The sequence below is a fragment of the Saccharopolyspora cebuensis genome, assembly GCF_039542665.1.
GTDB classification, from domain to species: domain Bacteria; phylum Actinomycetota; class Actinomycetes; order Mycobacteriales; family Pseudonocardiaceae; genus Saccharopolyspora; species Saccharopolyspora cebuensis.
On the sequence record NZ_BAABII010000010.1, the window covers coordinates 57672 to 115342 of the forward strand.

At 69.9% G+C, this 57671-nt stretch carries 53 protein-coding genes (1 of these 53 only partly in view); 38 read left to right on the forward strand and 15 right to left on the reverse strand.

Annotated features, from left to right (window positions below; all coding sequences use genetic code 11):
- The first annotated feature begins 96 nt into the window (after window positions 1-96).
- From ABD976_RS14800 to ABD976_RS14815, 4 genes are all read left to right on the forward strand, one after another.
- Window positions 97-1284, forward strand: coding sequence for a four-carbon acid sugar kinase family protein (locus ABD976_RS14800; RefSeq protein WP_345363355.1), 1188 nt, complete (start codon window positions 97-99; stop codon window positions 1282-1284).
- Window positions 1285-1288: 4 nt separating this feature from the next.
- Window positions 1289-2287, forward strand: a complete 999-nt coding sequence (gene pdxA, locus ABD976_RS14805; protein ID WP_345363357.1) for a 4-hydroxythreonine-4-phosphate dehydrogenase PdxA — start codon at window positions 1289-1291, stop codon at window positions 2285-2287.
- The gene (locus tag ABD976_RS14810; protein WP_345363359.1) at window positions 2284-3096 is read left to right on the forward strand and encodes a DeoR/GlpR family DNA-binding transcription regulator; all 813 of its coding nucleotides are present in this window, start codon (window positions 2284-2286) and stop codon (window positions 3094-3096) included. Before pdxA ends, ABD976_RS14810 begins: the two co-directional genes overlap by 4 nt.
- 980 nt (window positions 3097-4076) lie before the next feature.
- A complete protein-coding gene (locus ABD976_RS14815) occupies window positions 4077-6140 on the forward strand; it encodes a PIG-L family deacetylase (protein ID WP_345363361.1) in 2064 nt (687 codons plus the stop codon).
- A gap of 146 nt (window positions 6141-6286) precedes the next feature.
- Here the strand turns inward: ABD976_RS14815 and ABD976_RS14820 are convergent, their stop codons facing one another.
- Together ABD976_RS14820 and ABD976_RS14825 are read right to left on the reverse strand one after the other, a co-directional pair.
- A complete protein-coding gene (locus ABD976_RS14820; RefSeq protein ID WP_345363363.1) occupies window positions 6287-7690 on the reverse strand; it encodes an MFS transporter in 1404 nt (467 codons plus the stop codon).
- Window positions 7691-8237: 547 nt separating this feature from the next.
- Window positions 8238-9035: an NAD(P)H-dependent oxidoreductase gene (locus tag ABD976_RS14825; RefSeq protein ID WP_345363365.1), complete on the reverse strand. Its 798-nt coding sequence runs from the start codon at window positions 9033-9035 to the stop codon at window positions 8238-8240.
- Window positions 9036-9116: 81 nt separating this feature from the next.
- On the opposite strand from ABD976_RS14825, the gene ABD976_RS14830 reads away from it, so the two are divergent.
- A complete protein-coding gene (locus tag ABD976_RS14830; protein ID WP_345363367.1) occupies window positions 9117-10064 on the forward strand; it encodes an AraC family transcriptional regulator in 948 nt (315 codons plus the stop codon).
- 54 nt (window positions 10065-10118) lie between these two features.
- A complete protein-coding gene (locus ABD976_RS14835) occupies window positions 10119-10907 on the forward strand; it encodes an SAM-dependent methyltransferase (protein ID WP_369774893.1) in 789 nt (262 codons plus the stop codon).
- Window positions 10908-10937: 30 nt separating this feature from the next.
- Here ABD976_RS14835 and ABD976_RS14840 read toward each other — a convergent pair whose 3' ends face one another.
- Window positions 10938-11879 (reverse strand): AraC family transcriptional regulator, encoded by a 942-nt coding sequence (locus ABD976_RS14840; RefSeq protein ID WP_345363371.1) that lies wholly within the window; start codon window positions 11877-11879, stop codon window positions 10938-10940.
- A gap of 83 nt (window positions 11880-11962) precedes the next feature.
- Between ABD976_RS14840 and ABD976_RS14845 the strand changes: the two genes are divergently transcribed.
- The 6 genes from ABD976_RS14845 (at window position 11963) to ABD976_RS14870 (ending at window position 18592) form a co-directional block, all read left to right on the forward strand.
- Window positions 11963-12862, forward strand: a complete 900-nt coding sequence (locus tag ABD976_RS14845; RefSeq protein WP_345363373.1) for an NmrA family NAD(P)-binding protein — start codon at window positions 11963-11965, stop codon at window positions 12860-12862.
- Between the two features lie 579 nt (window positions 12863-13441).
- The gene (hisD, locus tag ABD976_RS14850) at window positions 13442-14761 is read left to right on the forward strand and encodes a histidinol dehydrogenase (protein ID WP_345363375.1); all 1320 of its coding nucleotides are present in this window, start codon (window positions 13442-13444) and stop codon (window positions 14759-14761) included.
- Between the two features lie 43 nt (window positions 14762-14804).
- On the forward strand, window positions 14805-16115 hold the full coding sequence (locus ABD976_RS14855) for an ABC transporter substrate-binding protein (protein WP_345363377.1): 1311 nt from the start codon (window positions 14805-14807) through the stop codon (window positions 16113-16115).
- Window positions 16116-16161: 46 nt separating this feature from the next.
- Window positions 16162-17028, forward strand: a complete 867-nt coding sequence (locus ABD976_RS14860) for a carbohydrate ABC transporter permease (RefSeq protein ID WP_345363379.1) — start codon at window positions 16162-16164, stop codon at window positions 17026-17028.
- Window positions 17025-17888, forward strand: coding sequence for a carbohydrate ABC transporter permease (locus ABD976_RS14865; RefSeq protein ID WP_345363381.1), 864 nt, complete (start codon window positions 17025-17027; stop codon window positions 17886-17888). Before ABD976_RS14860 ends, ABD976_RS14865 begins: the two co-directional genes overlap by 4 nt.
- A gap of 2 nt (window positions 17889-17890) precedes the next feature.
- Complete coding sequence (locus ABD976_RS14870) at window positions 17891-18592, forward strand: alpha/beta fold hydrolase (RefSeq protein ID WP_345363383.1); 702 nt, start codon at window positions 17891-17893, stop codon at window positions 18590-18592.
- A gap of 229 nt (window positions 18593-18821) precedes the next feature.
- On the opposite strand, the gene ABD976_RS14875 is transcribed toward ABD976_RS14870, so the two are convergent.
- The 3 genes from ABD976_RS14875 to ABD976_RS14885 are packed head-to-tail and all read right to left on the reverse strand — an operon-like array spanning window position 18822 to window position 20496.
- Window positions 18822-19550, reverse strand: a complete 729-nt coding sequence (locus tag ABD976_RS14875) for an HpcH/HpaI aldolase family protein (RefSeq protein WP_345363385.1) — start codon at window positions 19548-19550, stop codon at window positions 18822-18824.
- Window positions 19547-20308: an SDR family NAD(P)-dependent oxidoreductase gene (locus ABD976_RS14880; RefSeq protein ID WP_345363387.1), complete on the reverse strand. Its 762-nt coding sequence runs from the start codon at window positions 20306-20308 to the stop codon at window positions 19547-19549. The genes ABD976_RS14875 and ABD976_RS14880 overlap by 4 nt, the downstream gene beginning before the upstream one ends.
- Window positions 20305-20496 (reverse strand): hypothetical protein, encoded by a 192-nt coding sequence (locus ABD976_RS14885; protein WP_345363389.1) that lies wholly within the window; start codon window positions 20494-20496, stop codon window positions 20305-20307. The genes ABD976_RS14880 and ABD976_RS14885 overlap by 4 nt, the downstream gene beginning before the upstream one ends.
- 129 nt (window positions 20497-20625) lie before the next feature.
- Here ABD976_RS14885 and ABD976_RS14890 point away from each other — a divergent pair, with 129 nt between their 5' ends.
- The 5 genes from ABD976_RS14890 to ABD976_RS14910 all read left to right on the forward strand — a co-directional run bounded on the left by ABD976_RS14890 (window position 20626) and on the right by ABD976_RS14910 (window position 25831).
- Window positions 20626-21621, forward strand: coding sequence for a LacI family DNA-binding transcriptional regulator (locus tag ABD976_RS14890; protein WP_345363391.1), 996 nt, complete (start codon window positions 20626-20628; stop codon window positions 21619-21621).
- A gap of 89 nt (window positions 21622-21710) precedes the next feature.
- Window positions 21711-22706, forward strand: a complete 996-nt coding sequence (locus ABD976_RS14895) for a nuclear transport factor 2 family protein (protein WP_345363393.1) — start codon at window positions 21711-21713, stop codon at window positions 22704-22706.
- 26 nt (window positions 22707-22732) lie between these two features.
- Window positions 22733-23899, forward strand: coding sequence for a cupin domain-containing protein (locus ABD976_RS14900; protein WP_345363395.1), 1167 nt, complete (start codon window positions 22733-22735; stop codon window positions 23897-23899).
- A 4-nt stretch (window positions 23900-23903) separates the two neighbouring features.
- Entirely contained in the window at window positions 23904-24776 is an 873-nt protein-coding gene (locus ABD976_RS14905; RefSeq protein WP_345363398.1) for a nitrilase-related carbon-nitrogen hydrolase, read from the forward strand.
- Entirely contained in the window at window positions 24764-25831 is a 1068-nt protein-coding gene (locus tag ABD976_RS14910) for an ABC transporter ATP-binding protein (RefSeq protein WP_345363400.1), read from the forward strand. The genes ABD976_RS14905 and ABD976_RS14910 overlap by 13 nt, the downstream gene beginning before the upstream one ends.
- A gap of 58 nt (window positions 25832-25889) precedes the next feature.
- Here the strand turns inward: ABD976_RS14910 and ABD976_RS14915 are convergent, their stop codons facing one another.
- The 4 genes from ABD976_RS14915 to ABD976_RS14930 all read right to left on the reverse strand — a co-directional run bounded on the left by ABD976_RS14915 (window position 25890) and on the right by ABD976_RS14930 (window position 29265).
- Window positions 25890-27029, reverse strand: a complete 1140-nt coding sequence (locus tag ABD976_RS14915) for an acyltransferase family protein (RefSeq protein WP_345363402.1) — start codon at window positions 27027-27029, stop codon at window positions 25890-25892.
- Window positions 27026-27685, reverse strand: coding sequence for a TetR/AcrR family transcriptional regulator (locus ABD976_RS14920; protein ID WP_345363404.1), 660 nt, complete (start codon window positions 27683-27685; stop codon window positions 27026-27028). Before ABD976_RS14920 ends, ABD976_RS14915 begins: the two co-directional genes overlap by 4 nt.
- 420 nt (window positions 27686-28105) lie before the next feature.
- Window positions 28106-28495, reverse strand: a complete 390-nt coding sequence (locus tag ABD976_RS14925; protein WP_345363406.1) for a RidA family protein — start codon at window positions 28493-28495, stop codon at window positions 28106-28108.
- Window positions 28495-29265, reverse strand: coding sequence for an IclR family transcriptional regulator (locus ABD976_RS14930; RefSeq protein ID WP_345363408.1), 771 nt, complete (start codon window positions 29263-29265; stop codon window positions 28495-28497). Before ABD976_RS14930 ends, ABD976_RS14925 begins: the two co-directional genes overlap by 1 nt.
- Window positions 29266-29344: 79 nt before the next feature.
- Between ABD976_RS14930 and ABD976_RS14935 the strand changes: the two genes are divergently transcribed.
- The 3 genes from ABD976_RS14935 to ABD976_RS14945 all read left to right on the forward strand — a co-directional run bounded on the left by ABD976_RS14935 (window position 29345) and on the right by ABD976_RS14945 (window position 33843).
- On the forward strand, window positions 29345-30664 hold the full coding sequence (locus ABD976_RS14935) for an amino acid deaminase (protein ID WP_345363410.1): 1320 nt from the start codon (window positions 29345-29347) through the stop codon (window positions 30662-30664).
- A gap of 157 nt (window positions 30665-30821) precedes the next feature.
- Window positions 30822-32411 (forward strand): N-acyl-D-amino-acid deacylase family protein, encoded by a 1590-nt coding sequence (locus ABD976_RS14940; protein WP_345363412.1) that lies wholly within the window; start codon window positions 30822-30824, stop codon window positions 32409-32411.
- Between the two features lie 28 nt (window positions 32412-32439).
- Window positions 32440-33843: a GntP family permease gene (locus tag ABD976_RS14945; RefSeq protein ID WP_345363414.1), complete on the forward strand. Its 1404-nt coding sequence runs from the start codon at window positions 32440-32442 to the stop codon at window positions 33841-33843.
- A gap of 687 nt (window positions 33844-34530) precedes the next feature.
- Here ABD976_RS14945 and ABD976_RS14950 read toward each other — a convergent pair.
- Window positions 34531-35343 carry a helix-turn-helix transcriptional regulator gene (locus ABD976_RS14950; RefSeq protein WP_345363416.1) on the reverse strand — a complete coding sequence of 271 codons (813 nt, stop codon included), beginning with the start codon at window positions 35341-35343 and terminating at the stop codon, window positions 34531-34533.
- A 273-nt stretch (window positions 35344-35616) separates the two neighbouring features.
- Here ABD976_RS14950 and ABD976_RS14955 point away from each other — a divergent pair, with 273 nt between their 5' ends.
- The 3 genes from ABD976_RS14955 to ABD976_RS14965 all read left to right on the forward strand — a co-directional run bounded on the left by ABD976_RS14955 (window position 35617) and on the right by ABD976_RS14965 (window position 39075).
- A complete protein-coding gene (locus ABD976_RS14955) occupies window positions 35617-36447 on the forward strand; it encodes a helix-turn-helix domain-containing protein (protein ID WP_345363418.1) in 831 nt (276 codons plus the stop codon).
- Between the two features lie 124 nt (window positions 36448-36571).
- A complete protein-coding gene (locus ABD976_RS14960; protein WP_345363420.1) occupies window positions 36572-37867 on the forward strand; it encodes an ABC1 kinase family protein in 1296 nt (431 codons plus the stop codon).
- Window positions 37868-38157: 290 nt separating this feature from the next.
- Window positions 38158-39075 carry a KR domain-containing protein gene (locus ABD976_RS14965; protein ID WP_345363422.1) on the forward strand — a complete coding sequence of 306 codons (918 nt, stop codon included), beginning with the start codon at window positions 38158-38160 and terminating at the stop codon, window positions 39073-39075.
- A gap of 135 nt (window positions 39076-39210) precedes the next feature.
- Here ABD976_RS14965 and ABD976_RS14970 read toward each other — a convergent pair whose 3' ends face one another.
- From ABD976_RS14970 to ABD976_RS14985, 4 genes are all read right to left on the reverse strand, one after another.
- Window positions 39211-40257 (reverse strand): SRPBCC family protein, encoded by a 1047-nt coding sequence (locus tag ABD976_RS14970; protein ID WP_345363424.1) that lies wholly within the window; start codon window positions 40255-40257, stop codon window positions 39211-39213.
- Between the two features lie 88 nt (window positions 40258-40345).
- Window positions 40346-40993, reverse strand: a complete 648-nt coding sequence (locus ABD976_RS14975; protein WP_345363426.1) for a DUF6073 family protein — start codon at window positions 40991-40993, stop codon at window positions 40346-40348.
- Between the two features lie 20 nt (window positions 40994-41013).
- Complete coding sequence (locus ABD976_RS14980) at window positions 41014-42330, reverse strand: HEAT repeat domain-containing protein (RefSeq protein ID WP_345363429.1); 1317 nt, start codon at window positions 42328-42330, stop codon at window positions 41014-41016.
- Window positions 42331-42430: 100 nt separating this feature from the next.
- On the reverse strand, window positions 42431-43294 hold the full coding sequence (locus tag ABD976_RS14985; protein ID WP_345363431.1) for an SRPBCC family protein: 864 nt from the start codon (window positions 43292-43294) through the stop codon (window positions 42431-42433).
- 172 nt (window positions 43295-43466) lie between these two features.
- On the opposite strand from ABD976_RS14985, the gene ABD976_RS14990 reads away from it, so the two are divergent.
- The 15 genes from ABD976_RS14990 to ABD976_RS15060 form a co-directional block, all read left to right on the forward strand.
- Window positions 43467-44285 carry an ester cyclase gene (locus ABD976_RS14990; protein WP_345363433.1) on the forward strand — a complete coding sequence of 273 codons (819 nt, stop codon included), beginning with the start codon at window positions 43467-43469 and terminating at the stop codon, window positions 44283-44285.
- A 51-nt stretch (window positions 44286-44336) separates the two neighbouring features.
- Complete coding sequence (locus ABD976_RS14995; RefSeq protein ID WP_345363435.1) at window positions 44337-45086, forward strand: SDR family NAD(P)-dependent oxidoreductase; 750 nt, start codon at window positions 44337-44339, stop codon at window positions 45084-45086.
- 75 nt (window positions 45087-45161) lie between these two features.
- Window positions 45162-46508 (forward strand): ester cyclase, encoded by a 1347-nt coding sequence (locus tag ABD976_RS15000; protein ID WP_345363437.1) that lies wholly within the window; start codon window positions 45162-45164, stop codon window positions 46506-46508.
- Window positions 46509-46542: 34 nt separating this feature from the next.
- A complete protein-coding gene (locus tag ABD976_RS15005) occupies window positions 46543-47454 on the forward strand; it encodes an SAM-dependent methyltransferase (protein ID WP_345363439.1) in 912 nt (303 codons plus the stop codon).
- A gap of 10 nt (window positions 47455-47464) precedes the next feature.
- A complete protein-coding gene (locus ABD976_RS15010) occupies window positions 47465-48937 on the forward strand; it encodes a Dyp-type peroxidase (protein WP_345363441.1) in 1473 nt (490 codons plus the stop codon).
- A gap of 90 nt (window positions 48938-49027) precedes the next feature.
- Window positions 49028-49483 carry an ester cyclase gene (locus ABD976_RS15015; protein WP_345363443.1) on the forward strand — a complete coding sequence of 152 codons (456 nt, stop codon included), beginning with the start codon at window positions 49028-49030 and terminating at the stop codon, window positions 49481-49483.
- Between the two features lie 30 nt (window positions 49484-49513).
- Window positions 49514-49969, forward strand: coding sequence for an ester cyclase (locus tag ABD976_RS15020; protein WP_345363445.1), 456 nt, complete (start codon window positions 49514-49516; stop codon window positions 49967-49969).
- Between the two features lie 21 nt (window positions 49970-49990).
- A complete protein-coding gene (locus ABD976_RS15025; RefSeq protein ID WP_345364261.1) occupies window positions 49991-50587 on the forward strand; it encodes a flavoprotein in 597 nt (198 codons plus the stop codon).
- Window positions 50588-50607: 20 nt separating this feature from the next.
- Entirely contained in the window at window positions 50608-53103 is a 2496-nt protein-coding gene (gene uvrA / locus ABD976_RS15030; protein WP_345363448.1) for an excinuclease ABC subunit UvrA, read from the forward strand.
- Between the two features lie 12 nt (window positions 53104-53115).
- A complete protein-coding gene (locus tag ABD976_RS15035; RefSeq protein WP_345363450.1) occupies window positions 53116-53511 on the forward strand; it encodes a hypothetical protein in 396 nt (131 codons plus the stop codon).
- Window positions 53512-53619: 108 nt separating this feature from the next.
- Window positions 53620-54615 (forward strand): ATP-binding cassette domain-containing protein, encoded by a 996-nt coding sequence (locus ABD976_RS15040; RefSeq protein ID WP_345363452.1) that lies wholly within the window; start codon window positions 53620-53622, stop codon window positions 54613-54615.
- 2 nt (window positions 54616-54617) lie between these two features.
- Window positions 54618-55436, forward strand: a complete 819-nt coding sequence (locus tag ABD976_RS15045; protein ID WP_345363454.1) for an ABC transporter permease — start codon at window positions 54618-54620, stop codon at window positions 55434-55436.
- A gap of 165 nt (window positions 55437-55601) precedes the next feature.
- A complete protein-coding gene (locus ABD976_RS15050) occupies window positions 55602-55949 on the forward strand; it encodes a VOC family protein (RefSeq protein ID WP_345363456.1) in 348 nt (115 codons plus the stop codon).
- A gap of 57 nt (window positions 55950-56006) precedes the next feature.
- A complete protein-coding gene (locus tag ABD976_RS15055) occupies window positions 56007-57278 on the forward strand; it encodes a cytochrome P450 (protein WP_345364263.1) in 1272 nt (423 codons plus the stop codon).
- A gap of 76 nt (window positions 57279-57354) precedes the next feature.
- On the forward strand, window positions 57355-57671 hold the 5' portion of the coding sequence (locus ABD976_RS15060; RefSeq protein ID WP_345363458.1) for an enediyne antibiotic chromoprotein. Its footprint extends 139 nt past the window's final position; 317 of the gene's 456 nt are visible here — the first part of the coding sequence; the start codon lies at window positions 57355-57357; the stop codon falls past the right edge of the window.

The following is a 57671-nucleotide window of genomic DNA, read 5'->3' on the forward strand; positions in this document are numbered from 1 at the left end:
AAACGCGCATCGGCGCTACCGTGGTCACCACGCCACGGGACCGACCGCGCCCCCGTCCGACGAGCCGGGAAGAGCTACGACGAGGAGCTGAACACGGTGGAAGCAGGGCTTCTCGCGCTGGCCGACGATTTGTCCGGAGCAGTGGAGACTGCTGCGTGCCTGCGCCCGCTGGGGCGCGCCACGACGGTCGAACTCGCGCGGGCCGAGGCGCCACATGCGCACAACGCGCAATCCGTGGTCGTGGTGGACCTCGACGTCCGCGCGCTCCCGGCCGCCGAGGCCGCCCGCGTCGCCGGTGCCGCCCTGCGCGACGCGCACGAGCGCCCGGTCTTCCTCAAGATCGATTCCCAGCTGCGCGGCAACGTGGCGGCCGTGCTGGGCGCCGCCGCGGACCGACCGCTGGTCGTCGCCCCGGCCCTGCCCGCGCTCGACCGGACCGCGGTGGGCGGGGTCGCCCACCTGCGCGGCGTCCCGCTGCACCGCTCGGGGGCGTGGCAGGTCGAGGGCACCTCCCCGCCGCGCAGCATCGCCGAAGCCCTCGCGCCGCTCCCGTGCCGCAGCATCCCGCTGCCGACGGTGCGCTCGGCGGCGCTGCGCGCCGCGCTGGTCGAATGCGCCGCCGCCGGTGAGGTCGCGGTCTGCGACGGGGAAACCGACGCCGACCTCGACGCCGTGGTCACCGCCGCCCCCGACCGGGCCCGGCTCGCCGGTTCCGGCGGTCTGGCCGCCGCCCTCGGACGCGCCGCCCGCCGCTGCGCGGTCGAGGCACCGCCCCCGCCGACCGGGAACCCGGTGCTGATCGTCGTCGGCACGGCCGCTCCCGAGGCCGCCGAGCAGCTGGGCGTCGCCGAGCTGCGCGGAACGCACGTGGTGACGTGCCGCCCCGCCGACCTCCTCGGCCGGGGGACCAGCGAGTCCGCCCTCGCCCGCGCACTCGGCGCGCTGGAGCGCGGACCGACCGCGCTGAGCATCGACGCCGCCGAACCGGTCCCGCCCGAGCGCTCCCGGGACCTGGTACGAGGACTGGCCGCCACCGCGGCAGGCGTCGTCGAGCGCCACCCCGGGCCCGTCGACCTGGTGCTCACCGGTGGTGAGACGGCGCGGCTGGTGCTCGATGCGCTCGGCGTCCGCGCCCTGGTGCCGGTCGGCGAGATCCACCACGGTGCCGTGCGCAGCCGCACACCCGCCGGTACCTCGGTGGTGACCCGGCCCGGCAGCTTCGGCGGGCGCGACAGCCTCGTCCGGATCGTCGAACACCTCCGTCCGCAGCAATCGAAAGGTTGACGAAGTGAACAACGCCTCCACCACCCCCGTGATCGCCGTGACGATGGGGGACGGCGCCGGTGTCGGCCCCGAGGTCACCGTCGGGGCCCTCCTCGACGAGGCCACCGCCGCCCGGTGCCGCCCCGTCGTCATCGGCGACGCCGCCCGGCTGCGGCGAGCGGCCGGCATCCTCGGCGTCGAGGCCGAGGTGGTCGCCGTCGAGTCGGTCGAGGACGCGGTCTTCACGCCGGGCCGGATCAACGTCATCGATCTGGGCCTGCTGCCCGCCGACCTGCCGTGGGGCGCGGTGTCCCCGGTCGCCGGCGACGCCGCCTACCACTACGTCCGGGTGGCCAGCGAGCTGGCGACGAGCGGGGCCGCGCAGGGCATCTGCACCGCGCCGCTGAACAAGGAGGCGCTGCACGCGGCCGGGCACGTCTTCCCCGGGCACACCGAGCTGCTCGCGCACCTGACCGGCACCGACGAGGTGTCGATGATGCTGGCCACCCCGGCGATGAAGGTCATCCACGTGACCACCCACATCGGACTGATCGACGCCGTCGCCGCGATCGAGCCCGGTCTCGTCGAGCGCACCGTGCGCCGCGGCGACCGGACGCTGCGCGACTCGGGCGTCGGGTCCCCGCGCATCGGCGTCTGCGGGATCAACCCGCACGCCGGGGAGAACGGCCTGTTCGGCCACGGCGAGGAGGACGAGAAGATCGTCCCGGCGCTGGAGCGGCTCCGCGCCGACGGCATCGACGCCCAGGGCCCGCTGCCCGCCGACACCGCGTTCTTCCTGGCCACGCGCGGGGAGTACGACCTCATCGTCGCGATGTACCACGATCAGGGCCACGGCCCGGTCAAGGTCCTCGGCATCGAAACGGGCGTGAACATCACCGTCGGCCTGCCCGTGATCCGCACCTCGGTCGACCACGGCACGGCCTTCGACATCGCCGGAACGGGCGAGGCCAGCGCCGACAGCATGGTCGAAGCCCTCCGCCAAGCCGCTAACCTGTGCGCGTGAACCGACCAGAGGGTGGTGCGATGCCCCGCGGAGCGCGGGAGCGCCGGACGGCGATCCTGCAGTTGGCCGATAGTTCCGGGTTGACCAGCGTCGACGAGCTGTCGACGGCGTTCGGGGTGACGGCGTCGACGATCCGGCGCGACTTGGCGCAGCTCGAGGCCGCGGGCCAGCTCGCCCGGACCTACGGCGGCGCCATGCCGCTGCGGCACGAGGCCTCGGTGCGCCAGCGCAACGGTGAAGCCGCCGAGGCCAAGCAGGCCATCGCCCGCTGGGCCGCCGAGCAGGTGCGGCCCGACGAGACGATCCTGCTCGACTCCGGCAGCACCACCACCGCCCTCGCCCGCGAGCTGGCGCACCGCAGCGACCTGACGATCGTCACCACGGCGATCACCGTGCTCCACGAGCTCGCCGGCGCCGACCTCCGCGTCGAATGCCTGGGAGGTGCGCTGCGCCAGCTCAGCCAGGGCTTCGTCGGCCCGCTGACCGAAGCCGCCCTGGAGCGCCGGACGTTCGACCGCGCGTTCCTCGGCGCCGACGGCGTCACCGCCGAGCACGGCATCTGCGAGGCCGAACTGGAGCAGACCCGCCTCAAAGAGCTCATGGCCCGGCGAGCCGACCACGTCTACGTCCTGGTCCACGCCGAGAAGCTCGGCCATCGCCCCTTCCGGGCGCACACCCCGCTGAGCCCGGGCTGGACCCTCGTCACCGACGACTCGGCCACCCGGTCGAGCACCGCCCCCTTCCACGCCCGGGGCCTCAACTTCGTGGTGGCCCCGACCACGAGCACGACCACCGACCAGGCCGGTTGACCAGGACCGGCACGACCCCGCCGGGCTCGTCGCGTTCGGCGGGCTCGTCGCGGCCACGCCCGGCCGCGGGTGCTTCCGCCGGAACTCCTCCCGTGCGCGGGAGGCCGTCGGCGCACCGCTGAACGCGTCAGGCTCCATCGGGTGTGTGCGGGATCACGCTATGGAGTGGTCGGGAATGATGTCGGTGTGCGGTCGAAATTCGTCTCAATTATCGTCGATCGGGACCTGATCGATCGGCGAAGGGCATTCGGCGAAGCCGGGAGCTGCGAACTTTTCGGACCGTGCTCGGCCTTGCCGTCGCCCGGCTCGGCCGCGACGATCTCGGAGGTGGCGAGTGCTACGCGTCGGAACGTGGAAAACCTTGCCGCAGCGGCGGTTCCGCGGACAACGGGTGCGGACCGAACGCGGAGATCGATTGTCGGGAAAACGGGTGCGCGCACCGGTGGAGAAAAGGGAGATCGTTTCTCCGCCCGGCCTGATCCTTTTCATCGAGTCTTCGCGGTCCGGCTTAGCGGCACCTGGCGGTTGATCGATTTCCGCGAATTCGTCCCCGGATGTTCGATCTCGTGCGGGAGCGATGGCTGATCTTTCCCGCCGTGATTCCGTGCTTCGTCCAGGAGCGCGGCTCGAAGGAGCTCTCCGCACCGCGACAGCGCGGTCATGACGCTGACCTTCCTCCGCGCCGTTCACCCGATCACCTCCGAGCCGATCGGCACCCCGGGATGTGCCACCCCGCGGTGAGCCGACTGGTCCTGAGCAACCCGAACCGCGCGCTCGGCATACCCCCGAAGATCCGCTGACGATTGGGCAAGCATGGTGAGGCGCAGCGTCCCCGCGAAGAAGACCATCGTCCAGCTGACCACCGCCGGTCGCGACCGCGCTCGCCTGGCGGCGTCGGTCAGCCCCGAGGGCCCGTCGTGCCCGGGAGCTTCCGACGCGTCGCGGCACCGGGACGGTGCTGCGGCTGCCGGGGCGGCGCGATGAGCAGGGCCGCCGGACTCGCCATCGGCGCGGTGCTCGCGCTCGCGGCCGCGTGCCAAGCGCCTCCGCAACCCGACACCGCCTCGTCCCTGCCCGCACCCCCGCAGGCCCGCTACGTGCAGGTGGTGTCCCACCCGGACGACGACATCCTGTTCATGAACCCGGATCTGGCCGCGGGGTTGCGCGCCGGACGGCCCACCATCGGGATCTACCTCACCGCCGGTGAGAACAACGTGGCCGAACCGGCGCGGTACAGCGCCGAGCGCCAAGAGGGATCGCGGGCGAGCTACGCGCAGATGGCCGGGAAGCCGAACGACTGGAAGCGCAGCACGATCCCGGTGGGGCAGGGGCGGGTCGCCGAGCTCAACACGCTGCGCGCGGCGCCCGACGTCAAGCTGGTGTTCCTGAACCTGCCCGAGAACGCGAACGCGCGGGGCGGTGAGCACGGGCTGACGCGGCTGGTGCAGGACCGGGACGGTTCGGTCATCGTCAACACGACGGTCCCGGTCGGTGCCGCGGTGCAGCACTCCCAGCCGTACGACCGGCAGGCCGTGGTCGACGCGCTCACCACCCTGCTCGACAGGTTCCAGCCCACCGTGGTGCGCCTGCAGGACGACCAGCCGGACGTGCGCTACCAGGCCCACTGGGGCGAGTCCCACAACCACCCGGACCACGTCGCGGGAGCGGTGCTGGCCGAGGAAGCCCTCGCCGCGCACCGGCCCGACGCCTCCCCGCCGACGGTGCTGACCTACCGCGACTACAACGTGGCCGACGCACCGAGCGGTCTGTCCGAACAGGACAAGCGCACGACGCGGGAGGCGTTCGCCGCGTACTCCGCGCACGACGTGCTCGCCCACGGAGGGATCTACCAGAAGTGGAGCGACCGCAGCGCCTACCGGTGGCCGCGCCGCGGCAGGTGGGCGGCGCAGGACCCGAGCGGCGGGGTGCAGGCGTTCTCGGTGCGGGCGGGCGGCCTCGTGCACTGGACGCGCACCGCGGAGGGCACCTGGGGAGGTCCGCAGCAGCACCCGGTGCCCGGACCGGTCCGCCCGCAGGTCTCACTGCTGGGCGACGGGCGCGAACGGCTGACGCTGGTGGTGCAGAGCGAGGACGGGGCGCACCTGTTCGTCAAGCGCCAGGACGGGCGGGGGACCTGGCCCCGGCGGTGGCAGCTCCTGGACACCCCCGGTGGGGCCGATCCGTCCCAGACCGGACCGCCCGCCGGCACCGTGGACTCCGACGGACGGGTCGTGCTGGCGCTGAAGAACGCCGCGGGCGGGGTCAGCATCCGCCGAGAAGCCGCCCCCGGGAGCCTGCGGTGGCTGCCGTGGACCGATCTCGGCGGAGCCGACGTCCAGGACGGCCTCTCGGTGGTCCCAGGCCGGGGAGGTGCGGTGCACGCGTTCGCGGTCACCCGGGAACAGGTGCTGCACTGGGAGGTTCCCCGGGACGGGGCCGCGCGCGGCGAGGTGGTGCCGATCGGCGCTGCCAGCCCGGCGGGGGCGCCCGTGGCCGGGCGTGGCCGCGACGGTCTCCTCCGGCTGCTGGTGCGCACGGACCGCGGTGGTGAGCTGGTCGAGTGCGCGCTCACCCCGCGGGGCCGGTGGATCGGGCGCGGTGCGCTGCCCGGTCCCGGCGGGATCGGCGCACCGGTGCTGGCCGATCCGGGACCGCACGGGGGCGCAGGCCTGGTCCGGATCGCCCGGGACGCCGCGGGCACCGTGCACGTGGCCGAGCGGGCCGGAGCGGGGGGAAGCTGGACCGACCTGGGCGGCGCGGTCACCGATCACCCCGCGGCGGTCACCGAGCCCGACGGCGGCATCACGCTCGTCGGGCTCGGCGCCCACGGCGAGCTCGTGACCAACACCGGCGCGCAGGGCCCCGCCGGGCTCACCTTCGGGGGATGGCACCCCGCGGTCACCGCCTCCCCGGATTCCGCGGAGCAGGCCGGCTGGCCGCACGGGGGTGTGGATGTCCGCCGGATCCGACCGGCGCCCGGCGAGAGCCACGGCACCGACGCGATCACTCCCGCTGATCCCGCCACTCCTGAAGCTCTTCCCTAGTCGTACGAGGCCATGCGGTGCCGTCGAGAAGCCGGTTCCCGGCGGCGGAGTGCGGCGTACCTCGGTCAGGATGCGCTGGTAGCGCTCACCCTTGGCGCAGCGCCCCCGGAGGTGGTGCGGCACGCGGGCGCGCCGCACCACCCGCCCTACCGCTCCGGCCGCCGGGAGGCGAACGCGATGACGGCCGCGGTGGCGAGGCCGAGGCCCACGAGCGCGGCCGTGAACGCCCACCGGTAGCCCTCGGCGCCGAAGGTCGCCCCCGCCGAGCTGGACGCGGCCACGCCCACGAGGACGGACAGCCCGAGCGCGCCGCCGAGCTGGTCGACGCTGCGCTGCATGCCGGAGGCGACGCCGGCGTCGTCCTCCGTGACATCGGTGAGGGCCGCGTTCTGCAAGGCGATGAGACCGATGCCCATGCCGACGGCGACGGCGAGCAACCCGGGCAGCAGGTCCACCGCGTAGTCGCCCCGCTCCGGCAGCCGGGAGAGCCAGGCCGTGCCGAGGGCGGTGGCCAGCAGACCGGCGACGGCGGTCCAGCGGCTCCCGAGGGCGTTCACCACGCGGCCCACGACGGAGACCGCGAGCAGCAGCGCCGCGCAGAACGGCAGGAACGCCACGCCCGCCGCGAGCGGGCCGAAGTCCAGCACTTCCTGGAGGTAGAACGTGGTGAGGAAGAACGTGGTGGACAGCGCGGCGCTGAGCAGCACGGTGGCACCGTTGGCGGTCAGGCGCGTGCGGTGGGCGAGGATCCGCAGCCGCACCAGGGGGTTCTCGGCGCGGCGTTCGTGCCGGACGAACGCGATCCCGCAGGCCGTTCCCGCGGCCAGCGGGGCCAGCACCGGCCACGAGGTCCAGCCGTGCCCCTCGGCCTGGACGATGCCCAGCACGAGCAGCAGCGGTGCCGCGGTCAGCAGGGCCGCCCCGGGCAGGTCGAGCCGCTCCGGGCGCCGCGCGGGATCTCGCGCCACCAGCGCCGGGACCACGGCCAGCACCGCGACGACCAGCGGCGGGTTGACCAGGAACACCCACCGCCAGCTCGCCAGATCGGTGATGACCCCGGAGAGCAGCACGCCGAACACCAGGCCGCTGGAGGACACGGCCCCCCACACCCCGAGCGCCTTCGCCCGCTCGGTGGGATCGGTGAACATGAGCGCGATCAGCGACATCGCGGCCGGGGACGCGAGCGCCTCGCCGATTCCCTGGGCGAACCGCGCGAGGACCAGCACCGGCAGGCCCGGCGCCAGCCCGGCGACGAGCGAGGCGACGCCGAACACGGCGGCACCGGCGACGAACATCCGGCGGCGGCCGAGCAGATCGCTGATCCGCCCGCCGAGCAGCAGGAGCCCGCCACCGACCACGGTGTAGCCGGTGACGACCCAGGTGAGGGCGTGCGGTGACGCCTGGAAGTCCTGCCCGATCGAGGGAAGCGCGATGTTCACGACCGTGACGTCGATCGCGATGAGGAATTGCAGGAGGGAGAGGAAGACGAGCGCGGTCCACCGCCGCTTGGCAGGCGTGGGACCGACGCGCTCAGCAGCGCGAGAAGTCATGGGGATCAAGAGCTTTCACCGGAGGTCGCGGAGAACGCGACGACGTGCGAGGGACCCGGGAGGCCACGGGTGGGGTCGTCGTGCGGAGCACGGACGCCACGCGGGCGGGGTCACTTGGTGAAAGCTGCCATGCGAGCACCGTACCACCCCGGTGCCGAGCCATTCCCGCGAATGGTTCGGTCCGCACGGCGGATTAGGGCGGTGAGCGGGCCTCGGAGCCGAGCCGGGCCACGTGCCGGCTGAAGCGGCCCGGCGACGTGCTCGGCCGGGCACCCGCGCCGGCGGCTGCCCGGCCGAGCTGGAGCAGGAGCAGGATGCGGGGCCCGCCGCCGCTGCGCCGGGCGACGAGGCGGAGATGGCGGTGCGGGGCCTGAGCACCATCGCCGACACCGCGGTCGGAGGCATCGCCGACGCGCCCCGGTGCGGTCGGCCCGGGCGGGGGACCGGGCACGAGCGCCCCCGCACGCGGGTGGTGCGCGCCTCCCGCGTGCTGCGGTGGTGGAACCGCTCGATCGCACGGTCCCGCCCGGACCTCGTCCTCACCCGGTCAGTCCCGGTAGTGGATGGCCAGGTCCGTGCGTCCGGGGTGGACGTCCGCGTGCAGGGCTCGGGTGTCCCGGCCGTAGTCGCCGTCCAGCAGTCGGCGGTAGGGGCGGTTGCGCTCGTCGGGCAGGCCGGTGATCCGTTCGGTGAGGCGCTCGGCCTGCTGCCGGCGTCCCTCGTCGTCGAGGCCGTCCGCGTCGTAGACCACGTGCAGGTCCAGCGCTTCGATCCCGACGTACCAGAGCGCCCCGTGGGTCAACGGGAACAGCAGCGATTCCAGGTCACCGCTGACCCCGCGCGGCCCCAGGGTGCGCTGATCATCGCCGGCGGTGACGATGATGAGCGCCTTCCGGCCCATCAGGCGTCCGTCCCCGTACCGGCGCGGCAGGCCCGTGGTCTCGTCGAAATCGCCTTGGGCGAACCCGGTCTGCAGCACGCGGTCGAGCCACCCCTTGACCATCGCGGGCGGGCCGTACCACCAGAGCGGGAACTGGAGCACCAGCAGCTCGGCGGCGGCCAGCCTCTCCTGCTCCCGCCGCACGTCGGACTCCACCTCGCCCCGCGCGTAGGCCTCGCCCGTCAGCTCGGCGAGGTTCCCCGGCGAGCCGGACAGGCTGCCCAGATCGCGTTCGCCGAGCGCCGGGGCGAACCCCTCGGCGTAGAGGTCGGAGACCGTCACCTCGTACCGCTCCGACAGCGCGGCGGTCCCGGCGCGGAGCAGGTGCCGGTTCAGCGAATCGCGCTGCGGGTGGGTGTAGACCCAGTGGGCACGGCCTGGCGTCGGTTCGTGGAATGCGTTCATGCCCCCATCACACCTCGCTTCCGTGAGACGGAGAATCGCCAGCGGTCTCATGGAGATGCTCCATCGTCTAGGCTGGCGGCGGTGGACACCTTGACCGATGTGCTCAACCACATCCGATCGTCCGGAGCGCTGCTGGGCCGGACGCTGGCCAACCCGCCTTGGTCGGTCACCCTCGCGGAACGGGCCTCCCTCTCCCTGGTCACGATGCTGCGCGGGCAGGCGTGGATCGTGGACGGCGGCGAATCGCACCGCCTGGAGCCCCAGGACATCGCCGTCGTCGTGGGGCCGGGCCACTTCGACGTGACCAGCGATCCCGAAGCGAGCCCCGCGCCCCTGTACGTCCAGACCGAGGCCGGGGTGTGCCTCGACGAGGCGGGCAACGCCGCTGAGGGCATCGCACTGGGCACCCGCACCTGCGGGATGCAGCTCGACGCCGATGACGCCATGCTGACCGGGTCCTTCGCCGTCACGGGACGCGTAGCCGACCGGCTGCTGAGCGCCCTGCCGCGCGTGCTCGTGGTACCCCGAGCCGACCAGCGCACCGCGGCGCTGCAACTGCTGGAGGCCGAGATCCTCCGCGAGGAGCCCGGCCAGCAGGCCATCCTGGACCGGCTGCTGGACCTGGTGCTGGCCGGCGCGCTGCGGGACTGGTTCGCACTCCCCGAGGCGAAGGCCCCCGGCTGGTACCGGGCGAGCTCGGACCCGGTGGTGGGGACCGCGCTCGCAGCCATCCACGGCGAGCCGCACCGGCCGTGGACCATCGAGTTGCTGGCCCGTCAGGCCCACGTCTCGCGCGCCACGCTGGCTCGGCGGTTCACCGACCTGCTGGGGGAGCCCCCGATGTCCTACCTGACGAGCTGGCGGCTGTGCGTGGCCGCCGATCTCCTGGAGCGCGGCGACGACACGGTCGAGTCCGTCGCACGCGAGGTCGGCTATTCCAGCGCCTACGCCCTGAGCACGGCGTTCCACCGCGAATACGGCATCCGCCCCGGCCACTACCGCCGCAGGTCGGTAGGCGTGGCGGGATAGGTGTTCCTGGGACCGCGACCGATCCGTTCCCAGCGCGCCCGGCGGCGTGCGAGGATGCCGCGGGTGGAGATCGACACCCGCACCCCGCAGTCGGCCAGGATCTGGAACTACTGGCTCGGCGGCAAGGACAACTACGAGGCCGACCGCGCTGCGGGCGACGACGTGCTGGCGCAGATCCCCGACATCGCCGTCGGTGCCAGGGCCGAACGGGCGTTCCTGGTCCGCGTCGTGCGCCACCTCGTCCGGGAGGCGGGGATCCGGCAGTTCCTGGACATCGGCACCGGCCTGCCCACGATGAACAACACGCACCAGATCGCCCAGGACATCGCCCCCGAATCCCGCGTCGTCTACGTCGACAACGACCCGATCGTGATGGCGCACGCCCGCGCCCTGCTCACCGGCTCTCCCGAGGGCGCCACCGCCTACCTCGAAGCGGACCTGCGCGAGCCCGATGCGATCTTCGAGGAGGCGGCGCGGACGCTGGACTTCGGCCAGCCGGTCGCGCTGATGCTCCTCGGGGTCATCAACCACATCGTGGACTCCGCGGAGGCCCGCCGGTCCGTCGCGCGCCTGGTGGCGGGCCTCCCGCCCGGCAGCCACCTGGCGTTGAGCCACTCCACCGCGGAGCTGCACGGCGAACCGATGGTGCGGGTCATGCGGGAGATCACCGCGCGCGGCGGCACCCCCATCAGAGCTCGGGACCGCGGCGAGGTCACCCGGTTCTTCGACGGCTTGGAGCTGCTGGAGCCCGGCGTGGTGTCCTGCTCCCGCTGGCGCCCCGAACCGGGCGAGGAGGACGCGCCCGAGGTCTACATCTTCGGCGGTCTCGGCCGGATCGGCTGACGGCCACCGTCCTGGTCCTCGGTCCGGCGGTCAGGCCCGGTTCCGGTGGCGTTGCGGGCTGATGCCGCGGACCCGTTTGAACGCGGCGCTGAGCGCGAACGCGCTGCCATAACCCACCTGGCGGGCCACGGCGTCGACGGTGGCGTCCGACTCGACGAGCAGATCGGCGGCCAGGTCGATCCGCCGCTGGGTGAGGTAGGCGATGGGTGGCATGCCGACGAGGTCGGTGAAGCGGCGGGCCACCGTCGCCCGGGACACCCCGGTCCGCCGGGCGAGCGCGGTCACCGTCCAGGGGTGGGCCGGGTCGCCGTGGACGAGTCGCAGGACGGGCCCGACGACGGGGTCCCCGTCGGCTCGGCACGCGGCCGGTGCCTCCGCACCGGGCCTGGTGAACCATTCGCGGAGGACGGCGACCAGCATGAGGTCCAGGAGTCGTTCGAGCACGAGGTCCTGGCCCGGTCCGTCGCGCGCGGCCTCCTCGGACAGCAGCGACACCAGCGCGGACTCGACGTGGGCGGCGCTGGGGACGACCAGGAGCGGGGGCAACGCGCTGAGCAGGCGCGTGGCGATCCCACCCGGTCCCCGGCACTTGCCGATCAGCAGCACCGACGAGTCGTCGCCGCAACCGCCGTTGACCCAGGTGCGCGCACCCGGGTCCGCGTCCCCGGGCAGCTCCGCGCCCGCCGCGGTCGTCCGCCGGGGGCCGGGCTGGACGACCACTTGCGTGGGGGTGCGGGGATCGTCGGCGAAGGTGAACGGGTCCGGGCCGCGCAGCACCGCGATGTCGCCTGCCGCGAGCGGCACCGCCTCGCCGGTGCCGGGTACGACCCAGGGCGTCCCCCGCAGGACGGCCACCACGTTGAGCGGCGCCCCGTCGCGCACGTGCACCGCCCAAGGCGGGCTCTGGATGGTCCGCAGCACGAACGCGTCCCTGGCCCTGGCTCCGTCGAGCAGGTGCGACAAGGGATCCACGTGCGCAGTGTAAGAGGCACCATCATGGGCCTGCGAGCCTCGACCATGGGCCCGCGGCCCGGCATCGCAGTAGCTTGTGGAGCATGACGGCGATTGGATCGACGACGTTGGTCCTCGCGGGGACGGGCAAGACCGGACGCCGCGTGGTGGCCGGGCTCGAAGCGCGCGACGTGCCGGTGCGGGTCGGTTCGCGGCGTGCCGACCCCCCGTTCGACTGGGAAGACGAGAGCACCTGGGAACCCGCGCTGCGCGGTGTGGACGCGGCTTATGCGGCCTACTACCCCGACGCGGCGTTCCCCGGTGCGGCCAGGGACGTGGGGGCTTTCGCGGAGGTCGCGGTGCGCTGCGGCGTCCGGCACCTGGTCCTGCTGGCCGACCGCGGTTCCGCCGAGGCCGAGCGGTGCGAGCAGGCCGTGCGGGACTCGGGCGCGGAGTGGACCGTGGTGCGGGTCGGGTTCATCACGCAGAACTTCAGCGAGGCGTTCCTCGCCGACCTGGTCCGCGCCGGGACGATCGCGCTCCCGGCCGGTGACGTCGCGGAGCCGTTCACCGATGCGGAGGACATCGCGGACGTCGCCGTCGCGGCGCTGACCGAGGGCGGCCATGCCGGTCAGGTCCACGAGATCACCGGACCACGACTGCTCACCTTCGCCGATGCCGTCGGCGAGCTGTCGGAGGCGACCGGCCGGGAGATCCGGTACTTCCCGGTCACCCGAGAGCAGTTCCTCTCGTCGCTGATCGGGCGAGGGGTGTCGGCCGAGTACGCGACGCGACTGGCCGATCTCATGGTCGAGGTCTTCGACGGCCGCAGGGCCCACGTGACCGACACCGTCGAACGCGTTCTCGGCCGCCCGCCCCGCGATTTCGCGGAGTACGCCCGCGACACCGCCGCGACCGGGGTCTGGGGACGCCCCCCGCTGAGTCCTCCCGCGAAGCCTGACGTGTTCGGGAAGCCGGAGCACCGGTCGACGGTCCCGACATGACCACCGGCGGCAACGGTCCGCACCGCCCGGGTCAGGCGTTCATCATGCGGGTGTCGATCTGCCGGCCCTGACCCTGGCGTTGTGGCTCTTCGAACGACTCGGCCTGTCGCAGCTCGCCCTGCCGCTGCGCACGCTCGTCCTCACCGCCGTACTCGTGCCCGCCTGCGTCTGCACTGGCCGGACCACGATGGTTTCGCCAAGTTCTTCGGGTCCATGGTCGCCAGTGCGGCTCGGTCGAGCAGGGCGTGCTCAGCCCGAGGCAGGTGGCCGACAACATCTACACCCAGCTGCGCGAGGCCGACCTCGTGCCCGAGCACTTCGGTCCCGCCGAAAGGGGACAGCGCTCCATCCCACGCCGATGCAGTCCATCAAGACGGTGCGTTGGGCGAAGCGGGAAGGCGATCATTAGCTGTGCGATCTGATCAACAACAACGCCAAGAAGTCGCTCGAAGCCCGGGTCAAGGGGAGGAGCTGTACTCGCGGCGGCACCGGCTGCGCGGTCGCAGCGACGGCGCAGCCGGTGGAATTCGCGATATCTGCGGCCTTGTCAGGTGCCCCGCCAACTTCTAGTGTATGCGTATGCACTTGAGCGAAGCGGACATCCGGCGCATCGGTTCCCCGATTCGGGCGGTCAAGGAAGCGGCCACCGCGGAGACCCCGGACCGGCGGGATCCGGCCCTCGTCGCGCGGGTCTCGGAGATGCTCAGCGCGATCGAGTCCGGCGGCGTGGACGCCGTGCTGCGCTACGCCCGGGAGCTCGACGGGTTCGTCGGTGACGACCTGGAGGTCGGTGCGGCGGAGCTGGTCAGGTCCGGTGATGAACTCCCGGCCGACCTGCGCGCGGCCCTCGATGCCGGTGCGGAGCGGACCCGGCGGTTCGCGGAGATGCAGCGCGCGCGGTTGCAGGACTTCGAGGAAGAGGTGCTGCCGGGGGTCGTCTGCGGCCAGCGCTTCGTCCCGGTCGAGAACGTCGGTGCCTACCTGCCCGCCGGGCGATTCCCGCTGCTGGCCAGCGCCTTCATGACGGTCGGGGTGGCGGGCGTCGCGGGCGTGCCGAACATCGTCGCGGCGACCCCGCCCTCGCGGGCCGGCCGTCCGCACCCGGCCGTCCTCTACGCGGCCCGGGTCAGCGGCGCCGAGTCGGTGTACGCGGTGGGCGGTGTGCAGGCGCTCGCCGCGATGGCGTTCGGGCTGCTCGACGGCACTCCCTCGGACATGGTCGTCGGTGCGGGCAACGCCTATGTCGCGGAGGCGAAGCGCCAGCTCTACGGCCGGGTCGGGATCGATGTGCTGGCAGGCCCGTCCGAGGTCGCGGTGATCGCCGACGACACCGCGGACGCCGCCGTCGTCGCCGCCGACCTGCTGGCCCAGGCCGAGCACGGGCCGACCTCCCCGGCATCGCTGGCCACCACCTCCGAGCGACTGGCCGAGGAGGTGCCGCGGGAGATCGAAAGGCAGCTCGCCGGCCTGGCCACCGCCGAGATCGCGGGTGCGGCGTGGCGCGACCACGGCACCGTCTACCTCGCCGAGGACCGGGAGACCGTCGCCCGGATCATGGACGCCCTCGCGCCGGAGCACCTCGAGGTGATCGCCGACGACCTCGACTGGTGGCTCGACCGGCTGCGCAACTACGGGTCGCTGTTCCTCGGGCCCTGGTCGACCGTGGTCTACGCGGACAAGGGCATGTCCGGGACCAACCACGTGCTGCCGACCGCGCGGGGAGCCCGGTACTCCGGCGGCCTGTCGGTGGCGGGTTTCCTCAAGCAGTTGACCTACCAGCGCGCGTCCCGGGACGCGACCCGCGCCCAGGCCGAGCCCACGGTCACCGTGTCCGACTTCGAGCAGCTGGTGGCGCACCGGGACAGCGCCCAGCTCCGGCTGTCCGCGCTGCGCGGCTGACCCGCAAGGCATGCGTATGTACCTCAACGGAGAGGGAGGCAGGATGCGCGCACGGCGCCCGGTCGCGACCGCTCTGGCGGTGGTGATGGCCCTCCTGCTGGCCGGGTGCGGTGCCGGATCCCGGACCCCGGCGGCCACCGCGACCCTCGTGCCGTGCGACTTCCCGCCGCCGCGCGAGAGCGTCGACGTGAACGTCCTGGCCTACAACTCCTCGGCGATCGATCCGTTCACCAACTCGATGGTGCGCAGCTGCTCGAAGGACGGCGTCACGCTGCACCACGAGCCGATCGACTACGCGGGGCAGTCGCAGAAGACGGTCGCCACCCTTGCCGGTCGCTACGGAACCTACGACGTGCTGGAGACCTACGGCCTGGTCGTCCCGCAGTACGCGTCGAGCGGCAAGCTGCACCCGCTCGACGATCTGGTCGACCGGCACGGTGAGCGGTTCGGATTGCATCAGCTCAACCCGGAGATGCGCGAAGCGCTGTCCTACGGCGGCGAGCTGTACGCGATCCCGATGCAGGCCCAGATGTTCGTCATGGCCTACCGCGAGGACGTCTTCGACCGGCTCGGCCTGCGCCCGCCGCGGACCTTCGCCGAGCTCCGCGACGTTGCGGCCCGGATCCAGCGCGACGGTGGTATCCGCTATCCGCTGGCACTGCCGTTGCTGGCGAGTTCGGACATCGCGACTGCGTACGACGCGGCGCTGGGGTCGCTGGGGACCGACTACGTCGACCGGGAGACCGGGCGCCCGAACTTCGACACCCCGCAGGCCGCCGAAGCCTTCGAGCAGCTCCGGTCGCTGCTGCCCTACATGGACCCGCAGGTGACGACGTTCGCGCAGCCCGCCGTCCAGCAGCAGATGTACAACGGCTCCGCAGCGATGTCGATCATGTTCAGCGGTCGGATGAAGGACCTCACGGAGCCGGAGAACAGCCGGTTCGCCGCGGACTTCGCGTTCGCGCCGCCGCCGTCGGTGGCCGGTGGCGACGTCCTCTACAACACGCTGTCGGTCGACGGGTGGGCGATCCCGGAGAACACCGACGTGGACAAGGATCTGCTGTTCCAGCTGATCTCGGCCGCGGTCGGGCCGGAGTCGTCGAAGGCGGCGGTGCCCGGCGCGTTCCCGGCCCGGGAAGGCATGGTCGGTCCGGACAGCAGTCCGTTCGCCGAGGCCCAGCTGGAGTCGGTCGGCAAGGCGTCCCCGCCCGAGCCCTACCCCTGGACGTCGCGGATCAGCACCGCGACCACCCCGATCGTCGCCGATGTCATCTCCGGGCGGACTTCCGTCCGGGACGGTCAGCGGCGGATGCAGGAGATCGCGACCGCGATCGTCGCCGAGTACCGGCGCTGACCCCTCCCGAACCTGGTCCCACCCACGAGAGCGAGGTGAGGTGATCATGCGGAGGCGCGAGTTCTTCGGCTTGGTCTCCCCGAGCCTGCTGGTGATGCTCGGCCTGTTGGTGTTCCCGCTCTACAAGACCGTGGAGTGGAGCCTGAAGCGCGTGAACTACGGCGAGCCCGGCACGTTCCTCGGCCTGGACAACTACGCCCAGGCCCTGACCGACCCGCGGCTCGGCCGCGCGGTGCTGTTCACCGTCGGCCTGACGGTGGCGGTGGTCGCGCTGCTGCTGGTCGGCGGGTACGTGCTCGCCGTCCTGGTGAACGGGCTCGGGCGGTCGCGCCCGTGGGTGCTCGGCATGCTGCTGGTGTCCTACGTGGTCCCGAACGTCGTCGGCGCCACGATGTTCTCCTGGCTGTTCGACTCGAACTTCGGTGGCGTCGTGAACTACCTGATCACGAACCTCACCGGGCAAGAGGTCCTCTGGTTCACCGAAACCTGGGCGAACCGGGTCATGATCGTGCTCAACACCGTCTGGTTCATGCTGCCGTTCGCGATGCTGGTGATCCTCGCCGGGCTGCAGGGCGTCTCCGAGGAGGTCGTGGAGGCCGCCCGGATCGACGGCGCGACCGGCTGGCGGGTGCACTGGTACGTCATCGTGCCGTCCCTCCGCGGCGTCCTCTCCTTCGTCTCGATCATCTCGATCATGGACGTGCTGCGGACCTTCGACCAGCTGGTACCGCTATCCCCGCAGGCGCCGCAGATCGGCAACGAGTCGATCATGCTCTACATCTACAACATCGCCTTCCAGGACGGCGGTCAGCAGCTCGGACTCGGCAGCGCGGTGAACGTGCTGCTCATCGTCCTGATCGTGCTGCTGCTCTCGCCCTTCATCCGGGACATGGCCAAGGAGGCGCGCCAGTGAGCACCGTGCAGTCCCCGTCTGCGACCGGCCCCGTCCGCCGTCGTCACCGCGGCCGCACCGTCCTGATCGGGGGTCTGCTGCTGGTCATCTGCTGGGTGATGCTCAGCCCGGTGATCTGGACGGCGATGTCGGTGATCAAGCCGACCGACGTCGCGTTCCTCGACCCGCCCGTGTTCACCTGGCAGCCGACGTTCACCGCGTTCGTCGACCTGTGGCAGACCACCGAGTTCTACCGGTACCTGCTGAACACCGTGGTCGTCGCGCTGATCAGCACGGTGGTCGCGCTGGTCATCGGGATCCCGGCCGCGTACGCGCTGTCCCGGTTCCCCGGCTGGGTGTCGGTCGCGCTGCTGATCGCGGCCCTGGTCTTCCGCGCGCTGCCTCGGTTCGCCGTCGTGCTGCCGATGTACGACATCTCCCGGGCGCTGGGGGTCTACGACACGTCCTTCGCCGTGGCCGCCGCACTGGTCGCGATCAACCAGCCGTTCTCGATCTGGTTGCTGCGGAACTTCTTCGCCGAGATCCCGAAGGAGCTCGACGAAGCCGCGATGCTCGACGGATGCAGTCGCTTCCAGACCCTGCGGCGGGTGATGGTGCCGCTGATGGGACCGGGGATCCTCACCGCGGGGATCTTCATGTTCCTGTTCGCGTTCCAGGAGTACCTCACCGCGAACGTGCTGACCGACGTCGTGGCCAGGACCGTCCCGGTGTTCATCGCCACGCAGCTCGGCCAGACGTTGCCGATGCTCCAGCAGTCCGGCGCCGCGGCGATCCTGCTCACGCTGCCGGTGATCGGCTTCGCCTTCATAGCCCAGCGCTACCTGGTGGCCGGGCTCGGCGCCGGCTCGGTCAAGGGCTGAGGGTGCCCGGCGAGCTGCCCTTGGTCCTGCTGCCGGGGATGAACTGCTCGGCCCGGCTCTGGGGTCCGGCCGGAGCGGGGGCGGTGCACGGCGTGCTCGACCGCCCCGGGCTCGCCACGCAGCTCGACGCCCTGCGCGACGCGCTGCCGGAGCGGTTCGCCCTGGCCGGGCTGAGCCTGGGCGGGATCGTCGCGATGGCGCTGACCCGGCACGTACCGGAACGGGTGGCCGGGCTGTGCCTGATGGCGACGAACGCCCGCCCGCCGACCCCTGAGCAGCACGCTGCCTGGGACGCCCAACTCGCCCGCCTCGCTGACGGGGCCACCGCGCGGGAGCTGCAGCCGCTGGACCTGCTGCTGCACGACCGGACGTCGGCCGACCGCGCGCTGCGGATGGCCGACGAGGTGGGCGAGCGGACCCTCGCCGCGCAGCTTCGGCTGCAGGGCACCCGGGTCGACGAGCGTCCGGCGCTCCCCTCGGTCGCGGTTCCGACCCTGGTGATCGCGGGAGAACGGGACCGGCTCTGCCCGGTCGAGCGGCATTCCGAGATCGCGGACCTGGTCCCGGGAGCCCAGTTGCACGTGGTGCCGGACACCGGTCACCTGCTGCCGATGGAGGCACCGGACATCGTCGCCGCGTTGCTGGGGGAGTGGCTTGCGGAGGTGCGCGGGCTCGAGCGGTCCGCCGACCGCCGGAGCGGGTGAGGTCCCGGGCCGCACCGCGGCGCCGGAGCCGGTGCCGAAGGGGCGGTGAGCAGGCCGGTCGGGTTGGATGCGCCGGACCGGGTGTCGCCCGCGTGCCGGTGCGCACCGCGGTTCGGTGACCCGCGGTCGCACGGGCGAGCGCTCCAGCGGACGTGACGCGGCGGGCCGTGACCCGGGAACCCGGGCCACGGCCCGCCGCGTAGCGGGGCGGGTCCTGCCGGAGCGGCCTTCAGCCCGTGGCCGCGGCCAGCTCGCGGAACGAAGCCATCATCACCGCGGTGAGGTTGTAGGCGACGATCTGCGCGCCGTCGGCGAAGGACGCCGCCGCCTCCTCCGCGGATCCGGCCAGGTCGGCCCGGACCGCTCCCCGCACGGCCGGGTCGCCGTGCACGGCCGCGAGCAGTTCGGGGACGGTCGGGTCCGCCCCGGCCCGGGAGGCCCCGAGATCGGCGACGCCGACCAGGTAGCCGTCGATGCCGTCCACCGCGACGATCTCGCCGGCCCGACCGATCGCGCTCGTCGACTCCAGCATCGCCAGCACCACGACGTCGTCGGCGGCGGCGCGGTGCTCCTCGGCGGTCACGGCACCGAACCGGCCCGCGCGCGGGTAGGTCGCGAAACCGCGGGTGCCGTGCGGCGGGTACCGCAGCGCACGGGCGAGGTCCGCGGCCTGCGCCGCGTCCTCCACGTGCGGGGCGATGATCCCGCGCGCGCCCTGGTCGAGCGCCCGCTGGGCAAGGTGGTGCTCGTCCTGACCGGGCCGGACGAGCACAGCCAGGCCGTGCGCGTCGGCGAACGCGATGTGGGTGCGCAGCGATCCGACGTCGGCCGGGCCGTGCTCGCAGTCGATCAGCACGAAGTCCAGCCCGGCGACGGCGAGCATCTCGACGATCTCCTCGCAGGGCATCCGCAACAGCGCTCCGGTGAGCCGCTTCCCAGCGGCCAGTTGCGCCCTCACGCGACCATCCCCGCGGACAGGTCGACGTCGGCACCGGACAGCCCGGGCATCTCCAGCATGGCGACCACGGCAGCACCCACCTCGTCCTCGGTGATCATCCGGCCGAGCGCGGCCCGGCCGACGAACGCGGTCCGGGCGGTTGCCACGTCGGTCCCGGACCGCTGCGCCTCGAGGGCGAAGTTGCGGTCCATCCGGTCGCCTTCGACCGGCCCGGGGGACAACGCGTTCACCCGCACCCCGGCGGGGCCGGCCTCGAACGCGAGGGTCGAGGTCAGGCCGAGCACCGCCATCTTCGACGCGCAGTAGGGCGTCCGCCGGGTCAGCGGCCGCTTCCCGGACACCGACGCCACGTTGATCACGTCACCGGTGCCCCGCTCGACCATGGCCGGCAGGAACGCCCGGCACACCAGGTACGTGCCGCGCACGTTGACCGCGAACACCTCGTCCCACTCCTCGGGCGAGACCTCGACCAGCGGAGCGACCGGGCCGGCGATACCGGCGTTGTTGATCACGATCGAGATCTCTTCGTCGGCCAGCCGCGCGGCCAGGTCGTCGACGGCGGCCGGGTCGGCGACGTCGCACACCTCGGCCCGCGTGGCCGGCCCGATCCGTCCGGCGGTCGCGGCCAGCGCCTCGGCCCGCCGCCCGACCAGCACGACCCGGGCCCCGGACCGGGCGAGGTGCGAGGCCATCGACGCGCCGAGCCCGCTGCCGCCGCCGGTAACCAGCGCGGTGCGTCCCGCGAGCGGCCCGCTCATGACCGGGCCGCCGTCCGCTCGGCGGACAACGTCTCCGGTTCCCAGCCGTCGAACCGTGCCGGGAATTCCCGCACGGCCTCGTCCCCGCGCGGCCGGACGCCATCGATGATCTCCCGGACCCGCTCCGCGACGCGCGCGTCGCTCCGTCTCGGGGTCGAACCCGACGCCCTCTTGATCTCTTGCGCCATACCGCCCTCTCCTGGCCACGCGTAACATACGTATGCGCTTACAGTTTCGCAGTGAACGGCGGCGGCGCGTCGCTGTCAAGGGGGGTCCGGCGGGGCGTTAGGCTGGGCAACCGGTTCAGGAGGGTGGAGATGGTCACCAGTCGCGACGTGGCGAGGCTCGCCGGAGTTTCGCAGCCGACGGTCTCGCGGGCGCTGACCGACCACCCGCGGGTGTCGGAAGCGACCAAGCGCAAGGTCCGCGAGGCGGCGCGCGCGCTCGGGTACTCGACGAACGCGATCGGCCGGGCGCTGTCGGTGGGCCGGTCGAACCGGATCGGGCTGGTCGTCGCGGACCTGGAGAACCAGTTCTACGCGAACATGATCGCTCCGCTGCACGACGAGCTCGAGCGCCTCGGTCACGAGCTCGTGCTGATCACCGAGTCGGCGGCCAGCGCCCCGCTGCCGGAGCGGGTGGCGGCGCACGGCCTGGCGGGAGTCGTGCTGTCGACGACCACGGTGGACTCGGTCCAGCCGGCCAGGCTGCGCGACCGCGGAGTGCCGTTCGTCTACCTGAACCGGGTCGCCCCCGGCGTGCGGGCCGACGCGGTGACGGTGGATCCGGAGACCGGGGTCCGCGAGATCGTCGCCGAGGCCGTCCGGCTCGGCCACACCCGGATCGGGGCGATCTTCGGGCCGCGCAACACCAGCACCGGTGAGTTGCGGGAACAGGTCGTCCGCGAGGTGCTGGACGAGCACGGCCTGGGGCTCGCGCAGCGCGATGTCCTGCACGGCCCGTTCGACTTCGACACCGGGCGGGACGGGTTCCGCACGCTGCGCGAACGGGCCGGCGGACCGACTCTCGTGCTGTGCGGCAACGACGTCGTCGCGCTCGGCGTGCTGAACGCCGCGGCGGAGTCCGGGGTTCCGGTGCCCGAGCACACCTCCGTGGTCGGCTTCGACGACCTGCCCACCTCCCGGTGGGCGTTGGTCCGGCTGAGCACGATCGCCTACGACCTCGACGAGGTCGCCCGGGAGTCGGCGCGGCTGGTCGTGGCCCGCCTGCGGGAACCGGACGCCGAGACGGCGCACATCGTGTACCCGACGCACTACGTCGCCCGCTCCACGGTGTCCGCTCCCCGGACCTGAGCCCTTCCGAAGCGGAAGCCGCCGCGGCCTTGTGCCCGTTTGTGCATACGCATACAGTCGAAGCACGGACACCGTGAGGAAGGACGGCCATGGCCCTCGACCCAGTCGCGTACGAGCCCTACTCCGATCCGGACGACTTCATCCGTGAAGTGACCGACCGGATCTGGGTGCAGCGTGACGTCTCCTACATCGTCGACAACTACGAACCGGATTCGATCGTGCACGGCGGTCTCGGCACGGTGATCGGGCGCGACGGCGTGATCGAGGGAAGCCTGATGCGCATCGCAGAGACCCCGCAGCACGTCGGCCAGGCCGAGGACGTGGTCTGGGAGGCCCGCGGCGATGACGCGTTCCTCAGCTCCCACCTGGTGTTCTCCGCTGACGAGATCCTGGTCGGCGGTGTCGTGAAGCGGATCCGCAAGCGCACCATCGCCAACTGCCTCTACCGGCGCGGGAGGATGGTGGAGGAGTGGGTGGTGCGCGACGAACTCGCGGACTGCCTGCAGCGCGGCCTCGACCCGGCCGAGGTGGCGCGGGAGCAGCGGTTCCGGGGCTACCGGGGTTCGATGACCGAGGCGCCCCCCGAGGACGTGCTCGCCGTGGGGGACAGCGGCCCGCGTCCGGACGACTTCCGGCCGGAGTGCGAGATGGTGCTGGAGTTCCTCGACGAGGTCTGGAACGCCCGGCGCTACCACAAGGTCACCGACTACATGCACCGCGACCTGTTCCTGCACACCGTCGGCGACCAGACCGTCATCCGCCCGGACGGCTACCAGCGCGACCTGCTCGCGCTCGTCGCCCCGTTCCCGGACGCCCGGTTCTCGGTCCGCGACGTCCAGACCCACCACGCCGAGCGCTACGCCGGATTGCGGATCGCGGTGACCTGGGTGATGCGTGGGACCTACCGCGGAACCCCGGCCTACGGCCCGCTCACCGGCGGCGAGGTCGAGCTCCTCGGCGTCTCGCAGTTCCTGGTGCAGGACGGCCGCATCGTGCGCGAGGTCCGCGTCTTCGACGAGATCGCCCTGCGCGCCCAGATCGACGCCGGCCGCACCGGCGAGTTCACCGACACCAACATCTACTGATCACTCTTCAGCTCTGGAGCACTGACATGCGCGATACCGTGGTCGGTCCGGACGAGATCGTCCGTCGCACCGTCCGACACGCGGACTGGGTTCCGTGCAAGGCCGCGTTCATCGACTGCCGCACGCCCGGCTCGGACCGGAAGGACAACTACTCCTTCATCGGCCCCGGGGTCACCCAGAACGCCTCGCAGCACGTGAACCTGCGCGAGCCGCACGGGTTCAACCTCGGTGCGGCGGGCATGCCGAACGGCACCACGAACAGCCTGCACCTGCACTTCACCGCAGAGGTGTTCATCAACTTCGGTGGTGACTACCAGCTGAGGTGGGGCCCGGACGGGACCCAGGGCGAGTACCGCAGCACCGACGGCGACGTCGTCTCGGTCCCGCCGTGGATCTTCCGCGGGTTCACCAACGTCGGCCCGGACGAGGGGATCCTGCTCACCGTCCTCGGCCGTGATGACCCCGGCGGCATCATCTGGGGTCCCGCGGTCTTGGAGGAGGCGGCCGGGCACGGCCTCTACCTCACAGCGGACAACCGGCTGATCGACACGGTCGCCGGGGACGAACTCCCCGGCGATGTCGCGCTGATCCGGCCGATGGCCCAGGCGGAGATCGACGAGCTCGACGTGTACACGGCCGAGCAGTTCCGCGGCCGGGTCGTAGCCGAGGAGGACCGCACCTGGGTCGAGGAGCCCTACCTGTGCTCGCGACTGCCCTCCGGTGCCGCCCAGCTCAGCCCGGTGATCGGTTACGGCACGGTCGAGCACCGCGCCGCGGCGCCGCACCTCGGCGAGCCGCACGGCTTCAGCCTGGCCTGGCTGCGCGCCGAGCCGGGCGAGGGCGTGCTGACCCACCGGCACGACGCGACCCAAGTCCTCGCCGCGAAGGCGGGACGCTGGTCGGTCCGGCTGAACACCGGTGACGACGAGCGCACCGTCGAGCTCGGACCGCGGGACATGCTGTCGGTGCCCCCCGGTGCGTGGCACTCGATCACGCTGCTCGACGCCGGGCCGGGCCGCGCCGCGACCCCGGGCACCGGGGAGCTGGTGGTCGTCACCGGCGGCGACGGGCGCGTCCGTCCGGAGTGGAGCGACGAGGTGGTCGCCGGAGCTCGGCAGCGTGGCCGGGTGCTCGACGCGGACGGCTACCTCGCGCCAGCCTCGGTGCTGGCCTTCGCGACCGAGGACGACTGAGGAAGTGGCGATCGCGGCAGGGCGGGTCGTGGCCGCCGCGTGCCGGATTCCGGCGCGGATCGACGCCCCCGACCCGGGGATCGCCGATCGCGCGGTGCGCGAGGCGGTCGCCGGTGGGGCGCGGCTGGTCGTGCTGCCGGAACTCGCCGTCTGCGGGTACGCCTTCGCCGACGCCACCGAGGCGCGGTCGGCCGCGGAACCGCTCGACGGGCCGACCGTCGAACGGTTCGCCCGGCTGACGGCGGAGCTGGAGTGCGTGCTCGTGGCCGGGGTCGCCGAGCTCGGCCCGGACGGACGGGTGTTCAGCAGCGCGGTCGTCGTCGAGGGCGGGCGGCTGCGCACTTCCTACCGCAAGGTCCACCTGTGGGACCGGGAGCGGGAGCTGTTCGCCGCGGGGTCCGCGCCGCCGCCGGTGGTGTCGACCGCGGTCGGCCGGATCGCCCCGATGGTCTGCTACGACCTGGAGTTCCCGGAGTGGGTGCGCGGCGCCGCCGAGGCCGGGGCCGAGATCGTCGCTGCCCCGGTGAACTGGCCCTCGCGCCCCACCCCGGGCGGCCAGCACCCGCTCGAGGTGGCGAAGGTGCGGGCGGTCGCCGGGACCTACCGCGTGCACGTCGTCGCCGCCGACCGCTGCGGCACCGAGCGCGGCGTGGACTGGTTCGGCGCGGGCATCGTCTGCCGGGCCGACGGGCACCTGCTGGCGGGACCCGGTGAGCCACCGGTGGAGGAGCCCGGGGCGGTGCTCGCCGTGCTGGATCCGGCCGAGGCGCGGGACAAGCGCCTCGGCCCGCGCAACCACGCCGTGCACGACCGCAGGCCCGACCTCTACCGCGAGACCGTCCCCTCCCCGGAAGGAGCACCCCCATGGCCGGCGTGACCTACGACGCGGTGACCCGGCGGTACCCGGGTTCCTCCCGGCCCGCCGTCGATGCCCTCGACCTCGACGTCGCCGACGGCGAGTTCCTGGTGCTGGTCGGGCCCTCCGGCTGCGGGAAGACCACCTCGCTGCGGATGCTCGCCGGGCTGGAGGACATCGACGGCGGACGCATCCGGATCGGCGACCGGGACGTCACGCGCGTTGCGCCCGAGGAGCGCGACATCGCGATGGTGTTCCAGAACTACGCGCTCTACCCCCACATGTCGGTGGCCGCGAACATGGGTTTCGCGCTGAAGATGGCGGGGACACCGAAGTCGGAGATCGCCCGCCGGGTCGCCGAGGCGGCCCGGGGCCTCGACCTGGCGCCCTACCTCGACCGCAAGCCCCGGGGGCTCTCGGGCGGGCAACGCCAGCGGGTGGCGATGGGCCGGGCGATCGTCCGCCAGCCGCAGGCCTTCCTGATGGACGAACCGCTGTCCAACCTCGACGCCCGATTGCGCGTCCAGACCCGCACGCAGATCGCGTCGCTGCAGCGGCGGCTCGGCGTCACCACCGTGTACGTCACGCACGACCAGGTCGAGGCGATGACGATGGGCGACCGGGTGGCGGTCGTGAAGGACGGGCTGCTGCAGCAGTGCGCCGCGCCGGGGGAGCTCTACGACCGTCCGGCCAACACGTTCGTCGCCGGCTTCGTGGGCTCTCCGGCGATGAACCTGCTGACCGTGCCGGTGACCGGCGACGGCGTCCGGCTCGGCGGGATCGACGTGCCGGTGGAACGGGACGCGATGCGCGACGCGGGGCCGACCGTGACCGTCGGCGTCCGGCCGGAGGACCTGCGGCTCGCCCACGACGGCCTTCCGCTCGAGGTCGACCTCGTCGAGGAGCTCGGCGCGGACGCGTACGTCTACGGCCGCGCCCGCCTCGACGGTACCGAGCACCAGGTGGTGTCCCGGGTGAACGGGCGGCAGTCCCCGGCCCGCGGCGCCATCGTGCACGTGGCACCCGACCCGGAGCGGGTCCACCTGTTCGACGGGGGAAGTCGCCGGCTGGGCTGACCGGGATCGCGCCACGGGTGCGCGCCGGTCGACCTATCGCGCGGGTTACCGCGTCCGTTCACAACGCGGAACGCGCGCCGGGCAGCTTGCGGACCAGCGCTGCGGCGGTCCAGCTCAGCACCATGCCGACGGGGAGCGCGATGGCGAACTTCGCGACCGCGGTCGTGTCGATCCCTTCCAGGACCGCCACCACGCCGACGATGACCGGCCCGTGCAGGACGTAGACGGCGAGTGCCTGGTCGGACAGAAATCGTGCCATTCGGCCGGTGACGTCGACGAACCGCTGGAAGGTGCGCAGCAGGACGAGGATCGTCCCGGTGGCGAACAACGCGTCCCACAGGGCGAAGCTGAGCTGGGCGACGTCGGTGGGCGGCGGTGGGGATTCGGTGAGCACTTCGTACCCGCCGAGCACCATGGGCACCAGCGACGCGGCCAGCAGCGCTGCGCCGAGCAGTCCGGTGCGCGGGCGGAGGCTCGCGAGCCAGCCGTAGCGGTACGCGCAGATGCCCACGACGAACAGGGCGATGTACTGCGGCAGGTAGAAGAGGCTCGGCAATTCGAGGACCTCCGCGCCGTACGGCACGACCAAGCGCCACAGCCAGCTGATGCCCCCGAGGCCGATGGCGAACGCCACCACGTGCGCGGAGCGCGGTCCCGCAGCGGCGCCGGTGCCGGGCGGCCGGGCAGGAGGGTCCGTGGGACGGGACCCGCCGAAGGCGGCGTAGGCGAGTGCGAAGAGGAGCAGCACGGCGAGGAACCAGGCGATGCCGGGATCGAGTTCGGTGAGGTAGAAGCGCCAGTACGGCGGCTGGTCGGCGGCCGGGATGTCCAGGTAGATCGGCAGCGTGAACAGCGGGCGCAGCAGCAGGTAGTAGATCAGCAACGGGACGCCCAGCCGTCGCAGGCGATCGACCGCGAAACGCCTCGGTCCCTTGCGGTCCAAGGATCGCGGGCTGACGTATCCGGACAGCAGGAAGAACATGCCCATGAAGAACGTCTGGTTCAGCATGGCCAGCAGGTCCAGCAGCCCCGTGAACGCGTCCGGCCGCGCCTGTTGCGGTCCGTTCGGCCACCCGCCGATGTCGCCGTAGGCGAACGCCACGTGGTGGATCACGACGACGAAGGTCAGGTACACGCGGAGGTTGTCGACGAAGTGGACTCGTGCGCGCGCGGGCGCGGCGACCGGGATGACGTTCATCGGGCGTCCTCTGCTCGGGTGGCGTGGTCGAACAGGTCGATGACTTCTGCGATGTAGGCGGTGGTGTCGAGGTCCGGATGCGCGAGGAGTTCGTACATGAACCCGTCGATCGCGCGCCGCACCGAGATCGCCATGACGTGCGGGTCGAAGGCGCGGAACTCGCCCGCTTCCTGGCCCTGGCGGCAGATCGATTCGAGGGGTGCGAGCATCTGCGCGGCCCACGCCGAGTCGAAGACGTGACGGCCTTCGTCGTCGCGATAGCTGCGGATGATCTCCACCACGGCCTGCAGTTCGTGCGGGTGGCCGGCGATGTAGCCCAGGTGGCTCCGCAGGTAGGTCCGCAGCAGGACCCAGGCGCCCGCGTCGTCGTCCAGGTGATCGAACCACTCGCGGTGTGCGTAGTGCTCGCCGCGGGCGAAGACGTCGCGCACGATCTCCTCGATCAGTTCCGCCTTGCCTGCGAAGTGGTACAGCACGACGCCCTTGCTCACGCCCGCCTGTTCGGCGATCCGGCTCAGCGAGGCGCCGCCGTAGCCCAGTTCGCAGAGGACCTCGATGGCGCAGTCGATGATCTGCGCCCGGCGGGCGTTCTCGGTGAAGGTCCGCCGCCGCGTCGTCTGGCCGTCCTGACCGGTCGGCTTGTTGTCTGACCGCACGGTCAGAGCATAGTCCGAGCGGTGGGGAATTGGCTATTGTTCCTGTTCAGCCGGTGATAGCCGGGGCGTCTGGAGGTGCGTGACGGGCCTCGTCGGCTGGCGCGTCGGGGAGCGGAACGACCAGCCCACCGCCGGTGACCGGGGTGCGCTGGCGTTGGCGAATGCGCCCTCCGGCTGTGGGTCCCCGCCTGCGATCGGGGAGGCCCGCGGGGCGCGGTCGGTGGCCCGCGCGCGAGGAGCGCCGACCGGCGCGGGCCGGGCCGCGCGCTCGCGGGGCCGAGGTGGGGCGGCGCTGCGGCGGTCCACCGGTCCGCCGTGGTGGTCGCGCCGAAGCCGTCGACCCCGGTGCGGGATGGTGGACCCGCGTGGAGCTGGGTGGACCGCACCCGCCGGGCCGCGCCCGGCGGGTGCGGCACCGGGTCAGTCCCCGACGACGGCGAGGGCGTCGATCTCCACCAGCAGCCCCTCGGGCAGGCCGACGTAGACCGTGGTGCGGGCCGGGAACGGTTCGCCGACCACCCGCGCGTAGGTCTCGTTCATCTCCGCGAACTGCGAGACGTCGGTCAGGTAGACGCGCAGCATGAGCACGTCCTCCAGCGAGGCGCCACCGGCCTCCAGGATCGCGATGACGTTGCGCAGGCACTGCTCGGTCTGCTCCGGCACGCCGCCCTCGACGAGCTTCCCGGTCTCCGGGCTCACCGCGGTCTGTCCCGAGACCTGCAGGATGCCGCCCTTGCGCACGCCCTGCGACAGCGGGATGTGCGCCGGCGGGGTGGGAGCGTTCTTCGTGGTGACCACGGTCCTGGCCATCAGAGTTCCTTCCTTCGGGTGGTGATCTCGCGCCGGCACCCCAGCTCGCCGGACGTCCGGCCTGCGGTGCGCAGCAGGTCGTCGACGAGCCCGAGGAGCCCGTCGAAGTCGAGCAGCACGTCGGGCACCGACAGCGACACCGCCGCGACCACTTCGTCGCGGTCGTCGCGGACCGGTGCCCCGATGCAGTGGATGAAGTCCTCGTGCTCGTTGCGGTCCACCGCGTAGCCCTGCTCGCGAACGCGGTCGAGCTCGGCCAGGTACCCCTCGGCCGAGGTGATCGTGTTCGCGGTCATCGGCGGGTAGGCCAGCCGGTCCGCGATGGCCTCGCGCCGCGCCCGCGGGAGCCCGGCCACCAGGACCTTGCCGACCGCCGTGCAGTGCAGCGGCGCCCGCTTGCCGACGCGCGAGTACATCCGGACCGCGTGGTGGCTGTCCACCTTGTCGATGTAGACGACTTCGTCGCCCTCCAGGGTGGCCAGGTGCACCGTGTGGCCGGTGACCTCGCTCAGCTCGACGAGGTGCGCACGGGCGACGGCCCGCACGTCGAGGTCTTCCAGCGCGCGGTGGGCCAAGTCGAACAGCGTGCTGCCCAGCCGGTAGTGGTGCACCCCGTCGCGGCGGACGAAGCCGGCCGACTCCAGCGTGCGCAGCAGCCGCAGCACCGTCGACTTGTGCACGCCGAGCCGCTCGGCGAGCTGGTCGAGCGTGTGCGGACCGGTCGCCAGCGTCGTCAGGACGCGGAGGCCGCGTTCCAGGCTCTGGCTCATCCACCTCTCCCTCGTTGACGTGCTGCCCGGCGGATGTTACACATCCCGAAATCATTCTACGCAACTGGCGTTGCAAGACATGCAATGGGAGGCGTCCGTGTCGGTAACGGGCATCGACGGAGCCGCGGTGCGCGCACTGCGCGACGAACGCATCGACTGGCGTTTCAAGGGCATGCCGTCCGAGGCGTTCGGCAGCACCGTCGGCGAGTTCCTCGCGCGGCGGCCGCGGCTCTCCGGCGCCGGCTTCGTCGGCCCGCTGCTCGTGCTCGACGACGACGCCCTGGAGCACAACCTGCGCACCATGGCGCGCTGGTGCGCCGAGCACGGCCTGCGGCTGGCGCCGCACGGCAAGACGACGATGGCACCGCGGCTGTTCGAGCGCCAGCTCGAGCACGGCGCGTGGGGCATCACCGCGGCCAACGTGAGCCAGTTGCGCGTGTACCGCGCGTTCAGGGTGCGGCGGGTGCTGCTGGCCAACGAACTCGTCGATCCCCACGGGCTGCGCTGGCTGGCCGGTGAGCTGGCGGCCGATCCGGACTTCTCCGTCGCGTGCTGGGTGGACTCGGTGCGCGGCGTCGAGCTGATGACCGAGGCGCTGGGTTCGCCGCAGCGGCCGTTGGACGTGCTGGTCGAGGTGGGCGATGCGGACGGGCGCACCGGCGTGCGGACCGTCGCCGAGGCGGTCGAGGTCGCCGACGCGGTGGCGGCGAGCCCCGCGCTGCGGCTGGTCGGCGTCGCCGGGTACGAAGCGGCGGCCGCGCACGACCTCAGCGAGCGCGATCTGTCCCTCGTGGACGACCACATGGCGCGGGTGCGCGAGGTGGTCGGCGAGCTCGCCGACCGCGGCCGCTTCGCGCACCTGGACGAGGTCCTGGTGACCGCGGGCGGCAGCGCCTACTTCGACCAGGTCGCCGAGGGGCTGGCGGGGCCGTGGCCGGTTCCGGTGGTGCCGGTGCTGCGCAGCGGTGGGTACGTGACCCACGACGACGGCCTGTACCGCACGATGTCGCCGTTCGGGCGGGAGCACCGGCTGGCCGGCGACGAATCGCCCTTCCGGCCGGCGATGCGGATCTGGAGCCAGGTCGTCTCCCGGCCCGAGCCGGGGCTGGCGCTGCTGACGATGGGGCGCCGCGACGCGTCCTTCGACCAGCACCTGCCGGAGCCGCAGGTCGTCCGGGCCGGCGACGGGGCGGTGCGCGACCTCGCGCCCGGCGCGTGCCGGGTGACGTCGCTGGCCGACCAGCACGCCTTCCTCGCCGTGGAGCCGGGTACCGAGGTCGAGGTGGGGGACTGGCTGGGCTTCGGGCTCTCCCACCCGTGCACGGTCTTCGACAAGTGGCCGCTGATCCCGGTCGTCGACGGTGACGAGGTCGTCGACCTGGTCCGCACGTTCTTCTGAGCCCGACCGGCCCGGTGTCGCGTCGTCATCGGCGGCGCGCACCACCTCGTCCCGAGGACCGCACCGGCGGCGATCGGGCGACTGATCGACGAGCCTGCGAGCGCCTCGCGGGCCGCGCAACGAATCCCACCGGCGTGGGTGAGAAGGAGAGGCCACTATGGACATCGTCGTGCGTGGCGCGCACGTCGTCGACGGTGACGGCGGACCGCGGCGGCGGGCCGACGTCGGGGTGCGGGACGGGCGGATCGCCGAAGTGGCCGCGCCGGGCAGCCTGGGCGGCGGCCGGACCATCGATGCCGACGGGCTCGTGCTGGCGCCCGGGTTCATCGACATGCACTCCCACTCCGACCTGCAGGTCTTGGCCGAACCCGACCACCTGGCCAAGGTCTCGCAGGGCGTGACGCTGGAGGTCCTGGGGCAGGACGGGCTGTCCTACGCCCCCGTCGACGACGACACCCTGGCCAACCTGCGCGCGCAGATCGCGGGCTGGAACGACGACCCCGCCGGGTTCGACTGGGACTGGCGCAGCGTCGCCGAGTACCTCGACCGGCTGGACCGCGGTATCGCGGTCAACGCGGCTTACCTCGTCCCGCAGGGCACGCTGCGGATGCTCTGCGTCGGCTACGACGACCGGCCCGCGACCGAGGCCGAGCTGGAGCGGATGCGCGAGCTGCTGGCGCGTTCGCTGGACGAGGGCGCGTTCGGCATGTCCTCGGGGCTGACCTACACGCCCGGCATGTACGCCGACACCGCCGAGCTCGCCGCGCTCTGCGCGGTCGTCGGTGCCCGGGGCGGCTACTACAGCCCGCACCACCGCAGCTACGGCGCCGGAGCGCTGGAGGCCTACCGGGAGATGATCGAGGTCTGCCGCGGTTCGGGCTGCCCGCTGCACCTCGCGCACGCCACGATGAACTTCGGCGTCAACGAGGGACGCGCCACCGAGCTGCTGTCCATGTTGGACGAAGCGCTCGACGACGGCTGCGACATCACCCTCGACACCTACCCGTACCTGCCCGGTTCGACGTCGCTGCACGCGCTGCTGCCCAGCTGGGCCACCGCGGGCGGCGTGGCGGCGACGCTGGAGCGGTTGCGCGACCCCGCGCAGCGCGAGCGGATCCGCCACGTCATGGAGGTCGAGGGGTCCGACGGCTGCCACGGCGTGCCGGTCGACTGGGAGACGATCGAGATCAACGGTGTCCGGTTCCCCGACCGCAACGGTCACCTGGTCGGCCGCTCGGTCGCCGAATCCGCGCGCCGGGCGGGCGAACCCGCCGCTGAGCTGTACTTCGACGTGCTGCTGTCCGAGCAGCTCGGCAGCTCGTGCCTGATGCACGTCGGCCACGAGGAGAACGTCCAGGCGATCATGCGCCACCGCGTGCACACCGCAGGCAGCGACGGCCTGCTCGTCGGGGCCCGCCCGCACCCCCGGGCGTGGGGCACCTTCCCCCGCTACCTCGGGCACTACGTGCGCGAACTCGGCGTCCTGACGCTGGAGGAGTGCATCGCGCACATGACCTCCCGGCCCGCCGACCGGCTGGGGCTGACCGACCGCGGGCGCGTGCGCGAGGGCTTCGCCGCCGACCTGGTGCTGTTCGACCCCGAGACCGTGGCCGACACCGCGACCTTCGACGAACCGCGGCAGCAGGCCACCGGCATCCCCCACGTCATCGTGAACGGCGTCCCGACCGTCGAGGACGGGCGCCGCACCGACGCGCTGCCGGGCCGCGCCCTGCGCAAGCCCGCCTGATCCGCCCACCGCCCCCGAGGAGTCCTCCGTGGACACTTTCGTCAACTGGCTGCAGCACGACACGGCCGGTCTGCTCACGCTGTGCGCCGTGGGCATCTTCGTCCTGCTGCTGATGATCATCCGGTTACGGATCGAACCGTTCATCGCGCTGATCATCGCCGGACTGCTCATCGCGCTGGTCGCCGGCCTGCCCGTCGAGGAGATCGTCGGATCCGCGCAGTCCAGCAGCGATTCGTTGCTGGAAGGCGGTTTCGGCAGCATCCTCGGCCACATCACCGCCATCGTCGGCCTCGGCACGATCCTGGGGTCGCTGCTGGAAGCCTCCGGCGGCGCGCAACTGCTCACCAGGAAGCTGCTGTCGGCCTTCGGCGAGAAGCGCGCCCCGCTGGCGATGGGACTGGCCGGCCTGGTCTTCGGCATCCCGGTGTTCTTCGACATCGGCATCTTCGTGCTCGCGCCGCTGGTCTACGTCGCCGCGCGGCAGGGCGGCCGCTCCATCCTGCTGTACTGCCTGCCGCTGGTGGGGGCGCTGTCGATGACCCACGCGTTCCTGCCGCCGCACCCCGGTCCGGTGGTCGCCGCCGGGCTGCTCGGCGTGGACCTGGGCTGGCTGATCCTGATGGGCTTCGCCTGCGGCATCCCGGCGTTCGTGGTCAGCAGCCTGATCTTCCCGGCGTGGATCGGGAAGCGGATCCACCTGCCGGTCCCCGAGGAGATGCTGGCGGCGGCCGAGACCGGCGACGGGGAGGACCGTCCCGAACCCGGCCTCGGGGTGGTCGCGTTCATCATCGGACTGCCGCTGGTGCTGATCCTCGGCGCCACCTTCGGCAGCATCACGCTGCCCGAGGGCAGCACGCTGCTCCAGGTGCTGACCTTCATCGGCAACCCGACCGTGGCGCTGACCATCGCGGTGCTGCTCGCGTTCTGGCTGCTGGGGCTCCGGCGGGGCATGACCGGCGCGGAGCTCTCGACGCTGACCGGGACCGCGCTCAAACCGCTGGGCATGATCCTGCTGGTGGTCGGCGCGGGCGGTTTCTTCGGCGAGGTGCTCTCGGCGACCGGCGTCGGCGAGGCCCTCGCCGGGTCGCTGCAGGCCAACGGGCTGCCGATCCTGGTCTCGGCCTACGTGATCAGCAGCGGCCTGCGCATCGCGCAGGGCTCGGCGACGGTCGCGATCGTGACCACCGGCGGCATCATGGCGCCGCTGGTCGTGGGCGCCGGCTACTCGCAGCCGCAGCTCGCCCTCATCGCGGTGGCCATCGCGGCGGGCTCGATCATCGCCTCGCACGTCAACGACGGCGGGTTCTGGATCATCTCGCGCTACTTCGGCATCCCGGTCAAGGAGATGCTCAAGACCTGGACCGTGCTGGAGACGCTGCTGTCGCTGACCGGGTTCGGCATGGCCGCGTTGCTCAGCGCCCTGGTGTCCTGACGACGAGCTCACCGTGCGCTCCGGGCAGCCGTCGGCGGGTTCCACCGCGGGAACGGCCGGGGGCCTCGCCATCGACGGCGGGGCCCCCGGCCGTCCGGCTACCGGTCACGTCATTCCGCTGAGGTCCGCGGAGTCGCGGCTTACTCGTGCTCTGGACTGACGGTGCGCCGGGCGCTGACGGCACTTTTCGCAATCCAGGTATCCGAGCGGGTCCGAGAACTGGAAACCGCTGCGGGGTGAGCCTCCAGCACTCCCTGGCGGCGTTACCTGCCGCAATCACGACTCAACAGCGGTGAATGGACTGCGGGCAGCAACGCTCGGTGCGATCCGGGTGCCACTCGCTGTGCGAGACACAGGGTCCATGCCGCGTCCTGAAAGTGCAAGTGTGGCCAGCGGGCAGGTATGGGAGGGAAAAGGAGAATGGGCACGCCCGGAAGCGTCATCCTGGAAATGTCCGGCATGTGTGTTGGTGGACGCGCCAAGTGACGGAAAGCCGTTCATCGAAGCCTGGGAACGGCATTGCGGAATGCCGAATTCACGCTGGATGTTGTGCCGACCTTCGACGGTCCGGGCAGGCCGGGGCGTCCTACAAAGGATCACATGTTGAAGTTGTGGTGGCGTCGCCCCTCGGTAAGTGGGAAGTCGCCGCTTCCGCTGGTGATCCGAACGGCCGCTCCGGCGTGAAATTCAGCGCAGCAGTGCCATTGCCAACACAATCGGCGGGTCCGTGGGCCGGGGCGAACGGAGCGTCAGTCGGAACGTCGTTCCCGGCGATGCCATGGGCAAGGTGATGGGTTCCGCGGCGACCGCCCGGCAATCGTACTGGTAGTCCAGTGAGTCGGAGACCCGCACGTTCGGTGTGAAGCAGACCGCGAGTGCGTGATACTGGCCGTCGTTCGGACGGGGCAACCGCACCAGGCCCGGACCACGACGGGCCGCGCAGCTCGCCGGGGCTCCTTGCGGAATGCCATGGCGGAACAGGCCGACGAACAGCATGCCCTCCTCCGCCCCGTCCACCAGCACCCGCACTCCGTCGACCGGCGGTCGGGTGGCCGCCCGGTCCACGAGGTCGGTCAGCGGCTGGTCGCCCAGTTCGGTGGCCAGCAGGCGGAACCGCTGCGGTGGCAGGCCGACCAGGCGGGTGAACTGGGTGGTGAAGGTGCTCAGGCTGGAGTAGCCGACTTGCGGGGCGATGTCGGTCACCCGAAGGGGGGAGCGGATCAGCAAGCGTTGCGCCTCAGCGATGCGCAACGCGGCGAGGAACCGTCCAGGCGTGGTGGCGGTGACGTTGCGGAAGACGCGGTGAAAATGGAATGGGCTGAACAGCCCGGCGCGTGCGTGATCCGACAGATCTCGGGGAAGGGCGAGGTCGTCCCGCATCTGCTGGACGGCCCGCTCGACCGAGTCATACCAGATGGCCGAAATCGGTTCGGTGTGCGCCATTTTGCCACCGGTCGGCTCGGTGTCGACTCCTGTGGAGCCGTTGACACTCCTGGTCACCGTGCATCCTTCCCGGGTGTGTACTGGTTCGTCACACCGCCCAGGATACGTAGTCCGAGTGGGGCGCACTTCGATTTCGATCCCCCCGAACGGGCGAATGTTCCTCCGTATCGCGGGCGGATTCGGCGGACGGTTACTCTGGTCGGAACCTGCGGTCCGGCCGTCCGGGTGCTCTCGTCGGGGCCGTTAGCGAGATAGATTGGCAAATGTCGAGTTGCGGTCTCCTGGATCGCAGAAGCTCGGCAGAAGCGTTGCCGGCCCTGGGGAGATGACGTGTCCGGTGAACCTGCCGACCAGCGTGGGGAACGATCCGCGCGGCAAATCGACGATCACCGTGTCGCCGCGGTGATGCGCTCCGTCCGTTGCATGCAGGCGGATGTTGGTGAGAAGCACCTGCTGCCCGACCTCGCACGCTCTGCCTCACTCAGCCCCTTCCACTTTCACCGGGTCTTCCGCATGGTCACCTCTGCTACACCGGGAAGATTCCTGGCGGCGGCCCGGATGGCCGAGGCGAAGCGCTTGCTGGTGCGCACCTCGATGAGCGTGACCGATATCTGCATTCAGGTCGGGTACTCCAGTCTTGGCACCTTTACGACCCAGTTCACGAGGTTGGTCGGGGTGTCACCGCGGCGGTTCCGGCAAACGATCGAACGGCACGGGGCCGAGTCCTTCGCTGCGGTCCTCGACCAGCTTCGCGAGATACTCCCGGAACCACTCGAAGTGCAGGTGGCCGGGTCGGTGGTGGGAGGAGCGGGCGACGGCGCGTTGGTGGCAGCCGGACTGTTCCGGTCAGGCATTCCACAGGAGCTGCCAGCGGCCTGTGCGATCGTGTCGTCGCCTGGGATCGCGGCTTTCGGTGGGCTGCCCGACGGCGATTTCCATGCGCTGGCGATGAGTCTCGCTCCGGATGCCAGCGTCGAGGACGCGCTGGTGACGCAGGATCCAGAGCTGTGCTATGTGGGGACCGCCGAGCGGTTGGTGCAGATCCGCGATGGCCGGATGGTGTCGTCGACGCCGCTGCGCATCCAGTTGCGGCCGTCGGCACCGGTGGATCCGCCCCTTGTCCTGGCCTTGCCGATCTTACTGGCGGCGGGGGTTGTGTGACCGCTGCGACCTGGATCAACAGTGGCTTGCTGGCAGCGGGCCCAACTGAGTCGGGTGTCGACGTTCCGCCGGTTGCACGGTCGATGCACTCGCACCGGCGGGTGCCAGGAGCCAGGAGGCGACGGTGTCGTACTGCGAAGAGCGTTCGGTGTCGAAAACGGAACCGCGTGCTCGCCACGTGGCACAGCGTTCGGCGGCGATCGCGGGTACGGGCTTGCGGCACGGGGGCAGGGCTCTGCTGCGGTGCATCGCCCGTCCGACCGGCCAGGCGTCGACAGACGGAACCCGGGGGCTGGCCGAGTTCGTCGCCGACCTCGGTCCCGCCTTCGTCAAAAGCGCCCAACTGCTCAGTACTCGTCGGGACCTGCTGGCGCCGAGGTGGTGCGATGCCCTCGGGCAGCTTCACGACCAGGTCCGGCCGATGTCGCGGCGGCAGGCAGCGACCGCGCTGCATCACGCATACGCTGGTCGCGCTACCTGGCCGTTCCGGCGGTTCGACACCACTGCGGTCGCGAGTGGCAGCATCGCCTGCGTCTACCGGGCGGAACTGCGTGACGGTACCAAGGCGGCCGTGAAACTACGCCGGCCTGGCCTGCACACGATGATCGACGTCGACCTGAGCCTGCTGGCAGCAGGAGCGGGGGTGGTGCAACGGTTGCCCGCGATGCGGCGCGTGCCCGTCATGCGCATGATCGAACAGGTATCGGCCACGATCCGTCGGCAACTTGATCTGGACCTGGAATCGCAGTCGTTGCAAGCCCTTCGGCAGAACTTGGATGGATTCCCGCGATTGTTGGTACCGAGGCACTTCCCGGATGAGTGCGGAGACGGGGCGCTCGTCATGGAGTTCGTCCCGGGTTTGCGTCGCTTCGGTCCGGAGAGCTTTACCCGAGAGCAGCGGCGCGAACTGGTACGCCAGATCTTGCACGGCGTCTACCGCATGATCTTCGTTGACGGGCTGGTGCACTGCGACATGCACCCCGGCAACCTCTACCTCAACCCTGATGGGCGCATCGTGCTGCTCGACGCGGGATTCGTGGTGGAACTGCCGGTGCACGTGAAGCGGCTGTTCGCCGAGTTCTTCCTGAACATGTCGCTGGGGCGCGGACCGGAGTGCGCCGAGGTCGTGTTGCGCAGTGCGGAGCTGGTGCCGCCGGACGCCGACCTGGATGCCTTCCGAGCCGGCATCGTCGACCTGGTGAAGAAGACCGCTGGGCGCAGGGCCGGTGACTTCCGGCTCGCCCCGTTCGCCACTCGGTTGTTCGAACTGCAGCGCCGTTCCGGAGTGGCCGCGGCACCGGAGTTCGTCTTTCCGCTGCTGTCGATGTTGGTGTTGGAGGGCATGATCAACGATTTCGATGTGGACGTCGACTTCCAGGCTGAAGCCATCCCTACCCTGCTTCCAGCGTTGAACAGATGATCCGGAAGTCGGTTGAGGTGCTTCGGGAGGAATGGGCGCCGGTCCCGCCAGCTCGGGCCTCCAACCGGCCGTGGCTCGTGATCGGCGACGGGCACGCAGCATTGCGGACCGCCCTGGACGAATCCACGACGTGTACGGGACCGGTGGTACCTGTGGTCGTACTGGGTGATCGGTTCCAGCCGCACCACAACGAGACTCTGCTGCGGGGCTTGGCCCTAGCGCGGTCCGGGTCCAGCCGGATCGTGCTGGTGCACAGCGGTGCGGGCGGTGGCAGCCTGCTCAGGTGCGCGGTGGCTGAGGAACCCGGTCTCTCGGCTACGGTGATCGAGCTTTCCGGCGGGGCGACTCCGCAGGCCGTCGAAGCCGCAGTCGCTGTTGCCGGCCAGCAGAAGTCCGGCTGGCACGAGGTGGTCATCGATCGCGCCGGAGGCACCTGGCGATCCGGTTGGACCGAAGTGGACCTGAAGTCGGGCATGTCATCGCGTCCGTTGGGAACGGTGCTTGTCACCGGCGGGCTCGGCGGGTTGGGCATCCGGGTGGCCGGCATGCTGCGCGCACGACTCGGCGTCCGCGCCGTGCTGCTCGACGACATCGCTCGTGCCGAACTGGCGGCGGATTCGATCGCCATGCTGACGAGGTTGGCAGCAGCCGGCGATGTCGAGGTCCTCGACGCGGACCTGGCCGACCGCGCCGCAGTGCGTTCCGTGCTAGGAGGGCGGATCGTGAACGGGATCGTGCATTGCGCGGGCGAGTTTCGTGGTGGATTCGTCGCCGACGCCACGGTGTCGCGCCTCGCTGCCATGCAAGAGCCCAAGGTGGCGGGGATGCACCACGTGCTCGCGGCGGTGGACCGTCGTGCGGTGCGGAACCTGGTCACTTTCGGCTCGATCGCGGCGCGAGTCCCGCACCGCGGGATGGGGTCCTACGCGCTGGCCAACGAACTGCTGCGGCGGGCGACGGTGGCTGCTGCGGCGGATCTGCCGGAATGCTCTTGCCTCGCGTTCGAATGGTCGTTGTTCAGCGGAGCCGGTGTGGCGCACCGGACGGGCGCGGTGCGCCAGGCGAAGGCGATGGGGATGCCGCCGGTACCGCTGCGTTCGGGACTCGACGTGCTGCTGTGGTCGTTCGCCCGCTCCCACACGCCCGCTGACTCCCTCGCCGTGGTCGGCACCGGTGATCTTTCCTTCCCTGCGCGGTCTCGCAGGTGAGCGGAAATCGTCGCGAAAACCTGGCTACCGGACGCCGGCTCCGACCCTGGCACGAACGGTACTGGACCGTGAACGCCCAGCGGCCTACTGACTGCTGGGCGTCACGACCCATCCCGACGAGCTGTTGCCTGCCGATCAGCCATCGTCACCTCCGCTGAGCGACCAGCCGTGCGGGCCAATCGGCGGAGCTTGGGCCCCAGGTGGTCGCAACAGCATCTGAGCCCGCGCCGCTGCTGAGGTCCAGTAGCCGGTGAGGATCCTTCGTTCCACGACGGCGGCGGGAATCCCGACGCCTTCCCAACCGCTCTGGAAGACCTGGAGCAGGCTTTCGTGCAGTCCGACGGGCTCGATCCAGATCCGCCCGGCGAGTGGCGCGGGCCACCTCGGACGGCGCAGCTCGAACTCCAAATATGGCAGGTACGATGGGAACTCCTGGCCGCTGTCAACCAGCCTGGTGACTTTCAGGAGGGCGCAACCGCTGGCGTCGCCCATCACCACGGTCATCTCGTCATCCACCGCCAGCGAGCCGGCGCAAGGTTGCAGCCAGTGCCGAACCGCTCCGGGCGCGGTCAAGGCCTCCCACGCCTGAAACGGCGGTGCGGGTAGCGGCACCTGCAAATAGGGTCCCATCCGGCGCCACGGCCAGCGCCACGTAGTACCGGTGCGCAGGTGCGCGGCGAGTTGATCGAGGATGCCCGGCCATCCCATGCCGTTCCACGACCTCCAGTCGGACGGCGGGTTGACGGCTTCCTCCACCACCGTCACCGAGGTGCCTCCCTCGGACGCGGCAACGGTCCAGGTCACCGAGGTCACCGGGCCAATGCCCACCCACCGCCACAGGTAGCGCAACCGGCCTGGGTGATCGGCCGTCGGCGCGCTGTTCTGCTGGATGCGGCACCAGAAGAACTCGCCGTCCTCGAAGTCGAGCATCACCTCGCAGTCGGCCCGGGCCCAGTTTCCGCGGCACACGCCGAACCAGTGCGCAACCCGACCCGGGTCGGTCAGCGCTGCCCAGACCGCTTCCGGTGGCTGCGGGATGTCGACCGCGCTGACCAAGCGTTCCCACCGGTCTTGGGCGACCGGGACTGCGCGACCCTGCAGCGGCGGAAAGAGCCTGGCATCATCGGTCACCGGCCCTGCCATGCCGGTCGGGTCGCCGGACTGCGGCTGCTCGGTGCTCATATGCGTTCTCCTCGACACGTCGGCGACAACCAAGCAGGCGGCATCGGAAGCCGGTGGCGCGAACCACCGGCCTCCGTTGAGAGTCCGTTCAGGACAGTTGTTCCCGAGTCAGGTAGCCGCCCATCGTGAACCGGAGGCTGGTCACGTAGGCTACCGGCTCGTCATCGGGTCTCCGGATGTCGTGCAGCGGCAGCATCCGGTAAACCTGCCCCTTGCCGGGGGAACCGGCCGGTGGGATCTGCCGAACATCGTCGATGGTCAGGATGATGGGTTCCTTGTTGATCAGGTGGACGCCGAGCTTCGGCATGGCGAAGATCGCTCCGACGGCCATTCGGCACGCCTTCGCGGACGGTCCTTCGCCGGCGTACGGATCGAACGGGGTGCGGATCTGGCCGGCGGACAGGCAGTCCGGGTTCAGCGTCACCGTGATCTCGCCGAGTTCCGGCGAATTACCGGACATTCGCATTTCGATCAGGTTGGTGTAGACCTCGGCGTTGGCCCACTCGGTCGCGGTCGGTTCCGAACGCACCACGCGTACGTAGCCTTCGAACGGCACCGTGTACTCTCCGACGCCGGGCACCGCGAACGTATCGATCGAGCTGATGCCGAGGTTGTCGATGCCGGGCTGTGGCGCGGTCCAGGGCTGCACCTCGGTACCGGAGTAGAGGTTCGGCACACCATCGACGTTGACCGGGCGACCATAGACGACGGTCGGCTTCTGCATCGGTGTGGACATGGTTGATCGTCCCTTCGGCTTCAGGGCATCAAGGCCGTGTGGTCGCAACAGGTCAGGCCCGGCCGGTCGGCGATGCCATCCTGATCCATGTCGATCTCGCCATCTACCGTGGAATAGACGTCGCGCGAGTTGAGGTCGATCACGCCATCGCCGTCCCAATCGTTGAGCTTGCCCTTGAACGTGCCTAGAATGAAGGCGTTGGTCATGGGGCCGACTTCGGGATCGTGCAGTGTGGACAGAACGCCGTTCCCCGGGACGAGGACCTCTTCCAGCGCCCGGCCCGCGATCCGGGACAGGTCGACGTAGCCCCAGCCTTGGAACCGGCCGCGTACGTACCGGATGGCCGCTTCTTCCCGGATCTGGAACCGCGGCTCGAGGTGCCAGGTGCCGTAGCGGGCGAAGCCGATATCGGCCTGCCTGACGCCCTGGCTCGGATCATCGGCCTGCCCGGACTTGAAGAACGTCCGGGGCACCAACGACTCGAAGAAGAAGTTGCCCCGGTCGCGACGAGTGCGGTCGGTGAATCCGCGGAAGAGGTAGTTGTCGCAGTGCGGCGATCCGTCCGCGTGCAACCCGTCGATCGTCTTGGCGATCACCAGTTGCTTCTCGCGGGTGGCCACGTTCGGACAAGCGTGTGCTTGGCCGTAGACACGCGCTAGCCCCTGCGGTGCTAGCGAAATCTTCCCCCAGTGCGTGTTGGACGGGTCCAATCGCACGTAGAGGTCACAGTGAATCAGCAGGAAGATCGTCTCGTCGAAGGTTCGACCTGGCGTGTACAGCCCCGAACGCCCGTCGAAGGCCGGATCGCCGGTCTGGAGCTCGCTGATGAACAACCGCGCCCACTCGGCGATCTCCGGATCGGCGTCAGTGCGGAACTCGCTCAACGCGTTGATGGCCTTCGGTCCACCGAGCTTCTCGATCGCCCACAGCGAATCCCACCGCACCTGGCGGTCCCGGTCGGTGCGCACGGCCTCGGCGAGCAGCTCCACCGCGTCCTCGTGGTCCCGGTCGGCATACTCGAACAACGCCTGCTCGCGCATCGCCGGATCTGGGTGCTGGAACGCCTGCTCGCGCAGCTTGTCGTTGCTGCGACTGTCCAACCTGATTGCCACCTTGTCCAAGGCGTAACCGAAGTCGCTGGCCCAGGCGGCCGGGTCGCCGGCTACGAACCGTGGGTCGACGTTGCTCAGCGTGGTGCGGTACGCGAAATTCAGCGCATCCGTCTGCTCGGCCGCCAAGTCTTCCAGCGCCTTCGGTTCCGGAACGGCGTCGTCCCAGCTCCCCGGATGGCTCTCGGCGAGTGCCCCGGGAGATTTGTTGCACAAATCGATCGCCATTGCACTGGTTCCTCTCGGTGTCGAGCTGTACCAACCCTTCTGAAGGTATTGAGCGCCGCGTTCCCCAGGCTTCTCCGAACTTGCCGATCGGAGCTGTCCTTCAGCGAGTACGACTGCGGGCCGATTCGAGTGCGGCGATCCAGCTCGCGGCGAACCGGCGGCGCATGGACTGCGAACGTTGCTCCGACCAGCCCAACCTGTTCCAGCCTGTGTGGGAGAAGGAGAGCCGGCGGATTCCGTTTCCGAGATCGCGAACCTGGACGGTGCACGCCGGGTGGTGTCGCTCCGCTGAAAGGTCGATCGCGAAGCGAAGTTGCTGATCGGGTTCGAGCACCCAGTCCAGGATCGGGAACCGCCGCGGCCCTTCCCCATCGAGGACGAAGAACCAGCTCGGGGCGAAGCCGTCGCTGGCTATGGGCAGCCACTCGTACAGCTCGGGTTCGCGCAGCGGGTGGAAATCGTCTGCCGCCAGTTCCACCGACCCATCAATGTCGTCCCGCCACGCGTAGCGGGTTTTCTCGCCCGTACGCAGGTGCAGTTGCAGCCGGGTCAGGAAATCGGTCCAACCGCTGAGCATCTCGTCGGCCTCGGCCGACGACCGGCTGCTGTTGCAGTCGTGCACCTCGACGGTCACGCCTGAGTTGGTCCGCGTCAACTGCCAGGTGATCAAGTCCCGCCGCCCCACCCCGAGGAAACTCCACTCGAAGACCAGCTCCGGCGGCTCGACGCGGCGCGGCATGAGGTCGAAGAAGTCGCCATCGCCGAACTCGATCCGGTTCTGCTCGCCGACCCGCAACGGCCTGGCCAGATCACCGAACCATTGGGCGAACTCGGGTGGATCGCTGATCGCTGCCCAAGCCTCCGGCAGGGACGCGGCACAGTGTGCCTGCACACTGACGCGGCCCTGGCCGATCTTGCCGCGAGGCGCGACTTCGCGGTCATCGTTTCGCATCTTGGCCTCCATCGCCGGGTTGTCCGCCAGTGAGAAATCGTGGCTGCGAGCGGTGCGGCGATCAAGGCGCCAAACCCTGTCGTGGGTCCAGCGGAACGGAACGCCGCAATCGGGGAGAAGTGTGTCCGGCGGCGCCCACGCATCCTGGGCGGGTCTGGGATTCTCAACTGCGAAGGGGCGACTCGTGGCCGACGACTTCCTGGTTGACCAGGAACGTACCCGCCAGACGCGTGACCTGGCCATCGCATTCGTCGAGGCGACGAACAGCCGTGACCTGGACGCGATCCTCGACTTGCTGCATCCCGATGTCGTGCACCACGGTCGCCGGAACAAGTACTACCGGGACATGATCGCCCAGTCCTACCAGTGGATCTGGTGGTCGGCGTTCCCCGACCTGCACTGGCGGATCCTCGACGTCATCGCGCAGAACGACCGCGCGGTGACGTTCCTGGAGATGGAGGGCACCCAGGAAGGTGAGTACTGCGGTCACGCCGCCTCGGGCAACCACGCCAAGTGGCGCTCGATCGACATTTCGCGAGCCGAGGACGGCAAACTGATCGAGCACACCGGGCTGATCGACGAGGTCCACCTGCTTGTTCAGATCGGTGTGCTGCCCAAGGAGGTTCTGGAGATCCGGGCCGACGACGAGGTGACTCGACTGGGTTCGATGACCGCAGTGGACATCGGGACGCGGGACGTCACCGCGGCGACGCAGTTCTACGTCGATGCGCTGGGGTTCACGGCGGACGAGAACGGGGCGATGGAAAACCCACGTCCCCGCCTGACCCCGCCCGGCGGTGGCGCGCAGGTCCGCTTGGTCGAATCTGCCTCCTCGCCAGCCAGTGGAATGGAGCTCCGCACCACCAACCTGGTGCGCAGCCGCGCCATGCTCGAGGCCCGTGGCGTCGTCTTCGACGGCGAGTCGACATCGCTCGCTGAGGGCAGCGCAGCCGAGTTCCACGACCCGGACGGGAACCGATGGCGGTTGGTGCAGCGGGATTGACCGCAGCGGCTTGGAAGTCCGATCGAGGTCAGGAGACGTATGGAACTCGGCTTGTCCGGCCGCACAGTGCTCATCACCGGTGGGTCCAGCAGTCTGATCGGCTCGGAAACCGCACTCGCCTTCGCGCGGGAGGGTGCGAAAGTAGCGATCACCTACCACCGCAACGAGGAAGCTGCAGAAGAGGTGGCGAACCGGATCGTCGAGCGCGGCGGTGCGGCGCGCATCGTCCCGTTCGACCTCGGTGCACCGGATGCGGCCAGCGAGCTGGTCCGTTCGGTGGTCGACTGGTCCGGCGGGCTCGATGTGCTGGTGAACAATGCGATTCACTGGCCGGATTCCGGGCCCGGGCCGCTGGCGACACCGTTCGACCAGACCGTCGGATGGGAGGCCGAGTTCGACGCGAACCTCGCCGGAACCATGCGCGTCATCCAGGCGGCGCTTCCGCACCTCCGGGCCGCTGGCGCCGGTCGGGTGGTGACGGTGTCCAGTGTGGTGACCGAGCGGTGCCTGCCGCACTCGTCGGTCTACGTCGCTGCGAAGACCGGCTTGCACGGGTTGACCAAGAGCCTGGCCTGGGACGTGGGTCCGGACGGGGTGCTGGTCAACGTGGTGATGCCGGGTTGGGTCAACCCGCGCTTCATCCCCGACGAACTCGCGTTGCTGATCGACGAGCACGTCCGCGCGACACCGACCAAGCGACTCCCGACCGCGGTCGAGGTCGGCGACACCATCGTCTTCCTGTGCTCGTCGGCGAACGGCAGCATCACCGGTGAGATCGTCCGCGTCACCGGCGGGTACTGAGTCGGAACAGCGATTCGGAAATACCGGTGCCCAAAGGCGAACCGGATCAGCAACGTCGAAGGTGCCGGGCCTGTCGTGGCGCTCGTAGATTTTGAGCAAACCGTTACGTGTCCGCCGCCCGCAGGCCGAGGTGGCGACTTCAAACGAGGTGGTCTTGTGAGCACTCAGCGGGACGCGAACCTCAACGTCGTGCGACGTTGGGTCGACGAGGTCTTCAACCAGCACCAGCTCGAGTCCGTCGAGCACCTGAAGGTCCCCGACTACGTCGATTGGAACCCGTACCCGGGTCAGGACATCGCGTTGGCCGGATTCAAGGCCGTGCTCGCCTCGTGGACCAAGGCATTCCCCGACTTCCGGTACGACGTGGACGAAGAGCTCGCCGAAGGCGACATCGTCGTGTGCATCGGCAAGTGGTACGGAACGCACACCGAGCAGTACATGGGCATGCCGCCGACCGGGACGAAGCTGTCCGCCCGGCGCATAGACATCGTCCGGCTGGCCGGCGACAAGATGACCGAGCGCTGGGGCACCGGCAATGAGCTGCAGATGCTGAAGTTTCTCGGTGTGGCCAAGCCCGCGGTCGCCCTGGATCGGGCTGACGGCCCGGAGGGCGTGCTTCGGCGGTTCGTCACCGAGGTGCTGGAGAACAAGAACCTCGCCAGCATCGACGAACTCGTCGACCAGGACGCCCGCGGTACGGCGACGGAGATGATCACTTTCATCGCCCTCTCAGCGGTGCTCGATGGGATGACTGCGTCGATCGACCAGTTGTCGGTGGATGGAGACCGCGTCTCGTCGACGTTGTCGATCCGAGGGGCGTTCGCTCGCGAGTTCTGGGACACTGCGCCGGATGGCGAGCCGATCGAGGTCCAGGGCGCGCTGAGCGCCCGGCTGAACGGCGGCAAGATCGTCGACCTCGACCTCGACCTGCCGCTCGAACCGATCGCCGTCCGGCTCGGGCTTCCCGCGGACCTGCTCAGCTCTGCCACCACCACCGTGGCACCGACCGGTAGTCCTGGAGACGGGCGATTCGTGCTGCGCAGCTTCGTGCAAGACGTCCTCAACCAGCACCGGCTGCACAAGGTGTCCGGACTGGTGGTCGACCGCGCCCGCGACTACCTCCAGGAATCGCTGACCACCGCGGCGCTGTTCGCCGCGTTCCCGGACCACCAGTTCAACATCGAGCGTGTCGTCATCGACGGCCAGCGCGTGACGGTGCTTGCCACGTTCGCGGGCACCCACCGAGGAACCTTCCTCGGCATCGAGCCGAGCGGACGCGGGGTGACCACCCGCAGCATCTCCTTGTTCACCGTCGAGGACGGCAAGATCACCGACCTGATCTTCAACTTCGACCTGCACACGCTGCTGACCCAGCTCGGAGCGTTTCCGGACGCGGGCATGTTCGGCGCGACGGCCGGTTGAGCACCCGGGTTCCGGTTCGTTCGGGAGGTGACTGATGACTGCGACCCACCTACCGGCGAAGGCGTCGATCGCTGCGCGGACGCGGCAGTACATTCTGTTGGCCTCGCTCTTCGTGATTCCGCAGGATCGACGGGCCCGCGTGCTCCAGCACATGGACGGCCGGTACAACCTGTTCGGCGAGGAGGGGCTCAATCACAACATGGGCTACTGGGCGGGTGATCCGGACTCACTGGACGAGGCATCGGACGCGCTTGCCCGGTTGCTCGCCGACGTCGGCGGCCTGCGCGATGGGGCCAGGCTGCTCGACGTGGGTTGTGGTTTCGGTGACCAGGACATGCTGTGGGCGCAGGAGTACGACCTCGCCGAGCTGGTGGCTATCGACATCGTGGAGTTCAAGGTCGAACTGGCTCGGCAGCGGGCCCGCGCGGCTGGCCTGGACCGGGTGCGGTTCGACACCGGGACCGGCTGTCGGCTGCGGTACCCAGACTCCTCGTTCGACCACGTGTTCGCGATCGAATCCAGTTTCCACATTCGCACGAGGGCGGCCTTCTTCGCAGAGGCGTTCCGCGTGCTGCGTCCTGGCGGGCGGCTCGCACTCGCAGAACCGGCTCCGGCCCGGGGTGTCCGCCTCAGCCGGATGGCCGTGTTGATGCAGCAGACGGTTGTCGCGACGCCGCGCGAGAACATCTACGACGCCGATGGCTACCGGCGGGAGTTGCAGCGCGCCGGGTTCACCGGCATCGAGATCCGTTCGATCAAGGACCAGGCATTCACCCCGTTCATGCGGTACCTGCGTCGGCGTCTGACCGACCCGGTCGTGGTCGGCCGGGTCAACCCGATGGTCCGGGCGATGTGGAAGGGGTGGGCCGAGCAGGCCGACGGGCAGTCGGGGATGGCCGGAGAGCAAGACTACCTCCTGGTCACGGCCTCCCGGCCGGGCAGTTGAGGTGAACGCGATGCCAACGTCGCGCATCGATCTGGACGAACCGGTCCTGGACGTCGATGACATCCAGGGCAACATCCTCACGGCGTTCAACACGGCTTGCGAGCAGCACGTGTTCCTGCGGGTGGTCGACGCGGAACGCTTTCCGACATGGGTCGCGCGGGTCGCCGAAACCGTCACGACCATGCGGGCCACCTGGGAGCGCAGGCAGCGCAGGCAGCGGTGGGGTCCCCTGGTGGCGATCTGGTTCAGCTATTCCGGCCTGCTGAAGCTCACCGAGACCGCTCGTGAGATCCAGGACGTGCCGTTCAAAGAAGGGCTGCCCAGCCGCTCCCGGTTGCTCGGCGATCCGGTTTCCCCCGATTCACCCGGCGCATGTGCGAACTGGCGGGTCGGGGGGCCTGACCGGGTACCAGACGCGCTGCTGGTAGTTGCCAGCGAAGAACCGATCACCGACGGGCTCGCCACGGCCGGGTTGGCGGACCGCTGCGTTGAAGTGCTCCACGAGGAAGTGTGCGCACGGTTGCCGCACGGGAACGAGCACTTCGGGTTCCGGGAACCGGTCTCCCAACCAGGCGTCCGTGGTCGGGTGGAGCTCGGCGAATCGGCGTTCCTCACTCCATCGCTCGACCCGACCAGGCCGGCAGAGGGTGCTCCCGGGCAATCTTTGGTGTGGCCGGGCGAGTTCGTCTTCGGCTATCCCACGCAGGACAACCTGGATCGGATCCGGCCGGGTCCGCGGTCGCGCGCCGGTCCGGCGTGGGCCCGCAACGGGTCGCTCGTCGTGGTCCGGCGGATCAACCAGGATGTTGCGGCGTTCAACCGGTTCGCCGGGACCGTGTCCCGGCGGTTGGGGCAAATTCCCGAACTGGCCGGCACCACGGTGGAGCGAGTGCGTGCGCAGCTAGTCGGCCGGTGGCCATCCGGCGTTGCGGTGGTGCACGGGCACGAGCGCGATCCAGGAGCGGCGGGCGCGGACGTGAACGACTTCGGCTACGTGGGCAAGTGGGGCGCGGCGGGCGACGACGCGGCCGGCTTGGTGTGCCCGCAGGCCGCGCACATCCGAAAAGCTTTTCCCCGAGATCATGAGACGTCGATGGATACTGCGGAGAGCATGGAAACCCATCGCCTGCTGCGCCGCGGGATTCCCTTCGGGGCCGTGGATACGGATGGAGAGCGGGGCTTGATGTTCGTCGCGTTCCAGACGTCCCTGGAGCGCCAGTTCGAGTTCGTCCAGCGGTCCTGGCTCAACAACCCACGTCTGCGCACAGCATGTGACGGACACGATCCGCTGGTAGGGCAGTGCAACCGCGGCATGACCGGTCCGCAGGAACGGTACTTCGCTTTCCGCTATCGCCGAGCGGACGGCGTGGTCCGGACGGAACAGGTCGTCATGCGGGAGGAGTGGACCACGCCGACGGGCGGCGGCTACTTCTTCGCCCCATCCCTGTCCGCGCTCCGCGGAATCCTCAGCGGCAGGGCCTGAAACACCGGAAGCAAGTAAGAGCGCAAGCTGTGAGAAGAGCTTGGCGCCGCCAACCGGAACAATGGCAAGGTCGACTCGACGGAGGCTGACGTGACCGAGTACTTGCGGGCGCACCACGAGCTCACCGAGGTGAGCCGTCGGTTGCCGCAGCGGTTCGCTGACGCGTGCAATCGCCGTGATCTCGATACCATTCGAACCCTCATCCACCCGGATGCCGTGCACCACTCGCGATTGTCCGACTACCCGATGGCCGGTATCGAGTTCGCGTTCCGCGCCACCTGGTCCGCGTTCCCGGATCTGACCTGGACCGTTGAGCGGATCATCGCCGATGGTGCATGGGTCACTGCGCTGATGCGACTCAACGGTACTCACGAAGGAGAATACCTCGGGCAGGCAGGAACCGGCAGGAAGGTCTCCTGGTATTCGGTGGACGTAGCGCGCGTGCATGAGGGCCGGTACATCGAGCACCGGGGGATCTTTGATGAACTGTACTTGCTCGCGCAGACAGGTGTCGTGCCCGAATCCTACCTACTGCAGATGTCGTAGCAGGTCCACCGAAATCGGAGGTGTTGCACCATGGCAAAGACGCAGGTGACTGCCGGAAGTCCACCGGAGACCGCGGACCGCGCGGCGCCCGCGAACGCCTTCTACGTCGCGATCAACCGCGGTGACCTCGATGCCGCCATTGATCTCATGGCGCCGGAAGCTGTGCATCGCACCGCGATCTCCGACTACCGCGCGCCGGGAGTGCGGGTCCTGTTCAGCACCCTGCGCGAGGTGCTGCCGGATCTCGAAATCCAGGTTGTCGACCAGCGGTCGAATGGCAACCGGATCATCTCGACCGTCGTGTTCACCGGTACCCACGAGGGCAGCTACCTCGGCAAACCGGCTACCGGGCGACCGGTCGCGTGGCGCTCCACCGACATCATCGAGATCGATCCGTACGGGAGGATCGGCGAGCGGGATTGGGACGTGTTCGGCGATCCGTCGCTGTGGAAGCAGCTCGGCTTCATCCCCGCTATCATGTGTTGATCGGAGCCAGATGTGGACGACATGACCACGAAAGATCCGATTTTGTGCGACAAGATCCTCGTCGGCATCTCGGGTTCGCCCGCGTGTTTGTCCATGCCGCAGTACATCCTGTTGATGCGCCGGTCGCTGGCCCGGCGCATCGACGTGATCATGACCCGGACGGCGACCAGGTTCTTGCCGGGCTACGCGGTGGAGTTGCATGCCGGCCGCCAGGTGCACACCGACCTGCACGAGATAGTCGACGACGTCCGGGTGCCGCACCTCGATCTTGCAGCGGACGCGGATATGTTCCTGGTCATGCCCGCAACGGCGAACGTGCTGGGAAAGGCCGCCGCCGGGATAGGTGACGACCTGCTGTCCACCGCGATCTTGGGCTGTGCAGCGCCGGTGGTGTTCGTGCCCGCCATGAACGCGGCGATGTGGGAGAACCCGGTGGTCCAGCGGAACGTCGACGCCTTGCGGGAGGTCGGACACTGCGTGGTGAACCCGGGAATAGGTGTGCAGCTTGCCGATCGGGCCGAAGGTCGCGGTGCGATGCCTCCGTTGGAGATGATCCTTGACGAGTTGATGGGAGTTCTGAAAGCTCGACGGGAACCATCCGGCCTCGACGAGGACTAATCACATCAACAAGGAGCAGAGTGGTCGACCAGCTTGCCACGAACCCGCGCACGACATCGCTGCCCACAGCGGTGACGGTCACCGGGGCGAGGGAGAACAACCTGCGGAACGAGCAGGTGGAGCTGCCGCACTACAGCCTGGTGGTGTTCACCGGCGTTTCGGGGTCGGGCAAGTCCTCCCTGGCCTTCGAGACCATCTACGCGGAGGCGCAACGTCGTCAGTTGCAGTCGATGTCGTCCTTCGCGCGGCAGTTGATGGGTGAGTTGGAGAAGCCCGATGTCGATCAGATCGACGGGTTGAGCCCTGCGGTGGCGCTGGACCAGTCGACCACATCGCGGAATCCGCGGTCGACCGTCGGCACCACGACCGAAGTGTACGACCTGCTGCGGGTCGTCTTCGCCGGAGCGGGCGTGCCGCACTGCCTCGTCTGCGATGTGCCGCTGGATGCGGGTGCCACAGCGTGCCAGTCCGGCCACCGGGGTGCGGTACCGGAGATGCATGCGCGCGCCTTCTCCTTCAATCAACCGATCGGCGCCTGCCCTGACTGCGAGGGCCTCGGCGAAAAGCTGGACGCGGCTGCGGAGCTGGTGATCCCGGACCAGCGGTTGTCCGTCGCGACCGGCGCGATCTCCCCGTGGCGGGGGGCGATCACCGAAGCAGAACGCTTGCTCACGGTCGCCGTCCTCGAGGCGCACGGCGAATCCGCCGAGACTCCGTGGCGTGACCTTCCGGCGGAGGTGCGCGACCTGCTGCTCCACGTCGAAGCGTTGGAAGTGACGGTCAGGCAGCGAGGCCGGGACAAGGCCCGGTTGGCCGAGTACACGGGTGTGCTGCCGTGGGTTCGGCGCCGCTACCGCGACGCGCCGAGTTCTCAGGTAAGAAACTTCATGCTCGCCTCGGCATGCCCGACTTGCCGGGGCGGACGGCTCCGTCCGGAGCAGCTCGCGGTGCGAGTCGGCGGGCGCAGCATCGCCGAGCTGACCGAGCTCCCGGTGGATGACCTGCTGTCGTTGTTCGACGAGTGGGAGAAGGCCGGGCTGGCCGGTGTTGCCGATCAGGCGGTGGGCGAGATCTGTGCTCGACTGCGACATCTCGTGCAGGTGGGCCTCGGGTACCTCAGCCTGGATCGTTCGGCGCCGACGCTGTCCGGCGGCGAATCGCAGCGGATCAGGCTCGCCACCCAGCTGGGCACGCAGTTGTTCGGTCTCCTCTACGTGCTCGACGAGCCGACCATGGGACTGCACCCCAGCGACGTCGAGAGCCTGGTGGCCAGCCTGCAGGCGCTGCGCGATCAAGGGAACACGGTGCTCGTCGTCGAGCACAACCGCACCGTCATCGAGAAGGCGGACTGGGTCGTCGAACTCGGCCCCGGTGCGGGCTCGGACGGCGGGCGGATCATCTTCAGCGGAACCGTGGACGACCTGGTCAAGTCGGAGTCCTCGCCGACAGGCGATTTCCTGGCTGGGCGTCGGCGAGTGGGTGATGGCCCGCCAGCCGACCGCGTTGGCTCCGGCGTTCCCGGCCACCTCGTGCTCCGGGGCGCACGGGCGCACAACCTCAAGGAAGTCGATGTGCGGTTGCCGCTTGACCGGTTCGTGGTGGTCACGGGCGTTTCCGGTTCAGGCAAGTCGACACTGATCGACCACACGCTCTACCGCGCGGTCGCCCAGGCCCTCGGCATGTCCGAAGAACCCCCGGCGGAACACGATTCGCTCGTGGGAGCCGAACACCTGACCCGGGTGCTCAGGGTCGATCAATCGCCGATCGGCCGTACGCCGCGATCCAATCCAGCGACCTACGTCGGCGCCTTCGACGCGATCCGCAAGGTGTTCGCTCAGACGGATCTCGCCAAGCGGCGCGGGTACAAGTCGAGTCGGTTCTCCTTCAACTCCTCCGGTGGTCGTTGCGAATCGTGTTCCGGTGACGGCGCGGTACGCGTCGAAATGCACTTCCTGCCGGACGTGTTCTCGACCTGCGACCAGTGCGAAGGTCGCCGGTACAAGCAGGAAACCCTGGATGTCGAGTATCTCGGTCGGACGATCTCGGACGTGTTGACCATGTCCATAGGTGACGCGCACGAGTTCTTCGCCGGTAACCGTGCGATAGCCAGGTCCCTGGGCGCGCTGGTCGACGTCGGCCTCGGGTACCTACAGCTCGGGCAGCCCGCCAATACCCTGTCCGGTGGGGAAGCGCAGCGGGTCAAGCTCGCGAACGAGCTGCAGCGCACACCGTCCGGGAGGACCCTCTACATCCTCGACGAGCCGACAGCGGGCCTGCACCCCGCGGACACCGCGGTCCTGTCGCGGGTCCTGCACGAGCTCGTCGACCATGGGCATACTGTGGTCGTGGTCACCCACGATCTCGACGTGGTCGGGACTGCCGACTGGGTGGTCGATCTGGGTCCCGGCGGTGGTGACAGCGGAGGCCGGGTGGTCGTGGCCGGCGCGGTCGACGAGGTCGCACGTGCGGACACGCCCACGGGTTTCCACCTTCGGAAGATGTTGTTCACGGATTGAGGAGGAGTGCAAATGGCCGACGCGACCAGCGCCAAGAGTGCAGCGGCGAAAATGCACATCAAGTCGGGTTTCACGATCTGGGCGATCAACGCGCCGGACGGCTACGCCGAAATTCTTGGTGGACTTCCCGCGATGGCCACGGTCACGGCCTCCGATGACGGGGACGTCGACTTCGTGCACCTGTTCGTGCGGAGCCGCGACGAGCTGCTGCAGGAACTGCCCAAGGTCATCGAATCCGCCCCGGACAAGGCGCCGGTGTGGGTTTCCTTCCCGAAGCCGAAGAAGAAGGAGACACCCGACATCAGCCGGGACATCCTGATGCGCGAGGTGCTGACTTTCGGTTGGCGGTCGGTCGCGGGGATCTCCATCGACGACGAGTGGTCCGCCTGCCGGGTGCGACCTCAGTAGGTGCGCGGTTCGCCGGTCGCCCGCCGGCGGTCGAGCAATTTCGGAGAAGCGGCGCCCGCCCTTCGTCGCTAGTTTCACGGTCAGTTCGTCCGAAAGGAGCAACTTGTCATGGCGACCGGGATCGAGGTCGAAGGGCTGGCCAAACGCCTGGGCAAGAAGGAGGCGTTGCGTGGGCTCACCTTCGAGGCTGCGACGGGGAAGGTGGTTTCACTCCTCGGGCCCAATGGAGCGGGCAAGACGACCACCGTGCGCATCCTGAGCACCTTGATCCAACCCGATTCGGGGAATGCGCGTATCTGCGGCCAGGACGTGGTGCAGCATGCCAAGGCCGTTCGCGCACTGATCGGTCTCACCGGCCAGTACGCCGCCGTGGACGAGATCATGTCGGGCGCGGAGAACCTGGAGATGATCGGGCGGCTGTACCGCCTGTCGAAGTCCGCGGCGCGGGGACGCGCGCGGGAATTGCTCGACCGCCTCGACCTCGCGAAGGTCGCGGACGATCAGGTGCGCACCTACTCGGGCGGGATGCGGCGGCGGTTGGACCTCGCAGCTAGCCTGGTACTGCGCCCACGCGTTCTGTTCCTGGACGAACCCACCACGGGTCTGGACGTCCGGTCACGGCTCGACCTGTGGGCGGAGATCGAATCCCTGGTCGCCGACGGCACGACCGTGCTCCTGACCACCCAGTACCTCGAAGAAGCGGATCGCCTCGCCGACGAAGTGGTGGTGGTGGAGTCGGGACAGGTGATCGAGCAGGGGACCCCGGCCCAACTCAAACGCCGGGTCGGCGGCAAGCGCCTCGAAGTGGCGCTGGCCGATCCGGCTGATCTAGCAACCGCCCTCGAGATCAGCCGCCCAGTCGCCGAAGGCGAGCCGAGCAGCGACCCGAAAACCGGCCACTACGTCGTCGCGTTGCGCGGCGACGACATCGACGCGGTCCCGCGGCTCCTCCGTGATCTCGAGAGCGCTCGGATCGGTGTCATCGACATCGGCTTGCGCGAACCGACGTTGGATGACGTGTTCCTCGCCATGACCGGCAGAGCTCCGGGCGACGGTGAGCAAACCCCGTCGGACGCAGCCGAAACTTCCGGGACGGGGGCCTGATCATGTCTGACCCGACGCCGAGCAGCATCCCCGTCGCGCCCACCCCGACCGGCGTTGGTTGGTGGTTCAGCGATGTCCACCAGATGGCGCTGCGCAACGTGCGGCACATCGTGCGCTACCGCGACCAGCTCGGTCAGGCACTCGCACAGCCGGTGATGTTCTACATCCTGTTCACCTACGTCTTCGGCGGTGCGATCTCCGTACCGGGTGGGGACTACCAGCAGTTCGTCATTCCGGGCGTGCTGGCCCAGATCGTCGTGTTCGGGTCGGTGCTGTCCATGTGCGTCGGGATTGCGGCTGATCTGCGCAATGGCGTGATGGACCGCTTCAAATCGTTGCCCATGACGCGTTCTTCGGTGTTGGCCGGCCGTGCTGTGTCGGAGATCTTGCGCAACGTGATCGCTATCGCCGTCATCCTGGTGCTGAGCCACCTGCTCGGATACCGATTCGGTGGCGGGCCGGTGCAGGTTCTGGTCGGCCTGGGTTTGCTGCTGCTGCTGGGTTTCGCGCTCTCCTGGATCCTCGCGTTCGTCGGCCTGATCGTGCAGAGCGTGGAAACGGCCCAGTTCCTCGGCATGATGGGTTTGTTCCCACTGGCTTTCCTCAGCTCTGCGTTCGTGCCCGCCGAATCGATGCCGGGATGGCTCGCGGTCTGGTCGGAGAACCAGCCGGTGACAGTCGTGATCGATGCGGTGCGCGGTCTGCTGAACGGTGACGTCGGCGTTGATGTGGCGCTGCACCCAGTGCTCTGGTGCCTTGGCATCCTTGCAGTGTTCGTACCGCTGTCCGTCTCCACATTCGGCCGGGTGACGCGATCGTGAAGTCCGCTTCCCGTCGTCGGTCCTGGTTCCGAGCACCTGGTGCAGAGAGGTACGCCGGCGGGCAACCCGGGCTGGGACACCGCAATCTCGCAGAAGCCGCCGAATCTGTCCGGAGGTAGTGTCGGCCGCGAATCGCGTTGTCGAACAGTGTGAGGGCGGTGTCCAGTGGGAAGGCTGGTTCATTTCGAAGTGACATCCGATGATCCGCGGTCCACCGCTGCCTTCTTCGAGGTGGCGTTTGGTTGGGCGGCGGAGGACTCGCCCTTCTGCGACGACTACTTCACGCTGTCCGCTGCGGACGGGTCGATGGTGGGTGCTGCGATGAGCACTGAGTACCAGAACCAGCGCGTCATCGCATGGCTGAGCGTCGACGATCTGGAGAAGGTGATGGATTCGGTCGTCGCGGCGGGTGGGAAGGCCGGTGGCCCGATCAATGAAATACCTGGTCGAGGCCGCGTGACCTACGTAGCCGACCCTCAGGGCACTGTGTTCGGCCTACTGGAAGTGCGTTGATCGAGCCTGATGCGCCCCGAAGACCGTTCCACGAGGAGTGCCGTGACGTTACCGCCCATGCTCAGAAGCACGGGTCTGATGGGGAACATGGCCGACTTCCTCAATGACCCCGTGCAGATGTTCCGAACCGGTTACGAGCAGCACGGTCCTGTGTTCGGAATCCGGCTCGCGCACATGAAGGGCTGCGTGGTGGTGGGGGCCGACCGCCAGCAGCGGTTCTACGACGAGATCGACCGGCGGCTGTCCGTCGCGAAGCTCTACAAGTTCGTCATCCCGATGTTCGGGTCCGTTGCGCTCGCGCAGCCCGATGTCGAGCGGAGGATTGCGCAAGTCCGACTGCTCCATCGGGCGTTTGCTGAAAATCGGATGAAAGCCCACCTCGCCGTGATGACGCAGGAGGCGGATCTCGCGATGGGCGAGCTCGGCGAGCGTGGTGGTGCGGACCTGTGGGAGCTGTGCGAGCGGTTCGCCATCCGGGTTTCCGCCAGCGCTCTGCTCGGTCCGGAGGTACGGCAGGACATCGACCGGCTGGTGCCGATGCTGGACGACCTGGCACGTGGGATGGAGTTCGTCCTGCCGCCCTGGTTGCCACTCCCTCGCTTCATCCGTCGCGACAGTGCTCGCCGACGGCTCCGCACCTGGATTCAGCCGATGCTGGACGAGCGCCGTGCCCACCCGCGCGATCCACGTGACTTCCTGCAGGTCCTGGTCGACGGGGACAGGGAGGACCGGAACGGCGGCGCCGACCTCGTCGGGATCACCCTGTTGACCTTGTTCACCGGCTACATCACCACGGCTGCGTCGATGGCCTGGCTGATATCCGACGTGCTCGACCAACCGAAATTGCACGAACGGCTCCAGTACGAGGTGCGGCGCGACCCGTCGACGGCCGCGCGGTCGTCACTGGTCGCGAACACGATCCTGGAATCCATCCGGAAGAATCCGGTGATGTCCCACTACGCGCGGATCGTGGAGGAGCCTATCGTCGTCGACGACTACACTATTCCCAAGGGCTGGCAACTGATCGTGGTGCCCTCGCTGGCGCACCAGGAGGCGACGCACTTCCCAAATCCGGAAGCGTTCGACCCAGACCGGTTTCACACCGCTGGAGGCCTGGACCGCCCACCGGTGTTCCTGGGGTTCAGCGCCGGTCAGTACCGTTGTCCGGGGCGAGTCTTCGGCCTTGCCGAGCTCGCGTGTCTGCTCGTCGAGATGCTGCGCCGGTTCGAGGTGCGCTACCACCGCACAGGTCGTTCACCGAGCATGGACCGCGGTGTGATCCGACCACCCGACCGGGCGCTTCTCGTCGAACCGGTGCCGAGGACGTGACGCCCCTGGACCGACCCTGCGCGATGGTGGACCTCGTCACGGATGGAAAGAAGTACGGTGTTCTCAAGTTTCAGCGATGGAGATTGAAGCAATGTTCGCGAAGGAGCTCTCCAAGTCCGCATACGTCATGGCGACCGCGACGTCAGCGCTGTTGCTCTGCACAGCGCAGGCCGCGGCATCGACTTCAGCGCCGAGTGTTTCGGTCAACCCGAGTACCGGCCTGACTGACGGCCAGCAGGTTGCGGTCTCGCTCAGTGGGTTCGATGCCAACGAGGAAGTCGCAGTGCTCGAATGCGCTACCGTCGACGGGAACGGCACCGTCGCGTGCAACCCGGCCGACGGTGTTCAGCGGCAGCCGACCGATGGCAGCGGCTCGGCGTCGGTGGAGATTGC

Coding starts and splice junctions, on each gene's coding strand:
- ABD976_RS14815 (WP_345363361.1), top strand. CDS start 4,077: ATGAGCAGGGCCGCCGGACTCGCCATCGGCGCGGTGCTCGCGCTCGCG.
- ABD976_RS14820 (WP_345363363.1), bottom strand. CDS start 7,690: ATGACTTCTCGCGCTGCTGAGCGCGTCGGTCCCACGCCTGCCAAGCGG.
- ABD976_RS14825 (WP_345363365.1), bottom strand. CDS start 9,035: ATGAACGCATTCCACGAACCGACGCCAGGCCGTGCCCACTGGGTCTAC.
- ABD976_RS14835 (WP_369774893.1), top strand. CDS start 10,119: ATGCCGCGGGTGGAGATCGACACCCGCACCCCGCAGTCGGCCAGGATC.
- ABD976_RS14845 (WP_345363373.1), top strand. CDS start 11,963: ATGACGGCGATTGGATCGACGACGTTGGTCCTCGCGGGGACGGGCAAG.
- hisD (WP_345363375.1), top strand. CDS start 13,442: ATGCACTTGAGCGAAGCGGACATCCGGCGCATCGGTTCCCCGATTCGG.
- ABD976_RS14855 (WP_345363377.1), top strand. CDS start 14,805: ATGCGCGCACGGCGCCCGGTCGCGACCGCTCTGGCGGTGGTGATGGCC.
- ABD976_RS14860 (WP_345363379.1), top strand. CDS start 16,162: ATGCGGAGGCGCGAGTTCTTCGGCTTGGTCTCCCCGAGCCTGCTGGTG.
- ABD976_RS14880 (WP_345363387.1), bottom strand. CDS start 20,308: ATGAGCGGGCCGCTCGCGGGACGCACCGCGCTGGTTACCGGCGGCGGC.
- ABD976_RS14885 (WP_345363389.1), bottom strand. CDS start 20,496: ATGGCGCAAGAGATCAAGAGGGCGTCGGGTTCGACCCCGAGACGGAGC.
- ABD976_RS14890 (WP_345363391.1), top strand. CDS start 20,626: ATGGTCACCAGTCGCGACGTGGCGAGGCTCGCCGGAGTTTCGCAGCCG.
- ABD976_RS14895 (WP_345363393.1), top strand. CDS start 21,711: ATGGCCCTCGACCCAGTCGCGTACGAGCCCTACTCCGATCCGGACGAC.
- ABD976_RS14900 (WP_345363395.1), top strand. CDS start 22,733: ATGCGCGATACCGTGGTCGGTCCGGACGAGATCGTCCGTCGCACCGTC.
- ABD976_RS14910 (WP_345363400.1), top strand. CDS start 24,764: ATGGCCGGCGTGACCTACGACGCGGTGACCCGGCGGTACCCGGGTTCC.
- ABD976_RS14915 (WP_345363402.1), bottom strand. CDS start 27,029: ATGAACGTCATCCCGGTCGCCGCGCCCGCGCGCGCACGAGTCCACTTC.
- ABD976_RS14925 (WP_345363406.1), bottom strand. CDS start 28,495: ATGGCCAGGACCGTGGTCACCACGAAGAACGCTCCCACCCCGCCGGCG.
- ABD976_RS14930 (WP_345363408.1), bottom strand. CDS start 29,265: ATGAGCCAGAGCCTGGAACGCGGCCTCCGCGTCCTGACGACGCTGGCG.
- ABD976_RS14935 (WP_345363410.1), top strand. CDS start 29,345: ATGCAATGGGAGGCGTCCGTGTCGGTAACGGGCATCGACGGAGCCGCG.
- ABD976_RS14940 (WP_345363412.1), top strand. CDS start 30,822: ATGGACATCGTCGTGCGTGGCGCGCACGTCGTCGACGGTGACGGCGGA.
- ABD976_RS14970 (WP_345363424.1), bottom strand. CDS start 40,257: ATGAGCACCGAGCAGCCGCAGTCCGGCGACCCGACCGGCATGGCAGGG.
- ABD976_RS14975 (WP_345363426.1), bottom strand. CDS start 40,993: ATGTCCACACCGATGCAGAAGCCGACCGTCGTCTATGGTCGCCCGGTC.
- ABD976_RS14980 (WP_345363429.1), bottom strand. CDS start 42,330: ATGGCGATCGATTTGTGCAACAAATCTCCCGGGGCACTCGCCGAGAGC.
- ABD976_RS14985 (WP_345363431.1), bottom strand. CDS start 43,294: ATGGAGGCCAAGATGCGAAACGATGACCGCGAAGTCGCGCCTCGCGGC.
- ABD976_RS15005 (WP_345363439.1), top strand. CDS start 46,543: ATGACTGCGACCCACCTACCGGCGAAGGCGTCGATCGCTGCGCGGACG.
- ABD976_RS15010 (WP_345363441.1), top strand. CDS start 47,465: ATGCCAACGTCGCGCATCGATCTGGACGAACCGGTCCTGGACGTCGAT.
- ABD976_RS15020 (WP_345363445.1), top strand. CDS start 49,514: ATGGCAAAGACGCAGGTGACTGCCGGAAGTCCACCGGAGACCGCGGAC.
- ABD976_RS15025 (WP_345364261.1), top strand. CDS start 49,991: ATGACCACGAAAGATCCGATTTTGTGCGACAAGATCCTCGTCGGCATC.
- ABD976_RS15035 (WP_345363450.1), top strand. CDS start 53,116: ATGGCCGACGCGACCAGCGCCAAGAGTGCAGCGGCGAAAATGCACATC.
- ABD976_RS15040 (WP_345363452.1), top strand. CDS start 53,620: ATGGCGACCGGGATCGAGGTCGAAGGGCTGGCCAAACGCCTGGGCAAG.
- ABD976_RS15045 (WP_345363454.1), top strand. CDS start 54,618: ATGTCTGACCCGACGCCGAGCAGCATCCCCGTCGCGCCCACCCCGACC.
- ABD976_RS15055 (WP_345364263.1), top strand. CDS start 56,007: ATGCTCAGAAGCACGGGTCTGATGGGGAACATGGCCGACTTCCTCAAT.